40 protein-coding genes are annotated in these 41300 nt (G+C 65.8%); 24 read left to right on the top strand and 16 right to left on the bottom strand.

The annotated features are described in order from the left end of the window. Positions 1 to 50: 50 nt before the first annotated feature. The 6 genes from ABE423_RS14240 to ABE423_RS14215 form a co-directional block, all read right to left on the bottom strand. Positions 51 to 1511 (bottom strand): esterase-like activity of phytase family protein, encoded by a 1461-nt coding sequence (locus tag ABE423_RS14240; RefSeq protein ID WP_180837629.1) that lies wholly within the window; start codon positions 1509 to 1511, stop codon positions 51 to 53. 21 nt (positions 1512 to 1532) lie between these two features. Further along, a complete protein-coding gene (locus ABE423_RS14235) occupies positions 1533 to 3851 on the bottom strand; it encodes a TonB-dependent receptor (RefSeq protein ID WP_125895808.1) in 2319 nt (772 codons plus the stop codon). A gap of 318 nt (positions 3852 to 4169) precedes the next feature. Next, positions 4170 to 4610 (bottom strand): DUF2894 domain-containing protein, encoded by a 441-nt coding sequence (locus ABE423_RS14230; protein WP_219631029.1) that lies wholly within the window; start codon positions 4608 to 4610, stop codon positions 4170 to 4172. Further along, positions 4528 to 5166, bottom strand: coding sequence for an OmpA family protein (locus tag ABE423_RS14225; RefSeq protein ID WP_046986176.1), 639 nt, complete (start codon positions 5164 to 5166; stop codon positions 4528 to 4530). The genes ABE423_RS14230 and ABE423_RS14225 overlap by 83 nt, the downstream gene beginning before the upstream one ends. Continuing rightward, on the bottom strand, positions 5163 to 7427 hold the full coding sequence (locus ABE423_RS14220; protein ID WP_180838521.1) for a DUF802 domain-containing protein: 2265 nt from the start codon (positions 7425 to 7427) through the stop codon (positions 5163 to 5165). The genes ABE423_RS14225 and ABE423_RS14220 overlap by 4 nt, the downstream gene beginning before the upstream one ends. A gap of 10 nt (positions 7428 to 7437) precedes the next feature. Then, on the bottom strand, positions 7438 to 8091 hold the full coding sequence (locus ABE423_RS14215; RefSeq protein ID WP_125895727.1) for a DUF3348 family protein: 654 nt from the start codon (positions 8089 to 8091) through the stop codon (positions 7438 to 7440). Between the two features lie 145 nt (positions 8092 to 8236). Between ABE423_RS14215 and ABE423_RS14210 the strand changes: the two genes are divergently transcribed. The 4 genes from ABE423_RS14210 (at position 8237) to ABE423_RS14195 (ending at position 11196) form a co-directional block, all read left to right on the top strand. Continuing rightward, positions 8237 to 9154, top strand: coding sequence for a M14 family metallocarboxypeptidase (locus ABE423_RS14210; RefSeq protein ID WP_125895728.1), 918 nt, complete (start codon positions 8237 to 8239; stop codon positions 9152 to 9154). 84 nt (positions 9155 to 9238) lie between these two features. After that, complete coding sequence (locus ABE423_RS14205) at positions 9239 to 9649, top strand: hypothetical protein (protein ID WP_125895729.1); 411 nt, start codon at positions 9239 to 9241, stop codon at positions 9647 to 9649. 2 nt (positions 9650 to 9651) lie between these two features. After that, positions 9652 to 10344 (top strand): hypothetical protein, encoded by a 693-nt coding sequence (locus ABE423_RS14200; RefSeq protein WP_180838520.1) that lies wholly within the window; start codon positions 9652 to 9654, stop codon positions 10342 to 10344. A 96-nt stretch (positions 10345 to 10440) separates the two neighbouring features. Next, positions 10441 to 11196 carry a DUF3307 domain-containing protein gene (locus ABE423_RS14195; protein WP_180838519.1) on the top strand — a complete coding sequence of 252 codons (756 nt, stop codon included), beginning with the start codon at positions 10441 to 10443 and terminating at the stop codon, positions 11194 to 11196. Between the two features lie 49 nt (positions 11197 to 11245). On the opposite strand, the gene ABE423_RS14190 is transcribed toward ABE423_RS14195, so the two are convergent. The 7 genes from ABE423_RS14190 to ABE423_RS14160 all read right to left on the bottom strand — a co-directional run bounded on the left by ABE423_RS14190 (position 11246) and on the right by ABE423_RS14160 (position 15409). Next, a complete protein-coding gene (locus ABE423_RS14190) occupies positions 11246 to 11638 on the bottom strand; it encodes a diacylglycerol kinase (RefSeq protein ID WP_032129972.1) in 393 nt (130 codons plus the stop codon). A gap of 82 nt (positions 11639 to 11720) precedes the next feature. Beyond that, complete coding sequence (locus tag ABE423_RS14185; protein WP_125895732.1) at positions 11721 to 12347, bottom strand: hypothetical protein; 627 nt, start codon at positions 12345 to 12347, stop codon at positions 11721 to 11723. Between the two features lie 49 nt (positions 12348 to 12396). Continuing rightward, positions 12397 to 12933, bottom strand: a complete 537-nt coding sequence (locus ABE423_RS14180; protein ID WP_180838518.1) for a nuclear transport factor 2 family protein — start codon at positions 12931 to 12933, stop codon at positions 12397 to 12399. A 72-nt stretch (positions 12934 to 13005) separates the two neighbouring features. Continuing rightward, positions 13006 to 13353, bottom strand: a complete 348-nt coding sequence (locus ABE423_RS14175; protein WP_180838517.1) for an RcnB family protein — start codon at positions 13351 to 13353, stop codon at positions 13006 to 13008. 161 nt (positions 13354 to 13514) lie between these two features. After that, the gene (gene arsB, locus ABE423_RS14170) at positions 13515 to 14546 is read right to left on the bottom strand and encodes an ACR3 family arsenite efflux transporter (RefSeq protein WP_180838522.1); all 1032 of its coding nucleotides are present in this window, start codon (positions 14544 to 14546) and stop codon (positions 13515 to 13517) included. A gap of 14 nt (positions 14547 to 14560) precedes the next feature. Then, positions 14561 to 15064 carry an arsenate reductase ArsC gene (locus tag ABE423_RS14165; protein WP_132810281.1) on the bottom strand — a complete coding sequence of 168 codons (504 nt, stop codon included), beginning with the start codon at positions 15062 to 15064 and terminating at the stop codon, positions 14561 to 14563. A 15-nt stretch (positions 15065 to 15079) separates the two neighbouring features. Further along, positions 15080 to 15409: a winged helix-turn-helix domain-containing protein gene (locus tag ABE423_RS14160; RefSeq protein WP_049423024.1), complete on the bottom strand. Its 330-nt coding sequence runs from the start codon at positions 15407 to 15409 to the stop codon at positions 15080 to 15082. Positions 15410 to 15426: 17 nt separating this feature from the next. Here ABE423_RS14160 and arsH point away from each other — a divergent pair, with 17 nt between their 5' ends. Further along, positions 15427 to 16155, top strand: a complete 729-nt coding sequence (gene arsH, locus ABE423_RS14155; RefSeq protein WP_125895735.1) for an arsenical resistance protein ArsH — start codon at positions 15427 to 15429, stop codon at positions 16153 to 16155. Between the two features lie 155 nt (positions 16156 to 16310). On the opposite strand, the gene ABE423_RS14150 is transcribed toward arsH, so the two are convergent. After that, on the bottom strand, positions 16311 to 17252 hold the full coding sequence (locus tag ABE423_RS14150; RefSeq protein ID WP_346486477.1) for an aspartyl protease family protein: 942 nt from the start codon (positions 17250 to 17252) through the stop codon (positions 16311 to 16313). Positions 17253 to 17559: 307 nt separating this feature from the next. Here ABE423_RS14150 and ABE423_RS14145 point away from each other — a divergent pair, with 307 nt between their 5' ends. The 4 genes from ABE423_RS14145 to ABE423_RS14130 all read left to right on the top strand — a co-directional run bounded on the left by ABE423_RS14145 (position 17560) and on the right by ABE423_RS14130 (position 23621). Beyond that, entirely contained in the window at positions 17560 to 22191 is a 4632-nt protein-coding gene (locus tag ABE423_RS14145) for an RHS repeat-associated core domain-containing protein (protein ID WP_258015818.1), read from the top strand. Between the two features lie 94 nt (positions 22192 to 22285). Continuing rightward, entirely contained in the window at positions 22286 to 22705 is a 420-nt protein-coding gene (locus ABE423_RS14140; protein WP_125895737.1) for a hypothetical protein, read from the top strand. A 180-nt stretch (positions 22706 to 22885) separates the two neighbouring features. Further along, positions 22886 to 23275, top strand: coding sequence for a hypothetical protein (locus tag ABE423_RS14135; RefSeq protein WP_180838515.1), 390 nt, complete (start codon positions 22886 to 22888; stop codon positions 23273 to 23275). Positions 23276 to 23285: 10 nt separating this feature from the next. Next, positions 23286 to 23621 (top strand): hypothetical protein, encoded by a 336-nt coding sequence (locus tag ABE423_RS14130; RefSeq protein WP_125895738.1) that lies wholly within the window; start codon positions 23286 to 23288, stop codon positions 23619 to 23621. 45 nt (positions 23622 to 23666) lie between these two features. On the opposite strand, the gene ABE423_RS14125 is transcribed toward ABE423_RS14130, so the two are convergent. After that, entirely contained in the window at positions 23667 to 24041 is a 375-nt protein-coding gene (locus ABE423_RS14125) for a hypothetical protein (RefSeq protein WP_180838514.1), read from the bottom strand. A 569-nt stretch (positions 24042 to 24610) separates the two neighbouring features. On the opposite strand from ABE423_RS14125, the gene ABE423_RS14120 reads away from it, so the two are divergent. Further along, positions 24611 to 24940, top strand: coding sequence for a hypothetical protein (locus ABE423_RS14120; protein WP_180838513.1), 330 nt, complete (start codon positions 24611 to 24613; stop codon positions 24938 to 24940). On the opposite strand, the gene ABE423_RS14115 is transcribed toward ABE423_RS14120, so the two are convergent. Beyond that, complete coding sequence (locus ABE423_RS14115) at positions 24934 to 25338, bottom strand: ribonucleotide reductase subunit alpha (RefSeq protein ID WP_097047752.1); 405 nt, start codon at positions 25336 to 25338, stop codon at positions 24934 to 24936. The two genes, ABE423_RS14120 and ABE423_RS14115, sit on opposite strands and share 7 nt — an antisense overlap. A gap of 194 nt (positions 25339 to 25532) precedes the next feature. On the opposite strand from ABE423_RS14115, the gene moaA reads away from it, so the two are divergent. The 14 genes from moaA (at position 25533) to ABE423_RS14045 (ending at position 41160) form a co-directional block, all read left to right on the top strand. Beyond that, on the top strand, positions 25533 to 26513 hold the full coding sequence (gene moaA, locus ABE423_RS14110; RefSeq protein ID WP_180838512.1) for a GTP 3',8-cyclase MoaA: 981 nt from the start codon (positions 25533 to 25535) through the stop codon (positions 26511 to 26513). A gap of 8 nt (positions 26514 to 26521) precedes the next feature. Further along, a complete protein-coding gene (moaCB, locus tag ABE423_RS14105; protein ID WP_180838511.1) occupies positions 26522 to 27517 on the top strand; it encodes a bifunctional molybdenum cofactor biosynthesis protein MoaC/MoaB in 996 nt (331 codons plus the stop codon). Then, complete coding sequence (gene glp, locus ABE423_RS14100) at positions 27517 to 28770, top strand: gephyrin-like molybdotransferase Glp (RefSeq protein WP_346486476.1); 1254 nt, start codon at positions 27517 to 27519, stop codon at positions 28768 to 28770. The genes moaCB and glp overlap by 1 nt, the downstream gene beginning before the upstream one ends. Then, positions 28770 to 29030: a MoaD/ThiS family protein gene (locus ABE423_RS14095; protein ID WP_049462752.1), complete on the top strand. Its 261-nt coding sequence runs from the start codon at positions 28770 to 28772 to the stop codon at positions 29028 to 29030. The genes glp and ABE423_RS14095 overlap by 1 nt, the downstream gene beginning before the upstream one ends. Positions 29031 to 29033: 3 nt before the next feature. After that, positions 29034 to 29534, top strand: coding sequence for a molybdenum cofactor biosynthesis protein MoaE (locus ABE423_RS14090; RefSeq protein ID WP_049401277.1), 501 nt, complete (start codon positions 29034 to 29036; stop codon positions 29532 to 29534). Between the two features lie 138 nt (positions 29535 to 29672). Then, entirely contained in the window at positions 29673 to 30221 is a 549-nt protein-coding gene (locus tag ABE423_RS14085; RefSeq protein ID WP_180838509.1) for a molybdenum cofactor guanylyltransferase, read from the top strand. Next, positions 30218 to 30583, top strand: a complete 366-nt coding sequence (locus ABE423_RS14080) for a hypothetical protein (RefSeq protein WP_180838508.1) — start codon at positions 30218 to 30220, stop codon at positions 30581 to 30583. The genes ABE423_RS14085 and ABE423_RS14080 overlap by 4 nt, the downstream gene beginning before the upstream one ends. A 144-nt stretch (positions 30584 to 30727) precedes the next feature. Continuing rightward, on the top strand, positions 30728 to 32146 hold the full coding sequence (locus tag ABE423_RS14075; protein ID WP_180838507.1) for a NarK family nitrate/nitrite MFS transporter: 1419 nt from the start codon (positions 30728 to 30730) through the stop codon (positions 32144 to 32146). A 72-nt stretch (positions 32147 to 32218) separates the two neighbouring features. Next, positions 32219 to 35974 (top strand): nitrate reductase subunit alpha, encoded by a 3756-nt coding sequence (locus tag ABE423_RS14070; protein ID WP_180838506.1) that lies wholly within the window; start codon positions 32219 to 32221, stop codon positions 35972 to 35974. Further along, positions 35974 to 37518 carry a nitrate reductase subunit beta gene (narH, locus tag ABE423_RS14065; RefSeq protein WP_180838505.1) on the top strand — a complete coding sequence of 515 codons (1545 nt, stop codon included), beginning with the start codon at positions 35974 to 35976 and terminating at the stop codon, positions 37516 to 37518. Before ABE423_RS14070 ends, narH begins: the two co-directional genes overlap by 1 nt. After that, on the top strand, positions 37518 to 38198 hold the full coding sequence (narJ, locus tag ABE423_RS14060; RefSeq protein ID WP_065723459.1) for a nitrate reductase molybdenum cofactor assembly chaperone: 681 nt from the start codon (positions 37518 to 37520) through the stop codon (positions 38196 to 38198). The genes narH and narJ overlap by 1 nt, the downstream gene beginning before the upstream one ends. Next, positions 38195 to 38902 carry a respiratory nitrate reductase subunit gamma gene (gene narI, locus ABE423_RS14055; RefSeq protein WP_180838504.1) on the top strand — a complete coding sequence of 236 codons (708 nt, stop codon included), beginning with the start codon at positions 38195 to 38197 and terminating at the stop codon, positions 38900 to 38902. The genes narJ and narI overlap by 4 nt, the downstream gene beginning before the upstream one ends. Positions 38903 to 38905: 3 nt before the next feature. Beyond that, on the top strand, positions 38906 to 39805 hold the full coding sequence (locus ABE423_RS14050) for a peptidylprolyl isomerase (RefSeq protein WP_180838503.1): 900 nt from the start codon (positions 38906 to 38908) through the stop codon (positions 39803 to 39805). 23 nt (positions 39806 to 39828) lie between these two features. Further along, positions 39829 to 41160: a nitrate/nitrite transporter gene (locus ABE423_RS14045; RefSeq protein WP_346486475.1), complete on the top strand. Its 1332-nt coding sequence runs from the start codon at positions 39829 to 39831 to the stop codon at positions 41158 to 41160. Positions 41161 to 41300 lie beyond the last annotated feature (140 nt).

Below are 41300 nucleotides of genomic sequence, written 5' to 3'. Positions count from 1 at the left end.
CCGGGTGTAGCGGGTTCACCCGGGCGGGCCGGCCCATGCCCGGCGACGTCTCAGGGCAGGGTCAGTCGGTAGACCAGCACGCGGTTGTCGTTGTCGAACGGGCTGTCGCAGGATTGGCCCTGCATGCGGCAGTGGCGGGCGATGAAGTCGTTGTCGTTGCCGATCAGCAACAGCATGTCGTTCGGATGCTGCGGGTCCAGCGCTGGCAGTACGTCCATGGCTTCCCACTTTTCCGAGAGCAGCCCGGCATGCGGGCCGCGCTTGGTGTCCAGGTCAAGGCCGGCACGCGCCAGCTGCGGGCGGTCGAGCAGGTTCAGCAGTTCGTCGCTGCGTGCGGGCACGATGCCGTCCTTCAACACGGTGCCCGCCGGGTCGGCCAGCACCGAGGCCGTACCGGACTCATAGTTGCTTCCTGCCAGGTTGCTGGCATCGGCCACATCCACCAGCAGCACCGACTTGTAGACGATCGGGTCATCGCCGTCCTTGCCCAGACCGTTGCCATCGCGGGCCAGCAGCAGGAAGCGGTGGGCATCCAGTGCACGCAGCTCGCTCTGCGCGGCGGTACGGTCCAGCTTGCCCTTGCCGTCGTGTGCATAGGCGGGCAGGGCCATCACGTAATGGCCGATCGGTTGCTGCGGCGTCGGCGAGGCCGTCACGTCGTAGACCAGCACGCGGGTGTTGATGCGCCCGGCCGCGTTGCCTTTTGCGCTGTCCTGCAGCGTCGCGCTCTGAAGGGCCACGAACAGGCGGGTACCGTCGGGGGACAGGCCCATGCCTTCCACGCCCTGGTTGTTGCGGCGCCCAGTCTGCGGCGCCGCCAGCGAACCGAAGGCGGGCTTGCCATCGCGCTGCGGACGGATCGCCGGCGGCGCCACGATCACACCCTGCAGCTGACCCTGCGCATCGAAGTAGTAGACGTTGGCGGTGTACTCGTCGCCGATGTAGAAGTGGCCATCGGCGGTGAACTGCAGCGACTCCGCATCCAGCGAGACCTTGCCCGCGCCTGCGCCGCTGGCCGGCGAGGGCAACACCACCTCGCGCTGGGTGATCGTGTGCTCACCCGGGTCGGCACCGGTGAACGGCTGCCCGTTGAAGTCCTTCAGCACCACGCCCCTGTCCGGCACCATCGTCAACGTGCCGAGTGCACCGGGCTTGGCCCGGATAACGTCGATACGCAGCTGCATGCGCTCCACGCGGCCAGCGTAGTCGTAGAACAGGCCAGCCTCGGGATCGTTGCGGCCGCGGTCGGGCAGGGTCCAGAGCACGCCTTCGTAGCCGCTGGCGGTGCGCTTCCAGGTGCCGGGCTGCACCGCCAGCGACGAAAACGAGCCCAGCGTATCGCCGAGGAAGTCCACCGTGCCCGCGGGCAACCGTCCGGCAGCGACCAGGCCCTTGTCCACATAGGTACGACCGCCCAGCTGCAGGGTGCGCGGTGGTGCACCCGTTGCCTCATGCGGAGCGGAGTATCCGCTGGCGGAGAGGGTGGCCAGCAGCAGGGCGGTCGTGAGCATCAGTGGACTCCGGGCGGAAGATCAGAAGCGAAGGTCGATCGTACCGAACACCTGGCGCGGTGCCGAGGCATGGAACACGTACAGCTTGCCGGCGGGGTCGCTGGGCGCGAACACGCTCGAATCCAGGTTGCTGGCGTAGCGCTTGTTGGTCAGGTTGGTCACGTTGAACGACAGGCGCATGCCCTTGGCGAAGCCGACCTCGCCGAAGTCATAGCCACCGGCGAGGTCGAACACGGTGAAGCCGCCGAAGCCCTGGTCGTTGGTGTAGGTGTAGAAGCGCTCGCCGGTGTACTTGCCACGCAAGCTGGCGAACCAGCCGTTGTCACGCCAGGTGATCTCGGTGGCCAGCAGCTGCTTGGGCGTATCGGTCTGGATCTTGCCCTTGATCTGCTGCTCGACACCGGCCTGCACGTAGTTGGAGGCGTAGGTCGAACGGTTCAGCGAGGCCGAGGTGTACCAGCTGAAGTGCTCGTTCGGGGTCCACAGCACGGTCAGCTCGGCGCCGCGGCTGTCGACGCCGCCTACGTTGTAGAAGCGGTTGCCGCAGGTCGGACCCACCGGCTGGCGTGAATCACATGGGTTGTACTGCAGCAGGCGGTTGTCGAAGCGCACGCTGTAGGCCGCGATCGAGGCCTGCAGGGTATCGGTGACGAAGCGGTAGCCGGCTTCCAGCGAGCGTGACTCCTCCGGCTTCAGGTTGCCCTGAGCGTTCCAGGTCGCCTGGCTGACCGCCTGCGGACCCAGCTTGAAGCCGCCCTGGAACATGGCGATGTTCTCGGCGTAGCTGGCGAAGATCTCGTGGTGCTCGGCCAGGCGGAAGTTGGCGCCGATGCTGGGCAGGAAATTCTTGCTGGCCTTCAACGAACCGGTGGCGAACTGGTTGTTCGAGGTCGGCGAGATCGGCGTCTTCGCATCGCCCGGCAGCGCTTGTGCATCGGAGGTGGCGTGCGGGCTCTTGGCCCCGAACTCCAGAGTCAGGCGGTCATCGAGCAGGCGCCAGGTGTCCTTCAGGAAGAACTGGTGAGTCTTCCAGCGGGTGCGTTGGGCAAACACGCCGACGTCGGAGGGCAGGGTGTTCATGCCACTCAGGTCACGCGGGCCGTCCACGGCGGTCTGGTAGCGCTCGGCGCTGCTGGTGTTGCGCTCGTACCAGACGCCGCCTTCGATGCGGTGCGCGCCCAGCTCCCAGTCGAACGACAGCGTGCCGCCATCGCGGTCGATGGTGTAGATGGTGTTGCGGAAGATGATCGGGATCTCCTGCGCGGTGCCCTTGTTCGACCACGCGCCGCTGTTCCAGTTGTGGCCTTCGCCGCGGTCGTCGTGGTGGTAGGCCAGGGCGCGCAGGCTGAAGCCATCGGCCAGGAAGAAGTCGCCGGCCAGGTAGTACAGGTTGTCGTCACGCAGGATCTGGCCGGCGGTGAAGGCACCATCGGCATCCTTGTCCGGGCCGCTGCTGTCGCACTTCTTCGCATTGAAGCTGGCGGTGTTGCAGTAGGCCTTGGCCACCGCCTTGTTCCAGTCCGGCGCGTAGCCGCCCCAGTCCCAGCCCAGGCCGCGCGACATCTCGTCCTTGGACAGGTAGAAGTAGTCCGCCTGGGTGGTGCGCGAGGTATCGACGAAACCGGTGATCTGGCCGCGGCCAAAGTTCCACACGCCCTTGGCGTTGAACTGCTTTGTGGTGGATTTGTTGTAGGCGGTCTGGTCGTTCCACAGATCGGAGACGGCATTCATGCCGGAAACGTAGCCGGAGAAGCCGTTGTACTCGCCGCTGTCGACGCGCACGAAGGTGCGGCGGTTGGCATCGCTGCCGAAGGTCTGCACCACGCGGCCACCCAACTCTTGGGCTGGGCGGTCAGAGGTATACGAGATGGTGCCGCCGAGGTTGCTGGTGGACGGCGTGCCGAGGCTGCCGATGCCCACCGCCAGTTCCGCGCCGGCCATGTTCTCGCTGATCAGCGCACGGTTGATGGTCAGGCCGTTGTAGTTGTTGTACGCGCCATCGCCCAGCGGCACGCCGTCGAGCGTGTAACCGAGACGGGTGGAGTTGAAGCCGCGCAGGCTGAGGGTCATCGACTGCTCGTTGGTGCCCAGCGCATCGGCCGACTGCGCGTTGACGCCCGGCAGTAGATTGAGCGTCTTCTGCAGGCTGGTGCCCGGCGGCAGGATGTCGAGGTTCTCGCGGGTGATGCGCTGCACCTGGCGCGCTTCACCGCTGCCGATCACCGAAACCGCATCGAGATCGGTGGCGGACGTGCCAGTGGAGGTCGGGGCAGCATCCTGCGCCCAGGCCGCGGGAGCGAGCGCCAGGGACAGCGCAGCGGCCAACAAAGTCTTCGTCATGTTACGGACACTCAGGCAGGCACGAGCCACCGCACGGGCGCGGAGCTCATGGAGTTAAAAAGGGGAGACAACCGATGCGACCGGTGGCGCTGCAGGCGCCGTGGATCAACGTGAAAATGGTGCGCTAGACAGATGACTGTCTGGTGACATGTTCATTCGTTGTGAGGCGCCTACCACGACGGGTAGTGCCGGGGGGGGGGCGCGCCCCCCCGGGGGCCCACAGGGACAGTGGGCCGGGCGGGCCGCGGCCCGCCCGCCCCGCGCCCCCTTGGGCATTGGTGCCGCGGCCGCCCCGCGCCCGGCACTACCAATCGGTGTTCAGCGCGGCTTGCGCGTACGCTTCGGCTTCGCGGTATCGCCGCCGCTGGCGGCGCCATCCTGCAGCGCCTGCAGCCACGACAGGGTGTCCACATAGTCGATGAAGTGGCGCAGGTAACCGGGGCTGGTCGACTGCATCGTGTCCAGCATGCGCTGCACCAGCACCGCCGAATTCAGCGGACCGCCATCGGCCGGGGCCTCGGTGCGCAGCGAGCGGCGTACCTGCAGTTCGCTGCGCAGTTCCGACCACTCGCGCTGCACCTGCTGCAGCATCGGCACCTGCGGGTAATGCGGCAGCGAGCGCGACCCCGCATCAAGGTCGCGCACCAGTGCGCGCAGGCCCTCCAGTGCGGGCGGCTTACTTGGCATCCGCGGCCTTGGGCTTGGGAATCGGCGCGATCTCCACGCGACGGTTGCGCGCGCGGCCGTCTTCGCTGGCATTGGAGCTGACCGGTTGTTCGCTACCGAAGGCAGCGGCGAATACGGCGTCGGCCGGTACGCCGTCGGCGATCAGGGTGCGGGTCACGGTCAGCGACCGCTGCGCCGACAGCTCCCAGTTGTCGGCGAATCGACGGTTGCCTTCGCGCACCGGTGCGTCATCGGTGAAGCCGCTGACCATCAGGATTTCTTCGCGCGTCCCCAGATAGGCGGCCAGCGGTGCGGCCAGGCTGCGCAGCAGCTCCTGGCCTTCCGGCTGCAGCTGGTCCGAGTTCAGCGCGAACAGCACGCTGCCGCTGATACCGATGCGGCCATCGACCAAGGTCACGCGACCGGCGGCCAACGGGCCGGCCAGTGCCTGTTCCAGGGTCTGCAGGCGCTTGGCTTCGGCCTGGCGCTGCTTCACTTCCTGGTCCAGCCGCTGCGACAGCTCCAGCTGCACGGCGACCACACCGACGAGTATCAGCACGAACGCACCCAGCAGCACCGACATCAGGTCGCCAAAGGCGGCCCAGATCGGGGCGTGTGAGCCGCCGTCGACCTCCAGCTCGTCGCTCATGCGCTGCCGGCCTTGCCGCGGCGCGCGGCCAGCTGCTGCAGTTCTTCCATCACCTGCTTCTGCGACAGCAGGCTGAGGTCGACCACCTCGCGCGCCTGCGCCACGTAGTAGGCCAGCTGCTCGTCGCTGCGCGCCAGCGAGGCATCCAGTGCGCCGCCGATCTGTTCCAGGCGGCCGGACAACTCGGTGGAGGCGCTGCCGAACTGCGCAACCGCATCGCCGAAGGCGCCAGCCAGCTGGCCGACGTCACCGGCGCTGCCTCTGAGCGCTGCGGCAATGCCATCCAGCTTGCCGGTCTCGGCGGCGATATGGTCGGTGAAGCGGTTGCCGACGCGTTCCAGCAGCTCGGCCGAACCACCGACCAGCGCGTCCACGGCGGTGCGCTGTTCGTGCGAGGCATGGTTGATCGCATCCAGCAGGGTCTGCACGGTGGCCAGCAGCCGGCCGCGTTCTTCCAGCATCGCGTTGTCGCGCACCAGGCTCTCGGAGAGCGTGCTGCGCAGCTCGTTGATGACGTCGGCGGCGGCCTTCGGTGCAGCGGCCGCGGTCTGCAGCAGGGTGGACACTTCGGCCAGCGTGGCGCTGGCCTGCGCGCGACCGTTCTCGCCGATCTGCTGTGCGGTCTCGGCCAACGTGTCGCAGACCTGCTGCTGCTGCGCGGCTAGGCGTTCGCCGTTGGCCTGCAGGCGTTCGGCCAGCTCCGTGGAAACGTGCTGCAGGGCATCGCTCCAGCGCTGCAGGCGCTGTTCGTCGCCGGCCTGCAGCTGGGCCTGCAGCGCGGCGTGGGCCTGCTGCAGTTCGGCACTGACCGCATCCCAGCGTGCCTGGCGCTGCTGCTCGCGGCTGTCCAGGCTGGCCTGCAGTTCGGCGTGCGCGGTCGCGGCGGCGGCCTGCGCGGCCTGCCACTGCTGCGAGCGCTGCTCTTCATGATCCTGCAGCAGCGACTGGCTGGCGCTGTGATGCTGTTCCAGTGCCTGCAGCAGCGCCTGCGCACGCGCGTCCAGATGCTCGCTGGTGGCCAGCAATGCCTGCTGCTGGCGTTCGACCAGCGCGGTATTCAATGCCTGCTGCTGTTCGGCGGCGGCGCGCCAGGCCTCGGCATTGCCGCTGGCATCGGCCTGCAGGCGCTCGCCAATGCGCGCGACCAGTGCTTCCGCCTGCGTGCCCTGGCCATCGCTGAAGGCCTGCAGGTGCTGGCGCAGATCACTCACCAGCGCCTGTTGTGCCTGGGTCTGCTCGCTCACCACCTTGGCCCAGCTGGCTTCGGTAGCGACGCGGCTGCGCTCGAAACCGTCGCTCAGGCCAGTCAGCTGCTGCTGCACCGCCTGCTCGACACGCGCATGCAACGCCTCACCATGGTGGGCCAGGCCGGCCAGCGTGGTCTCGGCCATCGGCTGCAGCGCGCCACCGATGGCGGCGGCGCTGGCCTCGGCACCTTCGCGTAGCGACTGCTGCAGCGAGACCGCCAGGCGTTCCTGCAGCGCCTGGCTCTGGGTCAGGAACTCGGCCTGGCCGGCAAGCAGGCGCTCATTGGCGGCCGCACTGTGCTGTTCGAAGGTGCTGGTCATCGCCTGCAGGCGGTCGACCAGCGCCGGCAGCGCGGCAGATTGTGCCTGCAGCAGGCGCAGCGATTCGGCGCGCTGCCAGGCCTGCGAGTACGGGTGCAGGTCGCCGGCAATGGCACGGTCCAGCTGCTGCACGGCCTGCAGGCGGTCACGGCGCAGCAGCGCCGCCAGCAGGCCGAGCATGGCCGAGCTGGCCACACCGGCGATCGAGGTGCCGAATGCCACGGCCAGGCCCTGCACCGGCGAGGCCAGCGAGCCGCGGATGGCGGCCATGTCGGTCGCGCTCTGCAGGGCCAGGCCAGTGCCGCGCAGCGTGTCCATCATGCCCAGCAGGGTGCCGAGCATGCCCAGCAGCACCAGCAGGCCAACCAGGTACGGGGTCAGCACCGGCGCGGGCAGGGCGGTGCGCTCGCCTTCCACGCGCAGGCGCACGGCGTTGCGCAGGCCCATCGGCACGCGCTCCAGCCAGGGGGCAAGGCTTTCCTTCGCGCTGGAGAGATCGCTCAGCGCGCTGCGCAGGCCGTTGCTGGCCTGCCGATAGCGGTACAGCTCCACGCCACCGGCGATGTAGCAGGCCGCGATGATTGCCGCCACCGCTGCACCCAGCGGATGCACCGAAACGTAGCCAATGCCGATCCAGCACACGGCCAGCAGGCCGACAAGGAAAACAACGACATGGAAAGCAGTTCTGGACATGGTGTTCCGGTCAGTGGGAGCGCAGGGCGTCTTGCAGCCCTTCGATCGGGTGGAAGCGCAGCTGCAGCTCGGCAAGCAGCAGGATGCGCATGTCATGGCGGAAGGCCGCGCGCCAGCCGGGCTGGCCGTGCACGCGTTCAAAGCGGGCGCCGAGCACCGCCGGCGCAGTGGCCAGCAGGCTGTGCTCGCGCGGGGTGAGGGTCTGTTCCATCACCGCATCGACCTCGGCCAGCCGTGCCAGCTCGGGTGAAACCTGCACCAGCTGGTCGCGCAGGCGGCCGCGCAGGCGCCCGGTGGCGGTCTGGATGGCCTGCTGCAGCACCCGGTAGCGCTGGCGCAGCGAGGCGAAATTGGGTGCGGCGGCGGCTTCGGCCAGGTCCAGCAGGCGCTCGGCCTCGGCATCCTCACTGATCGAGGCCAGCAGGCTGGCATGGGCCTGGGCGCAGTCGTCCAGCACATCCCCGGCCGCTTCGGTGGCCTCGCCCGGCTCGGGCAGGCGTCCGCCGAGCGCCCCGGACAGGGCCACGGCACGGCTCCAGTCCACCCACTGGCCGAGGCGATCGGTCAGGGCGGGACTGCTGGCCGGCATCGCGCCGTCGCTGAGACGGGCGAGCAGGCGGAGGAATTCCGGTCCACCCAGGACCGGCTGCGCTGCGTTCGCCATCAAGGGGTGAGGGGCCAAAAACCGTTGATTTTACAACCAGATGACCCTGCCTGGATGAAGGCGGGGCGGGGGGAGGGGACCCGCAGGCGCGACAAGGCTTAGAATGACCGGCTGCACCCATCCCGTTCGACCCTTGGAGTACCCAATGACTGTTGCGCAGTTCTACCCGATCGGCACCCCCGGACAGCCCTGGGGCGACGCGGAACGCGCACAGTGGCGGGCGCGCCAGCAGCGTCAGCGCAGCTACCACGACGACGTGGTGGCCGCCCTTGAACGCCTGGACGACAGCTTCGATGTGATCCAGTACGGTCAGCTGGACTATGCACCTGACCATTACCCGCTGTTCGCCGTGGTCAACCACGACTGGAACCCGGCGCTGCCGACCGCGTTGATCACCGGTGGCGTGCATGGCTACGAGACCAGCGGCGTGCACGGCGCGCTGCAGTTCCTGGAACAGCAGGCCGAGCGTTACCTGGGCCGGCTGAACCTGATCGTGGCGCCGTGCGTCAGCCCGTGGGGCTACGAGCGCATCCAGCGCTGGAACCCGGATGCCATCGACCCGAACCGCAGCTTCCGTGACGGCGGCCAGATCGAGGAAGCCGCCGCGCTGATGCGCTGGGTGGCCGAGCGCAAGCCGAACCTGCTGGTGCACCTGGACCTGCACGAGACCACCGACAGCGACCTGCACGAGTTCGATCCGGCGCGCTGCGCCCGCGACGGCAAGCCGTTCGAGCGCGACACCATTCCGGATGGCTTCTACGTGATCGGCAACAGCGAAGATCCGCAGGCCGAGTTCCAGAAGGCATTGATCACCGCCGTCGCCCCGGTCACTCACATCGCCCCGGCAGACGCCGAAGGCAACCTGGTCGGCCTGCCGCTGCAGTCGCCAGGCGTGGTCTGGGGTGAGTCGCGTTCGATCGGCGCCTGCGCCGGCTTCACCGACGCGCGCTTTGCCACAACCACCGAGGTCTACCCGGACAGCCCGCGCACCAACCCGCAGGAATGCAATGATGCGCAGGTGGCGGCGGTGTGCGCAGGCCTGGATTTCGCCCTGACGAAGTAAGGCACGTGGACGTGCAAGCGGACCCGGCAGGTTCCTGCACGATGCGCCGGGTCATAGGATCGATTGTCGGGTTACGATCGGGCGATGACCACGACCAAGATTCTGCTCCGGCCATCACTCGTATCGGTCCTGGTGGCGACGACCGCACTCGGTGGATGCAAGCTGTCGGCGCTCGATCTGACGCCGCCGCGGGTGATCCAGCTGTCCTGCAGCAGCACAAGCGCCACGCCCCAGGCGCCGATGGTGTTGATCCTGGACTCCGGCCAGGCGTCGGTGGTCTGGGTCAACCGTCCGAGCGCGCGCGCGGGCAAGCTGGAGGTGGAGGCGAACCTGTATCGGCTGGATTTTCCGCAGGTCGCTGGCGCGGGCAGGCTGCAGGCAGTGATCAACCGCTACGACGGTAGAATGGCGTTGAGCGGGCCCGGCACAGATGTGGCCGGCGCTGCCCAGCCGCAGATGTCCTGTGAGGTACAGCCTGTGCAGCCCAAGGTATGAACATGCCCGATACATCGTCTGATCTGATTGCCGTGCTTACCGGCGACTTGGTCAAGTCCACGGAGATGGACGCGGCCACCATTGATGACGTCCGTGAAGTGATTTCCGTTGCCGTGGCCCAGGCCATGGAGTGGCCTTTGCCGGGCATTGTCGGCCCTGAGTTCTACCGGGGCGATGCCTGGCAGCTGGCGGTCACCCAGCCGCACGGTTTCCTGAGGTTGGCGACCTGGATCAAGGCCAAGCTTGCCGCGTCGGAGTCGCGGGCGCGCACGCGGATCGCGATTGGACTGGGTACGGTAGAGGCATTGGACCGGAAGGCGGTGTCGCGTTCGCTGGGTGAGGCATTCGTGCTGTCCGGTCGGTTGCTTGAATCCATGGGGCGCACGCAGGACATGGACGTAGCCCTGCCAGTACAACGGGAGGATCTGTACTGGTTACCGGCAGTGGTGTCTGCCTGCGATGTTATTGTCGCGCGCTGGACACGCAGTCAGGCTGAGGTGGCGTCGTTGTTTCTGATCCCCGATGCCCCCTCGCAGTTGGAAGCTGCCAATGCGTTGAACCGGCACCGACAATCGGTTAACCGGGTCTATCACGATGCTGGTGTCTTTGCCTTGCTGGAGCTGATCACCGCGGCTGAACGTGCACTGATGCAGCCGTACGGGAGTGTTCACGGCTCTGGAAAAGCAACTAAATAGCGTTGCTTTGGCTTAAGCAACTAAATTTCGTTGCTTATGGCGGCGACTTGGCTATCGCGAAGCGAGCCACAGGAAGGACTCACAGGCAGAAAGGACATGCTTGAAACGCTGCTCGTACTGTTGACTGCTCACCTTGTCGCCGATTTCGTGCTTCAGACCACGAAGATGATCGCGCGCAAGCAGGAACTGCATGGCCTGCTGCTGCACGTAGCAGTGGTGCTGCTCGTCATCGCCGCGCTGACCGGTTCAATCAACCCATGGGTCTATCTCATCATCGGTTTCAGCCATGCGGTGATGGACTGGATCAAGGTGCATTGGCTCCCCGATGGCGTGCACGCATTCGTCATTGACCAGTTGGTGCATATCGCCTTCATCGTGTCGATCGCGTTGATGTTCCCTCACGTTGCCCGCAATGGCTGGTACGGGATGATCCCGACCCAGGTCCAACTGTTGATGTATCAGGGCATGTCGATCGCGAGCGGCTTGATCCTGGTGGTCAACGTCGGCGGCGTCCTGGTGGAGAAGCTGCTTGCGCCGTTCACGGCAGGACTCAATATGGGAAGCGCCGAATCGGCGCCTACGACCGCAGCCGTGCAGGGCGACGATCACAAGGGCATGCAGACCGCAGGGCGCTATATCGGGCGGCTGGAAAGAGGCTTGATCTTCATGTTCCTGCTGCTGGGCCAGCCGGAGGGCGTGGGGTTGATGCTGGCCGCCAAATCGGTGCTGCGCTTCGCCGACCGGCAGGCGCGGGCACACACCGAATATGTGATCATCGGTACCATGCTGAGCTTCGGTTGGGCCATCGCCGCAACCATGTTGACCAAGCTCGCGATCTCGCATTGGCGCTAGCGGCTGCGGCGTTGTGGCACCGGGCCATGCCCGGCGGGTCGGGCGCGAGCTAACCCAGCAGGATCACGCCCCACACCGTGCCGACCATCAGCAGTGCTGTGGTCTGGGCGGCGCTGCCCATGTCCTTGGCGTTCTTGGACAGTGGGTGGTGGTCAAGCGAGATGCGGTCGACCACCGCTTCGATGGCCGAGTTCAGCAGCTCCACCAGCAGGCTGATGAAGCAGACCGCCAGCACCACGGCGCGTTCGACCTGGCTGATGTCCAGCAGGAACGCGGTGGCGATCAGCAGCGCATGCAGCAGCAACAGCTGCCGGAAGGCGGCTTCGCCACGGAAGGTGGCGATGAAGCCGTCGCGCGAATGGATCAGCGTGTAGAAGATGCGGCGAAGGCCGGTCTTGCCATGCGGGTATTTACCGCTGTCCTTGGGGGAGGGTGGCTGCATGCCGGTCCTGCCATGAAGTGATCTCACGACAGGATGTGCAGGCGGGCGTCGGGAAAGCGTCGGACGCCCGTTGGATTTTCCTTCAGCCGGCCTGGCGCTGCGCCTGGATGGTCTGGTCGAGGGCATCCAGATCGTCCGTCGGCGAGGCCAGCCATGCCGGGTACGCCTCGGTCTCGACGAAGGCGGAGGATCGCAGCACATCATCGAACGCCGGATTGTCCTTCTCCGGGTGGCGCAGCAGGCCGGACATCAGCCCGCAGATGCGGACGGCCGCCTGGAAGGCGCCCTGCAGCGAACCGGCCGGCTCGGTGACCGTGTTGAGGAAGGCCGCATAGGCCGGGCCATCGAACACGAAATCCTCGCGGTTCTTGAATGCTTCGCCGCTGAGGTTGGTTTCGCCGGAGACGTGCCGGGAGAATCCCCAGGACCAGATGTCGAGGAAGCGCAGGTCATCCAGCATCCGGCGCGCATCGTCATTCAGTGGAACGGCGCCGGACAAGGCGTGCTCCAGCGTGGCCGCTGCGAACGGCTCGGTGCCCTGGTGGGCCAGGAAATCGCTCAGGCAGCGCAGTGCAGCGGGATGGTCCGGGTCCAGCTGCAGCGCCCGGTAGATCACCCGTGCGCCTTCCACGTGACGGCCCTGGGCGATGAAGATGTTGAGCGCGTGGTGGGCGAGCTGGTCGGCGTTGAGGTCGGCAATCCGGGTCATCGGGTCTGGCTGGCATGGACGAACGGTGGGCACCAGTCTGACAGATCACTCATTCGGCCGGGCTGCGTGAATCGCGGATCGAATAGATCACCGAGAAGATCTTCCAGCCCTGTTCGGTACGGATCAGCTGCCACATTTCCTTGCCCCAGTTGATCTTCACTCCATCGTCGTGGAAGCTGTAGTCAAACGACACCGAGGCCACATCGCCATCCGTTTCGATCTTCGTATTGGAGAATGTCTCCTCCTTCGGTTTCGGCGACGCAACGACGCCGTCGATCAGCGCGATGAAGTTGTTGGCGGGAATCTGCCGTGCCTTGATCGCATCGGGCTTGGCCTTGCGGATGTCCTGCAGGCGCACATCCTCGGAGACAAACTGCCAGCCGATGTCTTCCGGTTTGTCGGAGAAGAACAGGCCCATGTAGGTCGGCTTGTCCTTGTTGATCAGCGAGGTGCGGAACGATTCGACCACCTGTTCGATGGCTTTTCCATCGGCTGGACTGTGGGCTGGACTGTTGTTGCCGGCATGGCCTGGCGAGGCTGACAGCAGAAGCGCGAGGAGGGCGAGTGGTGCTCTTGATGTCTGCATCTGCAGCTTCCGGGGACAAGGGGATGCTGCCGGGGCATTTCGTTACATCAGCGCCCCGGCGCATCCCCTCATTCAACGATGCAGCGCGTCGATGATCAACCCGGTAGCAATCTCCACCAGCAGGTACTTGCTATCGGACTGCCGGACCCAGCGTTGGTCGCGGCCCGGCTCGCGCAGGTGATAGCGCGCGTAGTCGTCCACCCAGTAGCGGCGGTCCACTTCCGCCCATGGCAGGCGCTCACCGCGACGCCAGGCCTTCTTCTGCCAGCCCGGCGGAGGTGCATCACGGTTGTGCGGGCCACCGGCGTGCGGCGGTGGCCCGTTGCCGCGCGCATGGTGCGGCGGATCGGCGAAGGCGGGTGCCGCGGCCAGCGCGGCAGCCGTGGTCAATGCAATGGCGAACAGGCGTGTGGTGTTCATCGCAACCTCCGGGCCTTGCCGCTGCATGCGGCGTCGTGCCGTGAAGTATGGATCAGGGAGTGTGAACGGACTTTTGAGCTGTCACCGTTGCAGCAGGGCGCATTCCACGGCGTTGCAACTGGCGGCTCGGGCACGACGCAGCGGCCTCCGGCATGGCTGCCTCAGGCGCGCTCGCGTACCTCATACCAGTCGCGCGATCGATTCACGATCTTCACCACCGAAAGCATCACGGGGACTTCAATCAGCACCCCCACCACCGTGGCCAGCGCCGCGCCGGAGTGGACTCCGAAAAGGCCCACGGCCGTCGCCACCGCCAGTTCGAAGAAGTTGCTGGCGCCGATCAGTGCCGACGGCCCGGCCACACAATGCGCCACACCCAGGCGCCGGTTGAGCAGGTAGGCCAGGCCGGAGGTGAAATAGACCTGGATCAGGATCGGGACCGCGATCAACGCAATCACCATCGGCTGCTGCACGATCTGCTGGCCCTGGAACCCGAACAGCAGCACCAGCGTCAGCAGCAGCGCCGACAGTGACAGTGGCCCCAGCTGGCGCAGCGCCGTCTGCAGCCCGGATTCGCCATGGCGCGACAGGATCCAGCGCCGCAGCAATGCGGCCACCAGTACCGGAACCACGATGTACAGGCCGACCGACAGCAGCAACGTATCCCACGGTACGGTGATGGCCGACAGCCCCAGCAGCAGCGCCACCACCGGCGCATAGGCCACCACCATGATCGCGTCGTTCAGTGCCACCTGGCTCAGCGTGAAGTTGGCATCGCCGCGGCACAGGTTGCTCCATACGAACACCATGGCCGTGCAGGGCGCGGCCGCCAGCAGGATCAGGCCGGCGATGTAGCTGTCGATCTGGCCGGCGGGCAGCCAGTCCGCAAAGACGTGGCGCAGGAAGAGCCAGCCCAGCAGCGCCATCGAGAATGGCTTCACCGCCCAGTTGATGAACAGCGTCACCCCGATGCCTTTCCAGTGCTGGCCCAGCTGGCGCATCGCACCGAAATCCACCCGCAGCAGCATCGGGATGATCATCAGCCAGATCAGCACCGCCACCGGCAGGTTGACTTTGGCCACTTCAGCCGCCGCCAGGGAGGCGAAAGCACCTGGCAGGAAGTGCCCGAGCAGCGTGCCGACGATGATGCACAGCGCGACCCAGAGCGTCAGGTGGCGCTCGAACAGGCCCATGGGTGCCGCTGTGCTCATGGCGTGCGCGCTGCCGGCAGCAGATGGCCGATCTGGTCCAGCGCCTGCTGCAGCATTCCGCGGTCCTGCCACACGTGCCCGGGCAGCGCCAGCAGGGCCTGCACGCGTGCCTTCACGATGGCATGCGCGTGGGCGAAGGCGGCAGCCTTGTCGGCATCGCTGCCCTCTGCCTCGGCCGGGTCCGGCAGGCCCCAATGGCTGCGGATGAAGTCACCGAACACCACGGGGCAGGCTTCCGCTGCCGCCGCATCGCAGACGGTGATCACAAGATCCATGGGGGCGGCATCAGCGAACTCATCCCAGGATTTGCTGCGCAGTCCCGCGACCGGCATGCCTTCGGCGCGAAGCTGTGCAAGCGCGAATGGATTGACCTGGCCGGTCGGGTGGCTGCCGGCACTGAAGGCCGTGAAGCGGTCGCCGCCCCATGCGCGCAAGGTGGCTTCGGCCAGCACGCTGCGGGCGCTGTTGCCGGTACAGAGAAACAGGATGGAGCGGGACATGGTGGCGTTTCCGTATCAGCAGCTGCAGGGATTGCCCGACGGCGTGCACTGTTCGCTGGGCGAACCGGCGCAGCAGTTGTGCGTGAGGTACTCGATCAGGCCGGTCATTGCGCTGAAGTTCGCGCGGTAGCAGACGTGGCGGCCCTGGCTCTCGCTCTCGACCAGTCCGGCCTGTACCAGCTCCTTCAGGTGGAAGCTGAGGGTGGCGGGCGGAACCTGGAGGGCTGTGGCGATGTCGCCGGCCATGCGACCGGCCGGGCCGGCTTCGACCAGCAGGCGGAAGGCCGCCAGGCGGGTGGCGTGGCCGAGCGCGGTGAGCGCAGCGATTGCATTCGATGTTTCCATATTTCTAGAATAGTCGAATGAATAAGCCGATCACAAGTCCTTCGTTGCCCCATCTGAGGGAAGCCTCGCTTCCCCAGCCTGATCACCAGCGGTTGGCCGCCGAACGCCAGGGGCCGCCACGCATCCTGCTGTTGTACGGCTCACTGCGGCCGCAGTCGTTCAGCCGCAAGCTGGCACTGGAGGCCGAACGCCTGCTGCAGCATCTGGGCTGCGACACGCGCGTGTTCGATCCACATGCCTTGCCGCTGCTGGACAGCGTGGAGAAGGGGCATCCGGAAGTGCAGCGGCTGCGCGAGTGGTCGCACTGGTCGGAAGGGCAGGTGTGGGTCAGCCCGGAGCGGCACGGCACGGTGACCGGCGTGTTCAAGAACCAGATCGACTGGCTGCCACTGGAAGATGGCAGCGTGCGGCCGACCCAGGGCAGGACGCTGGCGGTGATGCAGGTCTGCGGCGGCTCGCAGTCGTTCAACACGGTCAATACGCTGCGGGTGCTGGGCCGCTGGATGCGCATGCTGACCATTCCCAACCAGTCGTCGGTGGCCAAAGCCTGGCAGGAGTTCGACGAAGACGGGCGGATGAAGCCTTCGCCCTACTACGATCGTGTGGTGGATGTGGTCGAAGAACTGGTGAAGTTCACGCTGCTCACCCGTGGCCGCGCCGACTACCTCGTGGACCGTTACAGCGAGCGCAAGGGCGATGCGTTGGCGGCGGAGCTGGCGCGGGCGGCGGGCGCGACCGGCATCTGAGGGCCTGCTGGTGGCCGCAGGTGGCGTGGCTATGACCGGGCGCGGCTGGCCGGACATCGTCGTTGGCGCAGTGATCGCCCTGTTGTTCCTGAGGTCGGCAGTGGGCGTGATCGCTGAAGCGTGGCCGGCATGGCGGGCAGCACGCCGACAGTGACTCAGTTGCGGTGGTGCCTGCTTGGGCAGACTGCCACCCGTTGGCTGCGCTGATCGATCAGCACCACTGCTTCCTGCAGCGCATGGGCACCGACCACCGCTTCGGGATAGTGGTCGGACACCCGTACGTGCAGCCCCTGCAGCGCCAGGCCGCCGATCAACACGGGAACATTCAGCTGTGCATGTCCGCCATCGACCTCGCCGTGACTGAGGGTCAGTCGATCCCCGGTGGTCACTGCGGCACCGGCTGCCCGCCGGAAGAGTGCCGTGGGCAGCACCATCGCGACGTTGGCGCCGGTGTCCAGCTGCGCCTCCGTGCTGACTGCTCCAATCTTCACCGGGATGCGGAAGGCGCGTGCATAGGCCAGCGTGTCTGGTTGCGCGGGCAGGAGATCGATGTCGCGGCGGAACTGCAGGCGCCGTTGCGGGTAGTCGATGATCAGCACGCCATCAGCGAAGAATCCGCGCGCAAGGATGCCGTCGAACACTGCGTCTTTGGATTGCCGTGCGTTGTAGTCGCGGGTGAGCGCGGTCACGTCGCTGTGGCGCAGCCCGTCGAGCGCCAGGGCGTCGATGCGCACTGTGTCGGCCCGCGCTGTCTGCACGCCGTCGGAGTGGTGAGTGCTGGCGTCCGCCGGCAGCGCCAGTTGACGGACCAGGCGGGCGTCCGCGCGGGCCATGCCGCTGGCGCCGGTATCGATGGCGAAGCGGTACGGGCCGCTGCCGTTGACCTGCACCTGCACATGGATGCGCCCGTCGATGACGTCGAAGGGAACGTCGATGATGCGCTCGCCCGGGCAGGCGGCGAAGGAACAGGCGCTCTCCAGCACGGGTGAGGCGAGGGTGACCAGGGGAAGCGTCAGCAGAGTGAGGATGGCGATGGCAGTGCTGCGCCAACGGCGAGTGCCCAGTACGGTACGGCGATGCGGGGGAATGCGCCTCATGATCCTGTTCCATGGGTGTCCAGGATCTTCTGATGCGTGAGGGATGCAGGCGGTTGCAGATGTTTCCTGCCCGCAGGCTGCTCCGAAAGCTGTCGCGGTAATCGGCTGGATCTGGAATCCGCGCGGGTGGAAATGTGACGGATGTCGCGGGCCTTGACTTGAATATGTCACCGTCTTCAACGATAAAGGCGGCATGTGGCACTGCCGCATTCCGGACCAGGGACGATCCGAAGCATGACGTGATGGGGCTCTACCCCCGCGTTCTCGTTCCCGCCGGCGCTGTGTTCGTCCAGGAAGGAGAACAGGGATGTTGGAACGACTGAAGACCCTCTCGCGTGCCGTGCTGGCGATTGTTGCCGTCGGCTTCGTCGCCCCTGCTGTGGCACAGGCGCAGGAAAGCAAGATCACCTGGCGTATTTCGCAGCCCGGAGGCGATGCGACCCAATACAAGACCCAGCAGGCGGCGGTGGCCGCCATCAAGAATCTGCCGGCGCCCAGCCCGTTCCCGCCGGAGTTCCAGTTCGGCTGGCAGTCTGTCGACAAGATCAAGTCGAAAGTCGTGGACTTGAACGGAAACACGTCGATCACCTACTGGATGGGTAAATCTCAGCCAGCAGATCCTGAGTGGACTTACCATGGCGCAGGAAATGGTGGCTTCCAGTCCGAAGAGGATGTGCTGGAAGCGCTCATTGCAGACTTGCAAGACATCAATCCCCACTGTCCTGGGGAAACCGCTGTGCCGGAAGGAGGCTGGGTCCCAACTGCTCCAGAGATGGATGGGATTTCGGAGTTCAGGGAGTACCGCGTCACCGGAATGCTGGGCAGCAACACGGCGGAGTCTCCGTGCGTACCCTTCGACGCAGGAACGACAGGGCTCGCTCGCATGCGACGCTTGAACTGCCCCATTCCGTTCACGCAATGGTCCAACAAGCACAACGCCTGCGTCAGCGAGGAATTCGTTGCGACCATCACCTCCAAATCGCAGAAATGCGACAAGGACAGTTCTGGGACGAATTGTCCTTCGACAGAAGAGGGCGAGGCGGCGAACAAGGCACCTTGCGACGGCACCGTAGGCAATCCGTGTGATGTCAAAACCGGCGAGAAGTACGAAATCGCGCCGGACTTCGATCTTGGCTGGATCGCACTGACGCGTTTCTATCACTCCGGCATTTCCACGTCCTCCGGTGGCTTCGGTTATGGCTGGACCCATTCGCTGGGCGCCCACCTGGCACTGGATGGCGCTGACAGTGTGGGCATCATTGAAAGCACCGGTTTCCAACGGGCATTCAAGAAGATCGGCCAAGCCTATGAGGCGGACGACGACAGTGGTGATCGTCTCGTCCAGAACGGTAACTGGACGCTGTATTCGGCGGGTTCCATCTCGACCTTCGGCGCGGACGGGCGTCTGATCACCAAGCGCTTCCCGGATGGCACGTCGCTGACCTATATCTACGATGACAGCGATCGCCTTGCGGCCGTCACCCACAGCAGTGGCCGCACGCTGGAGTTCGTTTACCAGTCCAACGACTACGAGGCGCTGATCAGTTCGGTGCTGGTCGAAGGCATTCCGCTGGCCACCTATACCTACACGCCTCAGAACCAGGTTGCCACGGTGACCTATGCGGGTGGCGGTGTGCGCACGTATCACTACGAGAATCAGGATTTCCCCCAGCACCTGACGGGTATCACCGCGGAAGACGGGCGTCGCTACAGCACTTTTACCTATGATTCCGACGGTCGCGTCATTTCCAGTCAGCACGCCGGCGGTGCCGATGGTGTGACGCTCGCCTACAGCCCCAACGGCGGTGCGGTCGTGACTGACGCGCTTGGGCGGCAGACCGACTACACCCTGACACCCGGCGGCGACACCGCGCCGTCGCGCAAGGTGACCGGCCTGACCGATTCGCAGGGAACCGTCAGCCGAACCTACTACGACCAGAGTGTCGACTTCCGCCGGCGTCTGGATACCTACACCGATCGCCGCGGCATCCAGACCAGGCACACCTATGCGCAGGGCACCGATCCGGTGAGCGGTCGTGCCGTTAGCATCCATACCGTGACCGAAGCGGTCGGCTTGCCCGAGCAGCGGGTGATGACCACGGCGCGCGACGTCGAAACCAATGCGGTACTGACCACCCGGATCGGTAGCCGCGAAACCCGCACGGCCTTCAATTCCCGACGCCAGCCGACGGCCAACACGGTGACCGACACCGCTTCCGGTCAGACGCGCATCACCAGCTACACGTACTGCGAAGCCGCTGATGTGGCAGCGGCAGGCAGCTGCCCGGTGGAGGGGCTGCTGAAGAGTGTGGATGGCCCGCGCACGGATGTGGCCGATGCCGTTACCTATGCCTATTACTCGGCGGATGATGCAGGGTGCGCGACCGGAGGTGCCTGCAGCTATCGCAAGGGCGACCTGCGCAGCGTGACCAATGCGCTGGGCCAGACGGTCGAGACCTTGGCCTACGACGCGTTCGGGCGGCCGTTGTCGGTCAAGGACGCCAACGGCGTGGTCACCGATTACACGTACCATGCTCGCGGCTGGCCGACCTCGATCACCGTACGCGGCGCGACCACTGCCGAGGATCGGGTCACCCAGCTGAGCTATTGGCCGACGGGCCAGGTGCAGAAGATCACCGAGCCGGATGGCAGCAGCGTTTCCTACGTCTACGATGCTGCGCTGCGCTTGACCGACATCGAGGACAACGCAGGCAACACGATTCACTACACACTGGACAATGCCGGCAACCGCCTCAAGGAAGACACGCTGGACACCGGTGGCACGCTGCGCCGTACCCTGGCACGCACGTTCAACACGCTCGGCCAGCTGACCGCGCTGAAGGACGCAGGCAATCACGCTACCGGCTTTGCCTACGATGCCAACGGCAACCCGCAGACGGTAACCGACGCCCTGCAGCGGGTGACCAGCCAGCAGTTCGATCCGCTGAACCGTCTGGCGCAGACCCTGCGGAACGTCGGCGGCGTGGCGGCGGAGATCCGCAGCCAGTACAACGCGCTGGACCAGGTCACCCAGATCACCGATCCGAAGGGACTGCACACCACCTACGCCTACAACGGGTTCGGTGACCTGACCGGCCAGGTCAGCCCGGACAGGGGCGCCAGCAGCTTCACCCTGGATGCGGCCGGCAATCGCAAGACGGCCACCGATGCGCGTGGCGTCACCGCCACCTATCACTACGATGCACTCAACCGCCTGATCGGCGTCGCCTATCCGGACCCCAATCTGGATGTGGGCTACAGCTATGACGTGGCGCCGGCTGCCTGCGCCACAGACGAGCGCTTTGCCAAGGGGCGCCTGGGGCAGGTGCTGCATGCCAATGGCAGCACCCAGTACTGCCATGACCGCTTCGGCCAGGTCACCCGTAAAGTGCAGACGATCAATGGTGTCGCCAGCACGCTGCGCTACGCCTACAGCAAGTCGGGCCGCCTGACCGCGCTGACCTACCCCGACGGCAGTGTGGCCGACTACGTGCGCGATACTCAGGGGCGCATCAGCCAGATCGGCCTGACCCGGCCCGGCCAGGCCCGCCAGATCGTGGTGAACAACGTGACCTACGCGGCCTTCGGCCCGGCGACCAGTTGGACCTATGGCAACGGCCGCCAGCTGCAGCGTCCGCTGGATCTGGACTACCGCCCTCAGGCGGTGCATGACCCGGCCGCAGGCGGCCTGTCGCTGGGCTATGGCTATGATCCGGTGGGTTCGATCACCGAACTGAAGAACGGCACAGGCTCGACGGTGCTGGCCAAGTACGCTTACGACGCGCTGGGTCGCCTGACCCAGACCCAGGACGGTACGACCGGCACACCGATCGAAACCTATGCGTATGACGCCACCGGTAATCGCACCGCGCTGACCACCTCGGCAGGTACCGCCAGCTACACCTATCCCGCAACCAGCCACCGCCTGACTGCGGTGGATGGCGAGGCGCGCACCCATGACGCAGCGGGCAACACCACCAGCATCGGCAGCAAGACGTTCACCTACAACGATGCCAATCGCATGAACGCGGTGAAGCAGGGTAACGCCACATTGGAGAGCTACGGCTACAACCATCGTGGCGAGCGCGTGTTGCGTACCCCGGCCGGTGGCGCAGCGCAGATCACCCTGTATGACGAGGCAGGGCAGTGGCTGGGCAACTACTCGGCCACGGGCCAAGCGCAGCAGCAGGCCATCTGGCTGGACAACTATCCGGTGGCGCTGATCAATGTGCCGGGCACCGGCGTGCCGGAGTTAGCCTACGTCCAGCCGGATCATCTGGGCACACCGCGCGTGGTGATCGACCCGGTGCGCGATGTGGCGATCTGGGAGTGGAGCAACAAGAGCGAAGTGTTCGGTAATCAGATTCCGAGTGCCGACCCGGATGGTGATGGTGTGGCGTTCGAGCTGGCGCTGCGCTTCCCGGGCCAGCAGGCGACGGATGCGAGTGGGTTGTTCTACAACAATCAGCGGGAGTATGACCCGGTAGTTGGGCGGTACTCGCAGAGTGATCCAATTGGGTTGGAAGGCGGAATCAGTACATTTGCCTATTCCGAATCTGATCCCGTGCTGAACATCGATCCATTCGGTGAGATGTCGGGACGTCGCGGGGAACGAAATCAGACGCGCTCGCCGGATGGGACCAACAATCCTGGAAAAAAGTGGAAGGATGATCCCAAACGCCCTGGATGGGGATGGCAGAAGGACTCCAATACGGGAAAGTCAACCTATAAGAGGAAGCCGTCGTTCCTGCTTCCACCCAAGGCAATCGGACCCACGCTCGCACTCAGAGTTGCTCTTCAGGTTGCTTGCGAGAATGGAGATGTTAACGCGTGCAAGACCCTGTGTAGTCTCTTTCCAGAGGTTTGCGGGGCGGTAGACTTCACAGAGCCGAATGTAGCAATGTGCCCTACGGATGGTTCGACGTCACTGCTCTTCTAGATGAACTGCAAGATGGGCTATGTTTCATTTGGAAAGGGCCGGGAAGATCTTCGCTTGCTGGCAGGGATGCTGGCGCTGACTTGAGGCTTACTAGGTGAAGAGGTTGCATGCGCGTGCGGTCAAGGAAATGGAGGTAGTCACTCCTGCCGGGATGAGGAAGATGGTGCTGGGCCTGTTTCATCGTCGGCATGATTACGGCGACTTTGACCTTTTGGAGGTTGTGGCTGAACTTCACAAGCTTGGGATATCAACACTGAAGCAGTTGAGGCTCCTTCTAAAAAGGCACCGTCGTTCAATTCTCCATGATGAGAAAAGGAAGATGTCTCGCGCCGAAACTGTGCACCTTCTTTCGCAATTCGATTCGCGAGGTATCGACTCGCACACTAACACTGCCTGGTTTGCGGTTCCTGGTGTTGTGCGAGAGGCCCTTGAAAAGGAGTTTGGCTGGGAAGTGGTGAAACAGTTCCATGAATACGAGCCGGAGGAGGGCTGCGATCAAGAAGGGACAGAGTGAGTTTGCGCACGTATCAATCTTCGCTGTTTTCGCTTCAATTCCATTTCGTTGGATGCGATGCGGCCTATGAATTCGGTTCTGATGAGGTTGGCGTGCCCAATAGCGTCCTTTTTGTGAGAATGGCTCTTGGCGAGGCTAGGCGCCAGGGGCTCCGTGGTTGTTTCCCCGGAGTTCCAGTCTATGAACCAAGATTTCAACTCCCTTGAATGGTGTGACGCCACGTTGCTGGCCATCAACATCAACAGAAGCAATCCTGGCGTATGCGACGAGGTAAGGGTGCGAGCGCGTTGGCCGGATGGCCGGCAGGCAACCGTTTGCTTCTCGGAAGCCTACGGGTGCTCGGCGCTCATGAACTTCGGCGTACTGGGTGACGAGGGAATTGAGTTTGCCATGGTGGATGATGACGAGCCGGGACTCGCTGATCTTCTTGATCGTTGGAAGGCGGTCGGCTATCCGCTGTCCGGTCTGAAGTGTTTTCGTATCGAGACCAGCTCGACCGGAAGCGTCATTCTCATCTACGCCAGGACATGGCGGATCGAGAATCAGCCGATGGCGGACGCGGTGCCCTGAAGGACATCCCGTGCCCAGGTTCCTCACCCCCGACGAGGTCTCCCTCATCCACAGGCTGCTGCCGGAGACGACCGAGCTGTCCGAACGGTTGTTGAAGGATCTGGCGCTCGCTCAGGTGGAGGATGTGGGTGTCGTCGGATTCGGGGGCGTGGTGTTCCTGTCCAGCACGACCCAGCTTTTCGGCAGTGACATTGCTACGGCCATGCTTGCCGATGCCGACGGCGTGCCGGTGAGAGTCACCCTGTGCCTGGATAATCACGATCAACTCTTCGAGCTGGAGCTGTGCAAGGTGGACTTCTCTTCGATCATCGGCGTCGATCTGAGAAGTGCTTTCAGCGAGCACTGACGCCTGCTGAAAGCGGTCCTCGCTGAAGGCCGTGGCGCATGGCATTCACCCTTCAGGCTGCAACCGCCCCACCGCCTGCGCGCACAATGACTGGCTGGCCAGTACCAACCCCTCCATCACCCGGTCGCCCACGTACTCTTCCGGTTCGCCGTTCTGGCCGGTGCGCTCCGCCGCCAGCAGCATTTCCAGCACCACACGCAACCCGCTCAACGCGCAATCGGCATCGGCCAGGGCCAGGCAGCGCCCGGGCAGCTGATGCCGCTCCGGCCAGGGTTGGCCATCGGCCGCCGCACCGACGCCGATGCGATGGAGGTTGGCAATGAAGGTGTTCCTGTCCACTGCGGGCACAGCCTGTGGCGAACCGTCGTCGTGGGCGGTGCTGCGATAGGCGTGCAGATGCGGGAAGTCCGATTCGTTCATGGCAAGGCTCCGTGCAGGGCAATCGGTAGCCGCCACCCATAAAAGTGGCGGGCGGTACGTGGTTCGAACACCGGGTTGATGTCAGTCCGGCGGGCCCGGAAGCCCCCACGCACCGCCCGCCATAGCCGGCAGACGGATTGCCAGCCGGCGCCACGCTGAGGTGACGCCGGCTGGCAAGCGCATACATCAACATCAACTCGGGTGTTCGAAGCCCGGCCACCCTTTTCCGGTGGCACGCCATCTGAGCCCCTGGCGCTGTGCAATGCCAATCAGAAGAGTTGCAAACATCGCTCGATTGGAGACGCTTTCGGCATTCTCCCACGCTGTTAAGCACTGCCAGCGCTGGCTGGCGTGGTGATCCGCCCGAACCGTGCAATCTGCGACAGGTGTCGAGGTTGGGGGAGGGAAGGGCGCGGGTGGGGAAGGGCGATGGCGACAGGCTCCGCGCAAGTCTGAGTCGAGCATGGCTGGGCCGCACCGAGGCCAAAGCGTGACGTGCGACTCGGGTTGACGTTCCCAGCCACCAAGCGCAGGCTGGTCCGGCACGTTTCCTAACCAGAAGGAGACTTATGACCGCCACCGCTTCCGTGCACCCAACCCCCGACGCCCAGGGCCGTTCCCGCCTCTGGAGTGTGTTCTGGCTGCAGGGCGTCATTCCCAGCAACATTCTGTGGGCCGTGGCTCTCTGGGCGCTGGCCAACCAGCGCACCCCGCTGCTGCTGGGGGTGTTTGCCTTACTGCTGCTCTATACCGGCTGGATCATCCCGGCGGTATGGCGGGCGGCGCCCTCCGCGCACAACGCGAACCTGGGCGTGGCCGCGCGCGGGCTGACCGTGGCCTGGGGGCTGAACACCGTGCTGGTGATCTTCTTCCTGACCCTGCAGCTGGTGGCTCAATAGAACTGAACAGGCTCGCCGCCCCGGTCGAAGGCGGCGAAGCGGCCGATCTGACCGTCATGGATGGCGTTGACCATCAGCTTCAGCGGGCGCGCGGCCTCATCGCTGTTGGGGGCGAAACCGGCGCGACCATCCAGCGCCGCCACGAAGACCAGGTCCCAGTCGATGCCGGTGGTGGTGGATTCGGTGGCCAGCGCCTGGAAGCTGGGCACCTCGGCTGGCAGCTTGTCCACGCACAGCACCGGCGACAGGGTGCCGCCCTCGCGGCGGTCATGCCGGTCGCGCTGGTCGTCGGTGGGCGATTCGGGCAGCTCGGCGCGCACGAATACGAACAGCAAACGTTGCGGTTCAGCCTGCTGGCCTGCGGCGTGCAGCAGCTGCTGGAAATCGTTCATCATCATGAGGGTTGTCACACGCCCGCTGCACGGAAAGCCGCATGCTGCCACAACGGCTGCCGCGCAGGGCCGAAGACGATTGATTTAAGTCATGCCCATGGAACTGACTGCCGCGTACTCTGGCAATCGTTCCAGCAGACGAGGGTTTCCGGGCCGTTCCGGGTACAGGCAAGACGGTGGAGCAACAAGGTGGACCAGCCATGAGCCAACTCACCGACGGTTTCGGACGCAGCTTTCCGTACCTGCGCCTGTCGTTGACCGAAGCCTGCAACTTCCGTTGCAGCTATTGCCTGCCCGACGGTTACCAGGTCGATGGCCGCCCGCGCTTCCTGCAGGTGGATGAAATCGCGCGCCTGGTGCGCGCGTTCGCCGCGCTGGGCATGAGCAAGATCCGCCTGACCGGTGGCGAGCCCAGCCTGCGCAAGGATCTGGACGAGATCATCGCCACCGTGGCGGCGGCGCCGGGCATCCGCAAGGTGGCCATCACCACCAATGGCACGTTGCTGCCGCGTCGCCTGCCGGGCTGGCACCGCGCCGGCCTGACCGCGCTGAACGTGAGCATGGACAGCCTGCAGCGCGAACGCTTCAGGACCATCACCGGGCATGACCGCCTGCCGGAGATCGAACAGGGCCTGGCCCTGGCGCAGGCGTTGGGCCTGCCGGCGATCAAGCTCAACGCGGTGCTGCTGCGTGGCCTGAACGATGACGAGCTGCCGCAGTGGATGGACTACCTGCGTGGCCGCCCCTTCAGCGTGCGCTTCATCGAACTGATGCGCACCGGCGACAACGAAGCCTATTTCCAGCGCCACCACCTGCGCGCCGACGTGGTGATCGAGCAGCTGCTGGCCGCTGGCTGGCACGAGCGTCCGCGCGCCGCCGACGCCGGCCCGGCGCGCGAGTTCGGCCACCCCGACCATCGCGGCAGCATCGGCATCATTGCCCCGTATTCGCGTGACTTCTGCAAGGGCTGCAACCGCCTGCGGGTGACCGCCAAGGGCGACCTGCGGCTGTGCCTGTTCGGCGAGTTCGGCGTACCGCTGCGCCCGCTGCTGCAGCGCGATGAGGACCATGAGGCGCTGCTGGCACGCATCACCACACAGCTTGGCCTGAAAGCGGCCGGGCATGGACTGCACCAGGGCCAGACCGGGCTGACCCCGCACCTGGCCTCCATCGGAGGATGAGCAACACGATGAGTGGGGAATTGAACGCGGCCTTCCATATGGCCGATGTCCGTAACAAGCGCATCAGCCGCCGCCGTGCGGTGGCGGTGGGCGAGCTGCATGCCGGTCCAGTGGCCTATCCGCTGATCGTCGAGCGCCGCCTGCCCAAAGGCGATGCGCTGGTGATGGCCGAGATTGCCGGCCTGCAGGGCGCCAAGATGGCGTCGATGCTGATGCCGCTGTGCCATCCGCTGCCGCTGGAACTGGTGCAGGTGTTCTGCGCACCGGTGCCGGAGCGGCAGGCGATCCGCGTGTGGTGCGAGTGCGCCAGCGAGGCACGCACCGGCGTCGAGATGGAGGCGCTGGCTGGTGTCAACGCGGCGTTGCTGACCCTGTACGACCTGAGCAAGCCAGTGGAACCGGCACTGCGCATCGAAGGCATCCGCCTGCTGTTCAAGGAAGGCGGCAAGCGCGGGGTCTGGCTGCACCCGGATGGCATGGACGAGGCCGAGCGCGTGCGTTTCAACCCACGTGCACCTAAGGGGTTGGAGGGTGCGGCCTGCGCGGTGATTACGCTGAGCGATCGCGCCAGCGAAGGCACTTATGAGGATGTGTCCGGCCCGACCCTGGTGACCGGCCTGAGAAAGCTGGGTGGCGACGTAGTGGCCGCCGAAGTGCTGCCCGATGGCATCGAGCCGTTGGCGGGCCGCCTGCAGGCCTTGGCTGCCGAGGGCGTGCGCCTGTGCCTGTGCACCGGTGGTACCGGGCTGGGCCCGCGTGACCTGACCCCGGAGGCGCTGCGTTCCTTGAACGCACGGCCGGTGCATGGCCTGGCACAGATGGTGCGGGCGCTGAGTGCACAGCACACGCCGATGGCCTGGCTGAGCCGCGCCGAGGTGGTGCAGCTGGGCAACATGCTGGTGTTCGCATTGCCAGGCAGCCCGAAGGCGGCGGCGCAGTGCCTGGACATCCTGGCGCCGGTACTGGGCCACGCCCTGGCGATGGTCGACGGTGGTGGCCACTGATGATTGCCTACAGCGAAGCCCTGCAGCACCTGCTGGATGCGGCCACGCCGCTGCCGGCCGAGCGCCTGCCGTTGCATGAGGCCGGCGCCCGCACTCTGGCCAGTGACATCATCAGTGAGCAGTCGCTGCCGCCGTTCGACAATTCGGCGATGGACGGCTTCGCGCTGCGCGCCAACGGCGCGACGTTCGAGGCCGGTACCGAATTCGCGGTGCAGGGCTGGCAGGCGGCCGGCGATGCCGGTGCCGAGGGCGGCGAGGGTGCCTGGGAAATCATGACCGGAGCGCGCATGCCGGTTGGGCTGGATACGGTGGTGCCCGTCGAGAACGTGGAGATCCTTACCAGCGAGGACGGCCGCCCGACCCGCATCGCATTGAAGGGCACGGTGAAGCCGGGCCAGAACGTACGCCTGCGCGGCCAGGATGTGAGCGACGGCGAGCGTGTGCTGCAGGCCGGGCAGGTGCTGGATATCAATGCACGCACCCTGCTGCATGCCATCGGCGTGGGCCAGGTGGCGGTGGTGGCACGGCCGAAGGCGGCGGTGATCGCCACCGGCAAGGAGCTGGTGACCGAGGCGGCGCAGACGCTGGAGTCCGGCCAGATCCGCGACAGCAACCGGCCCTACCTGGTTGGCCGCCTGCAGGCCGCCGGTGCCGAGGTGGTCTGGCAGGGCACGGTGGGTGATGACGTGGCCGCGTTCAATGCGGTGCTGGATGAAGCGCTGGCTGCCGGCGCGCAGCTGCTGATCAGTACCGGCGCGGTGTCGGCCGGCCGCTACGATTTCGTTCTCGATGCGCTGCGCGGCCGTGGTGCGCGCATCGTGTTCCACAAGGTGGCGATCCGCCCGGGCAAGCCGCTGCTGTTTGCGGTGCTGCCCAATGGCGCGCTGTATTTCGGTCTGCCCGGCAACCCGGTGTCGGCCGCCGTGGGCCAGCGCTTCTTCGTGGAGCCGGTGCTGCGCCGCCTGCTGGGGTTGGCACCGGAAACCGTGTTGCAGCTGCCGCTGCAGGCCGACGTGCGCAAGCCGCCGGGCCTGCGCTTCCACGCGCGTGCGCGGGTGGAAGTGGACGGTCAGGGGCGCCTGAGTGCGCGCGTGCTGTCCGGGCAGGAGTCGTTCCGTTTGATGTCCATGCTGCAGGCCAACGCCTGGGTGGTGCTGGAGGCCGAGGGAGACCTGGCCAGCGCTGGTACCTACGTGCGCGTGCAGGGCTGGGGTCACCATGACCCGGTGCAGCTGGCGAGTCAGGAGTCATAATGAAACAGGTGAATCTGCAGCTGTTCGGTGCGTTTTCCGATCTCGATGCCAGCCGCGAGATCGCGGTGGAGGTGGCCGGAGGCACCGTGGCCGACCTGCGCCAAGCGCTGCGCGAGCTGCTGCCGACGCGTTGGCCGGGCTTCCGCGCGGGCCTGCTGGACTACTCGGCGTTCGCCGACCAGCAACGTGTGCTGCGCGACCATGAAGCGCTGCCCGACGATGGTCGGGTGGCGATCCTGCCGCCGGTAAGCGGGGGCTGAGCGATGAGCGAGAAGATCATCGCCAAGGTGGTGGATCGCGCGCAGGCGTCGATCGATCCGGCCGAGGGCATCGCTGCGGTGTCCGATCCGGGTTTCGGTGGCATCGATGTGTTCATCGGCAAGGTGCGCGACGTCAACATCGGCCGCCCGGTGAACGGGATTACCTATGACCTGTTCGAGCCGCTGGTGCTGAACGAGTTCAAGCGCCTGGCCGCCGAGGTCGAGGCGACGTTCGGTCCGAAGCTGAAGCTGTATGTGGCCCATGCCAAGGGCCGGTTGGGCATTGGCGATGTGGCGGTGGTGGTGGCTGCGGGCAGCCCGCATCGAGACGAGGCATTCAGGGCCTGCCGGCAGTTGATCGAGGTGGTGAAGCACCAGTGCCCGATCTGGAAGCAGGAGCATTACGAGGACGGCGACAGCGAGTGGAGCGAGGGTTGCAGCCTGTGCCATGCGGACAGCGAACCCGCACATGCCCATGACCATGCGCACGACCACCACCATTGAGTCCGCTGCAGCCACGCATGGCGTGGCTCTACCACCGAATGTCTGGATGGCCGTGGGGTTCAGTAGATGCACGCCATGCGTGGATGGGGCCGTTCCCGCGTATCCAACCGGCGCAGCCACGCATGGTGTGGCTCTACCATGAATGGAACCATCAACGGCATCGTGCTGGCCGGCGGCCTGTCCAGCCGGATGGGGCGCGACAAGGCGCTGCTGCCGTGGCAGGGGCGCACGCTGCTGGAACACATGCGTGGCCTGCTGCTGCAGGCCGGCGCCGAACGGGTGTGGGTGAGCGGCGACTATCCGGCCTTCGGCGGCATCCCCGATCAGGTGGCGCGCTGCGGTCCCCTGGGTGGACTGCACAGCGTGATGCAGCAGATGCCCGATAGCCTAGCCTGGGTGGTAGCGGTGGATACCCCGTTGCTGGCGCCGCGGCTGCTGCAACGGTTGGCCGCCGAGGGGCGGGGCGCATGTACGATCTTTGACGGGCATCCCTTTCCCATGCGGTTGAATGTGGACAATGCCACTCGTAGCGTGCTGGCCGCGATGTTGGATGATGCGGACGGGCCGCGCTCGGTACAGGCCTTCCAGCGCCGCCTGCAGATGCACGCGCTGCTGCTGGAAAGCGTTGACGAAGCCTGCCTGGTCAACTGCAATACCCCCGAACAATGGGAGGATGTTGCGTCATGAAAGTGCAGTTGCAGGATCAATCAGTACGGCTTCGCCTGGACGAGGCCGAACTGGCGCGCCTGCTGGCCGGTGAATCGGTCGAGAACATGACCCGCTTTGGCGGCATCGAGGGCTGGGGCATGGCGGTGTCGCTGCATGGCGGCGAGCAGCCCGTGCTGCTGGACGGGGGCACCTTCTGCCGCCTGGTACTGCCGCGCCCGGCCGTCGAGGCCTTGGCGGCGCGGTTGCCGTGCCGGGAGGGCCTGCCCTTCGACATTGCCCTGGAAGATGGCAGCCAGCTTCAGCTGCAGTTCGATGTGGACGTGCGCGACAGCGTGCGCCAGCGCGGGGTGACCCGCCGCAACACCGCTTCACCGGTTTGACATTTGTCAGGGGCACGGCGGAAACCGGCCCCTGATTGATCCAGATCAACCCCGTCGTTGTTGCTGCGCGGCCTAATGGCTGCATGACGACGGGTCACAACTTGAAAGCAATACCCACGTCATTCCACAGCCTTGGAGCCATGTATGACCGTCGGTAGCGATCCTGTTGTCCGCAGCACTGCCCGTCCGGGTCGCGTCATCAGCGACTGGACGCCGGAGGACCCCGGCTACTGGGAGCGCACCGGCAAGCGGGTCGCCACCCGCAACCTGGTCATCTCGATCCCCTCGCTGCTGCTGGCCTTCTCGGTCTGGGTGCTGTTCTCGGCGGTGTCGATCAGCCTGCCGAATATCGGCTTCAACTTCAGCACCGACCAGCTGTTCTGGCTGGTGGCGCTGCCCAGCCTGTCCGGCGCCACGCTGCGCATCTTCTATTCGTTCGTGATCCCGATTTTCGGCGGCCGCCGCTGGACCGCACTGTCGACCGCGTCGCTGCTGGCACCGACGCTCTGGCTCGGCTTCGCGGTACAGGACCCGGCCACGCCGTACGGGGTGTTCGTGGCCATCGCGATCCTGTGTGGGTTCGGTGGCGCGAACTTCTCGTCGTCGATGTCCAACATCTCCTTCTTCTACCCCAAGCAGAAGCAGGGCCTGGCGCTGGGCCTGAACGCCGGCCTGGGCAATGTGGGCGTGTCGGTGGCGCAGGCGGTGATCCCGCTGGTCATCACCGTGGGCGTGTTCGGTGCGCTGGGCGGTGCGCCGCAGCCCACGGTGGAGGGTGGGGCGCCGCTGTTCCTGCAGAACGCCGGTTTCATCTGGGTGCCGGCCATCGCGCTGTGCGCCGTCGCGGCCTGGTTCGGCATGAACGACCTGACCAGCGCCCGCTCGTCGTTCTCCGAGCAGGCGGTGATCTTCCGCCGCAAGCACAACTGGCTGATGTGCTGGTTGTACATCGGCACCTTCGGTTCCTACATCGGCTTCTCGGCCGGCTTCCCGATGCTGGTGAAGAGCCAGTTCCCGGACGTGAACCCGCTGGCCTACGCCTTCATCGGCCCGCTGCTGGGTGCGTTGATGCGTTCGGTGGGCGGCAGCATGGCCGACCGCTGGGGCGGCGCACGCCTGACTTTCTGGGTGTTCGCGCTGATGATCGCCGCCGTGTTCGGTGTGCTGCACTTCCTGTCCAGTCACGGCCAGGGCGGCAACTTCCATGGCTTCCTGCTCAGCTTCATGGCGCTGTTCGTGCTCAGTGGCATCGGCAACGGCACCACCTTCCGCATGATTCCGGTGATCTTCCGCACCCTGCATGAGCGCTGGTCGGCCAACGACAACGCCGAGGGCAAGGCTGCTGCTGCCCACCAGGCCAGCATCGAGTCGGCCGCGGTGGTCGGCTTCTCCGGTGCGATCGGCGCCTATGGCGGCTTCTTCATTCCCAAGAGCTACGGCTCGTCCATCACCTTGACCGGCAGCCCCGACATGGCGCTGTACGGATTCGTTGTTTTCTATGTCACCTGTCTGGCCGTGACCTGGTGGTGGTACTACCGGCGCGGTGCCGAGACACCCTGCTGACGACATGAAAACGCACCGCAGCCAGATGACACACACAGCCACGATGCCGATGTCCGCAAAGGGAGACCCCCGATGAGTTATTTCCTCGATCGCTTGCAGTTCTTCAAGCGTGACCCCCGGACCTTTTCCGATGGCCACGGATTCGCCAAGAGCGAAGGCCGTGACTGGGAAAACAGCTACCGCGCCCGTTGGCAGTACGACAAGATCGTGCGTTCCACCCACGGCGTGAACTGCACCGGTTCGTGCAGCTGGAAGATCTACGTCAAGAACGGCCTGGTCACCTGGGAAACGCAGCAGACCGACTACCCGCGTACGCGCCCGGACCTGCCCAACCACGAACCGCGTGGCTGCCCGCGTGGCGCCAGCTATTCCTGGTACCTGTACAGCGCCAACCGGCTGAAGTACCCGCTGATCCGCGGCACGCTGCTGCGCCTGTGGCGCGAGGCGCGCAAGAGCAAGGGCCCGGTCGATGCCTGGGCCAGCATCGTGGAGGACAAGGAAAAGGCGCGTTCGTACAAGACCCGCCGCGGCATGGGCGGCTTCGTGCGCCTGCAGTGGGAAGAGGCCAACGAGATCATCGCCGCCTCCAACCTGTACACGGTGAAGCAGTACGGCCCGGACCGCGTGGTCGGGTTCTCGCCGATTCCGGCGATGTCGATGGTGTCCTACGCCGCCGGCGCGCGTTACCTGTCGCTGCTGGGCGGCGCCTGCCTGTCCTTCTATGACTGGTACTGCGATCTGCCGCCGGCCTCGCCGCAGATCTGGGGCGAGCAGACCGACGTGCCCGAATCGGCCGACTGGTACAACAGCCGTTACATCATCGCCTGGGGCTCGAACGTGCCGCAGACGCGTACGCCCGATGCGCACTTCTTCACCGAGGCGCGCTACAACGGCACCAAGACGGTGGCGATCTGCCCGGACTATTCCGAGCTGGCCAAGCTGACCGATCACTGGCTGCACCCCAAGCAGGGCACCGATGCGGCGCTGGCCTTCGCCTTCGGCCATGTGATCCTGCGCGAGTTCCACGTCGATTCGCCCTCGCAGTACTTCCAGGACTATTGCCGCCAGTACTCGGACATGCCGATGCTGGTGCGCCTGGAGCGCCGCGACGACGGCCGCCTGGTGGCGGGCCGTTTCCTGCGTGCCAGTGAACTGGGCGGGCTGGGTGAAGCCAACAACCCGGACTGGAAGACGCTGGCCTATGACGAGACCAGCGGCCAGATCGTGGTGCCGAACGGCTCGATCGGCTTCCGCTGGGGCGAGAAGGGCAAGTGGAACATCGAGGAGAAGGAGAGCAAGGGCGCCGAGACGCGTCTGCGCCTGAGCCTGGCCGATGGCCATGAGGGCATCGAGGCGGTGAGCTTCCCGTACTTCGGTGGCATCGAGACCGACGGCTGGACCGCCGCGCCGGCCGACGACGTGCTTGAGCGCAACATTCCGGTGCGCCGGCTGGCCACGGCCGAGGGTGGCGAAACCCTGGTGGCCACGGTCTACGACCTGCTGCTGGCCCAGTACGGCGTGGACCGTGGCTTTGGCGGCGGCAATGTGGCATCGAGCTTCGACGACATGGTGCCGGGCACCCCAGCCTGGCAGGAGCGCATCACCGGCGTGTCGCGCGCCGAGGTGATCGAGATCGCCCGCGAGTTCGCACGTACCGCCGACAAGACCCATGGCCGTTCGATGATCATCGTCGGCGCCGGGATGAATCATTGGTTCCACAACGATATGAACTACCGCGGCCTGATCAACATGCTGATCATGTGCGGTTGCGTGGGCCAGACAGGTGGCGGCTGGGCGCATTACGTGGGCCAGGAAAAGCTGCGCCCGCAGACCGGCTGGCAGCCGCTGGCCTTCGGCCTGGATTGGAGCCGCCCGCCGCGCCACATGAACGGCACCTCGTTCTTCTACTTCAACACCGGGCAATGGCGCTACGAGAAGCTGCAGGTGGACGAGCTGCTGTCGCCGCTGGCGGATGCGAGCAAGTACAGCGGCAGCCTGGCCGACCTCAACCTGCGCGCGGTGCGCATGGGCTGGCTGCCGTGTGCGCCGCAGCTGGACCGCAACCCGCTGCAGCTGGTACGCGAGGCCGAAGCGGCGGGTGTTGCCCCGGCCGACTACGCGCTGGGCAAGTTCAAGGACGGCTCGCTGGACTTCGCCTTCGCCGATCCGGATGCACAGCAGAACCATCCGCGGATGATGTTCATCTGGCGCTCGAACCTGTTGGGTTCGTCGGGCAAGGGCCACGAGTACATGCTGCGGCACCTGCTCGGCACGCGTCATGGCCTGCAGGGCAAGGACCTTGGCGAGATGGGGGCGATCAAGCCGGAGGAAGTGACGTGGCGTGACGAGGCACCGGAAGGCAAGCTGGACCTGCTGGTCACGCTCGACTTCCGCATGTGCACCACCGCGCTGTACTCGGACATCGTGCTGCCCACGGCCACCTGGTACGAAAAGGACGACCTCAACACCTCGGACATGCACCCGTTCATCCACCCGCTGTCGAAGGCGGTGGATCCGGCCTGGGAATCGCGCAGCGACTGGGAGATCTTCAAGGAGGTCGCCCGCACCGTAAGCGAAATGGCGCCGGGTGTGCTGGGCGTGGAGAAGGATCTGGTGCTGGTGCCGACCCTGCATGACACCCCGAACGAGCTGGGCATGCCGTTCGGCGTGGCCGACTGGAAGAAGGGCGAGTGCGAGGCCATCCCGGGCCAGACCATGCCGTCGATGACGGTGGTGGAGCGCGACTACCCGAACCTGTACCGCAAGTTCACCTCGCTCGGCCCGCTGCTGGACAAGCTGGGCAACGGCGGCAAGGGCATGAGCTGGGACACGAAGCACGAGGTCGAATTCCTCGGCAAGCTCAACCACACCGTGCACGACGCGGGCGTGAGCCAGGGCCGCCCGGCCATTTCGACCGCGATCGACGCGGCCGAGGTGATCCTGCACCTGGCGCCGGAAACCAATGGCCACGTCGCAGTGAAGGCGTGGGAATCGCTGGGGACCTTCACCGGCCGCGAGCATACCCACCTGGCGGTGGGCAAGGAGCACGAGGCGATCCGCTTCCGTGACATCCAGGCACAGCCGCGCAAGATCATTTCCTCGCCGATCTGGTCGGGCCTGGAAGACGACAACGTCAGCTACAACGCCGGCTATACCAACGTGCACGAGCTGATTCCGTGGCGCACGGTGACCGGTCGCCAGCAGTTCTACCAGGACCACGAGTGGATGATCGACTTCGGCGAGGCCTTCATGGGCTACCGGCCGCCGGTCAACACGCGCACGGTGGAGCCGCTGCTGAACCAGCGCCCGAACGGCAACAAGGAGATCGTGCTGAACTGGATCACGCCACACCAGAAGTGGGGCATCCACAGCACCTACAGCGACAACCTGATCATGCAGACGCTGTCGCGCGGTGGCCCGATCGTGTGGCTGAGCGAGGACGACGCGCGCAGTGCCGGCATCGTCGACAACGACTGGATCGAGCTGTTCAACGTCAACGGTGCGATTGCCGCGCGTGCGGTGGTCAGCCAGCGCGTGATGCCGGGCATGGCGATGATGTACCACGCCCAGGAACGCATCATCAACGTGCCGGGCTCGGAGATTTCCGGGACCCGCGGCGGCATCCACAACTCGGTGACCCGCATCGTGCTCAAGCCCACCCACATGATCGGCGGCTACGCGCAGCTGGCGTACGGCTTCAACTACTACGGCACGTGCGGCACCAACCGCGACGAGTTCGTGATCGTGCGCAAGATGGACAAGGTCGATTGGTTGGACGATGAACAGCCCGCTGGCGCTTCGGCATCGGCCAGCAAGGAGGTGGTGTGATGAAGGTCCGTGCACAGATCGCGATGGTGCTGAACCTGGACAAGTGCATCGGCTGCCATACCTGCTCGATCACCTGCAAGAACGTCTGGACCTCGCGCGAGGGCGTCGAGTACGCCTGGTTCAACAACGTGGAAACCAAGCCGGGCATCGGCTACCCCAAGGAATGGGAGAACCAGGACAAGTGGAACGGCGGCTGGGTACGCACCCGCGCCGGCAAGCTGGTGCCGCGTGCCGGTGGCCGCTGGCGCATGCTGGCCAAGATCTTCGCCAACCCGGACCTGCCACAGATCGACGACTACTACGAGCCGTTTGATTTCGACTACCAGAACCTGCACACCGCCAAGGACAGCCAGCACCAGCCCACCGCGCGGCCGCGTTCGCTGATCAGTGGCGAGCGCATGCAGAAGATCGAGTGGGGCCCGAACTGGGAGGAGATCCTGGGTTCGGAGTTCAGCAAGCGCTCGCGCGACTACAACTTCGACCAGGTGCAGAAGGAGATCTACGGCGCCTTCGAGAAGACCTTCATGATGTACCTGCCGCGCCTGTGCGAGCACTGCCTGAACCCTGCGTGCGTGTCGGCGTGCCCGTCGGGCGCGATCTACAAGCGCGAGGAAGACGGCATCGTGCTGATTGATCAGGACAAGTGCCGCGGTTGGCGCATGTGCGTCTCGGCCTGCCCGTACAAGAAGATCTACTACAACTGGAAGAGCGGCAAGTCGGAGAAGTGCATCTTCTGCTACCCGCGCATCGAGATGGGCGAGCCGACCGTGTGCTCGGAAACCTGCGTGGGCCGCATCCGCTACCTCGGCGTGATGCTGTACGACGCCGACCGCATCGCCGAGGCGGCTTCGGTGGCCGCCGAGAAGGACCTGTACCAGGCCCACCTGGACATCTTCCTGGACCCGAATGATCCGGCGGTGATCGCCGCCGCGCGCAAGGAAGGGATCCCGGACAGCTGGCTGGATGCGGCCAGGCAGTCGCCGGTGTACAAGCTGGCGATCGACTGGAAGCTGGCGCTGCCGCTGCACCCGGAATACCGCACGCTGCCGATGGTCTGGTATGTGCCACCGCTGTCTCCGATCCAGTCGGCCGCCGAACGTGGCCGCGTGGGCATGAGCGGTGAACTGCCGGACGTGGCCTCGCTGCGTATCCCGATGCGCTACCTGGCCAACCTGCTGACGGCGGGTGACGAGGCGCCGGTGGTGCGCGCGCTGGAGCGGCTGATGGCGATGCGTGCCTGGCGCCGGGCCAAGAACGTAGACGGCGTGGAAGACACCGCAGTGCTGGAGCAGACCGGGCTGAGCATTGCCCAGGTCGAAGAGATGTATCGCTACCTGGCCATCGCCAATTACGAGGACCGTTTCGTGATTCCCTCTGGCCACCGCGAGTACGCCAACGATGCCTTCGGCGAGCGCGGCGGCTGCGGCTTCACCTTCGGCAACGGCTGCAACGGTGACAGCCCGGCCGATCTGTTCGGCCAGCGCAAGAGCACAACGTTCGTGGTGGACAACGGCCCCAATCATCGCCGCAAGGAGGTGGTGTGATGAGCGTGCTCAAGCTGGTCGGGGTGTTGCTGGATTACCCCCGTGAAGAACTATGGCAGCACGGCGAAGAACTCCTCGCCGCCTGCGACGACCCGGCGCTGGGCGCCGCCCGCCGCCAGCAGCTGCGCAGCTTCGTGCAGCAGCTGCTGGCTACCGATGCGCTGGATGCGCAGGCGGCGTGGCTGGCCAGTTTCGACCGCGGCCGCTCGATGAGCCTGCTGCTGTTCGAACACATCCATGGCGAGTCGCGCGACCGCGGCCAGGCCATGGTCGATCTGGTCGAGACCTACCGCCGCAACGGCTTCGAACTGGATGCGCGCGAGCTGCCGGACTACCTGCCGCTGCTGCTGGAGTTCCTGGCCCATCGCCCTGGCAGCGAGGCCCGCGAGTGGCTGCACCACATCGGCCATATCGCCGGGATGCTGGCGGCGCGTGCCGCCGAGCGTGAGCTGCCGCACCGGGTGCTGTTCGAGATCCTGGTCGAAGCCGGCGACGGCAAGGCCGATCTGCAGGCGCTGCGCCAGCGTGCCAGCGAGGAAGTCCGCGACGATACCGCCGAGGCCATGGACCGCTTGTGGGAGGAGGAGGCGGTGCGCTTCGGCGCCGAAGCCCCTGCCGAGGACTGCAAGCCGCCCGTGCGTTCGCCGGCCCGTCCTTCGCATCGAGAGGTCCAGCCATGAGTTACTCCCTGCATCAATTCGCCTTCCAGCACTACCCATACATCGCCGTGGCGGTGCTGCTGATCGGCAGCTGGGCGCGCTACGACAAGGCCATGTACACCTGGCGCACCGGCTCCAGCCAGATGCTGTCAGACAAGGGCATGCGGATCGGCAGCAACTGCTTCCACATCGGCATCCTGGCCATCCTCGGTGGCCATCTGGTCGGCCTGCTGACCCCGCACGCGGTGTACGAGCACTTCATCACATCGTCGCAGAAGCAGATGCTGGCGATGGTGGTGGGCGGCGTGTTCGGCGCGCTGTGCTTCATCGGCATCAGCATCCTGCTGGTACGCCGCCTGTTCAATGCGCGTGTTCGGGCCACCGGCAGTTTCGGTGACACCCTGGTGCTGGTGCTGCTGTTCGCCCAGCTGTGCCTGGGCCTGTACAGCATCCGCGTCTCATCCGGCCACCTGGACGGTGGGGTGATGGTGCAGCTGGCCGAATGGGCGCAGCACATCGTGACCTTCCGCGCCGGTGCCGCCGACTACATCGAGGGCGTCAGCTGGGTCTACAAGATGCATATCTTCCTGGGCCTGACCCTGTTCCTGATCGCGCCGTTCACCCGCCTGGTGCACGTGTGGAGCATTCCGATCAGCTACCTGTGGCGGCCGTACCAGGTGGTGCGCCGCCGCCAGGCCACGCTGCGCTACGGTCCGCGGGAGTAAACCATGGGCAGCCTGCCGAAATTCCTGCCGATCACCGTGATCGACTCCACCGCACCGGTGCCTGCCGAGGCGCATTCGCATCACCACGACGCGGCAGAGCAGGGGCCGCGCTCGCTCGGGCAGCCGGCACCGTGCCGGCTGTTCGTGGACGAGACCGCGATCAGCGAGGCCGACATCGCCCGCGAGATGCAGCACCATCGGGCGATGCGCCCGGAACAGTCACGCGCCGAAGCGGCGCGTGCCCTGGTGGTGCGCGAGCTGCTGCGTCTGGAAGCGCAGCGGCTGGGCCTGCAGGCGCCGGAGGGCAACCGGGTCAGCGACGAGGAAGTGCTGATCCAGCAACTGCTGGAAGACGCGATCGAAGACCGCGTGCCGACCGACGAGGACTGCCGCCGCTACTTTGAGCAGAACCCGGAGCGCTTCCGCTCGCCTGACCGCGTGCGCCTGCGCCATATCCTGCTGGCGGCGGCGGCCGACGACGTGGCCGGGCGCTTCGCCGCACGCACCGAAGGCGAGCGGCTGGCCGGACTGCTGAAGGAGTCGCCGCACCTGTTCGCCGATTTTGCCCTGCGCCATTCGCGCTGCCCCTCCAGCAGCGAGGGCGGCGACCTGGGCTGGTTGCAGCGCGGGCAGACCACGCCGGAGTTCGACCGCCAGGTGTTCCGCCTGCGCGAGGGCCTGGCTGGATTCCCGGTGGAATCGCGCTGGGGCTACCACGTGGTCTGCGTCGATGCCCGCGAGGAAGGCCAGCCACAGTCGTTCGAGGCGGTGCTGCCGCAGCTGCGTGATTACCTGGAACTGCAGGTACGCCAGCGCGAGGTGCAGGCCTATCTGCTGCAGCTGCAGGAACGCTACCCGGTGCGCGGGCTGGATGAGATCGAAGCCGAAGCAGATATCGGCTGACCCCCATTGAACGAGGAGACCCCATGAACCAGGCCCTTGCCCCCGCCAGTGCCGGGCAGCAGCAGCGTACGCTGTGGCTGAGCACGTTCGCCTTCACCGTGTGCTTCGCGGTGTGGATGATCTTTTCAATCATCGGCATCCAGATCAGTCAACAGCTCGGTTTGAATGACACCCAGTTCGGCCTGTTGATCGCCACGCCGGTACTGACCGGTTCGGTCAGCCGCGTCTTCCTCGGCATCTGGTCCGACCAGTTCGGTGGCCGCAAGGTGATGGTGCTGGTGATGCTGTGTGGCGCCGTGGCCACCTGGATGCTGACCTATGCGCAGACCTACACCCAGTTCCTGATCGCCGCGCTGTGCGTGGGCATCGCCGGCGGCAACTTCTCGGTGGGCGTGGCCTACGTCTCGAAGTGGTTCCCGGCCAGCAAGCAGGGCACCGCGCTGGGCATCTTCGGTGCCGGCAACATCGGCTCGGCGGTGACCAAGCTGTTGGCGCCGCTGGTGATGGTGGCCGCGGGTTGGACCATGGTTGCCAAGGTCTGGGCGGTCGCGCTGGCCGTCACTGCGGTGCTGTTCTTCCTCTTCAGCAAGGAAGACCCGTCGCTGGAGCAGCGCCGCCGCGAGGGCGTGAAGCCGGTTCCGTTCGCCGAGCAGATGGCGCCGCTGAAGAACCTGCAGGTGTGGCGGTTCTCGCTGTACTACTTCTTCGTGTTCGGCGGTTTCGTGGCGCTGGCGCTGTGGCTGCCGCACTATCTGGTGGGCGCCTACGGCATGGACGTGGGCCACGCCGGCATGCTGGCGGCGTGCTACTCGATCCCGGCCAGCCTGTTCCGCGTGGTCGGTGGCTGGATGTCGGACCGGATGGGCGCGCGGCGGGTGATGTACTGGACCTTCGGCGTGTCGGCCATCTGCACCTTCCTGCTGGCCTATCCGGATACCGAATATGTGGTGAAGGGCATCCATGGCCCGATCCATTTCCATCTGGCCATCGGCGTGGTGATGTTCACCGTGCTGGTGTTCGTGCTGGGCTTCTTCATGTCGCTGGGCAAGGCCGCGGTCTACAAGCACATTCCGGTGTACTACCCCAAGCACGTGGGTGCGGTGGGCGGCGTGGTCGGCATGATCGGCGGCCTGGGTGGCTTCATCCTGCCGATCGTGTTTGGCGCCTTGAACGATGCGCTGGGCATCTGGAGCAGCTGCTTCATGCTGCTGTTCGTGCTGGTGGCCGCCGCACTGGCGTGGATGCACTTTGCGATCCGTCGCATGGAACGCCGTCACTTCCCGCAGATCGATCGCGAGACCGACCTGCCCGAAGCCATCGATGCGGCCGCCGCCGAGCGGGTGCGTGGCAGGTAAAGGGGGTTGCCGGCCCGCGGGCGGCCCAACCGGGACGAGCGCCGTGCGCGGTTTGGGCTGTAGGCGGTGGCGGCGCGGTGGCGCTCGGGCTGCCCCCGCGGGCACCCCGCGCGCACCCACAGCGGGGGAGTCTTGCCGGC

The organism is Stenotrophomonas sp. TWI1409 (assembly GCF_039673015.1).
GTDB lineage: Bacteria > Pseudomonadota > Gammaproteobacteria > Xanthomonadales > Xanthomonadaceae > Stenotrophomonas > Stenotrophomonas maltophilia_A.
This window is presented reverse-complemented; position numbering and strand designations above follow the sequence as displayed.

Excerpts from the sequence above, each read along its gene's own strand:
- ABE423_RS14135 (WP_180838515.1), top strand. The coding sequence starts at position 22,886 with ATGAACCAAGATTTCAACTCCCTTGAATGGTGTGACGCCACGTTGCTG.
- ABE423_RS14145 (WP_258015818.1), top strand. The coding sequence starts at position 17,560 with ATGTTGGAACGACTGAAGACCCTCTCGCGTGCCGTGCTGGCGATTGTT.
- ABE423_RS14090 (WP_049401277.1), top strand. The coding sequence starts at position 29,034 with ATGAGCGAGAAGATCATCGCCAAGGTGGTGGATCGCGCGCAGGCGTCG.
- narI (WP_180838504.1), top strand. The coding sequence starts at position 38,195 with ATGAGTTACTCCCTGCATCAATTCGCCTTCCAGCACTACCCATACATC.
- ABE423_RS14085 (WP_180838509.1), top strand. The coding sequence starts at position 29,673 with ATGAATGGAACCATCAACGGCATCGTGCTGGCCGGCGGCCTGTCCAGC.
- ABE423_RS14075 (WP_180838507.1), top strand. The coding sequence starts at position 30,728 with ATGACCGTCGGTAGCGATCCTGTTGTCCGCAGCACTGCCCGTCCGGGT.
- narH (WP_180838505.1), top strand. The coding sequence starts at position 35,974 with ATGAAGGTCCGTGCACAGATCGCGATGGTGCTGAACCTGGACAAGTGC.
- narJ (WP_065723459.1), top strand. The coding sequence starts at position 37,518 with ATGAGCGTGCTCAAGCTGGTCGGGGTGTTGCTGGATTACCCCCGTGAA.
- ABE423_RS14175 (WP_180838517.1), bottom strand. The coding sequence starts at position 13,353 with ATGAACACCACACGCCTGTTCGCCATTGCATTGACCACGGCTGCCGCG.
- ABE423_RS14160 (WP_049423024.1), bottom strand. The coding sequence starts at position 15,409 with ATGGAAACATCGAATGCAATCGCTGCGCTCACCGCGCTCGGCCACGCC.
- ABE423_RS14200 (WP_180838520.1), top strand. The coding sequence starts at position 9,652 with ATGCCCGATACATCGTCTGATCTGATTGCCGTGCTTACCGGCGACTTG.
- ABE423_RS14050 (WP_180838503.1), top strand. The coding sequence starts at position 38,906 with ATGGGCAGCCTGCCGAAATTCCTGCCGATCACCGTGATCGACTCCACC.
- ABE423_RS14235 (WP_125895808.1), bottom strand. The coding sequence starts at position 3,851 with ATGACGAAGACTTTGTTGGCCGCTGCGCTGTCCCTGGCGCTCGCTCCC.
- ABE423_RS14095 (WP_049462752.1), top strand. The coding sequence starts at position 28,770 with ATGAAACAGGTGAATCTGCAGCTGTTCGGTGCGTTTTCCGATCTCGAT.
- ABE423_RS14125 (WP_180838514.1), bottom strand. The coding sequence starts at position 24,041 with ATGAACGAATCGGACTTCCCGCATCTGCACGCCTATCGCAGCACCGCC.
- moaCB (WP_180838511.1), top strand. The coding sequence starts at position 26,522 with ATGAGTGGGGAATTGAACGCGGCCTTCCATATGGCCGATGTCCGTAAC.
- ABE423_RS14115 (WP_097047752.1), bottom strand. The coding sequence starts at position 25,338 with ATGATGATGAACGATTTCCAGCAGCTGCTGCACGCCGCAGGCCAGCAG.
- ABE423_RS14165 (WP_132810281.1), bottom strand. The coding sequence starts at position 15,064 with ATGTCCCGCTCCATCCTGTTTCTCTGTACCGGCAACAGCGCCCGCAGC.
- ABE423_RS14210 (WP_125895728.1), top strand. The coding sequence starts at position 8,237 with ATGACTGTTGCGCAGTTCTACCCGATCGGCACCCCCGGACAGCCCTGG.
- ABE423_RS14045 (WP_346486475.1), top strand. The coding sequence starts at position 39,829 with ATGAACCAGGCCCTTGCCCCCGCCAGTGCCGGGCAGCAGCAGCGTACG.
- moaA (WP_180838512.1), top strand. The coding sequence starts at position 25,533 with ATGAGCCAACTCACCGACGGTTTCGGACGCAGCTTTCCGTACCTGCGC.
- arsH (WP_125895735.1), top strand. The coding sequence starts at position 15,427 with ATGAATAAGCCGATCACAAGTCCTTCGTTGCCCCATCTGAGGGAAGCC.
- ABE423_RS14220 (WP_180838521.1), bottom strand. The coding sequence starts at position 7,427 with ATGTCCAGAACTGCTTTCCATGTCGTTGTTTTCCTTGTCGGCCTGCTG.
- ABE423_RS14180 (WP_180838518.1), bottom strand. The coding sequence starts at position 12,933 with ATGCAGACATCAAGAGCACCACTCGCCCTCCTCGCGCTTCTGCTGTCA.
- ABE423_RS14070 (WP_180838506.1), top strand. The coding sequence starts at position 32,219 with ATGAGTTATTTCCTCGATCGCTTGCAGTTCTTCAAGCGTGACCCCCGG.
- ABE423_RS14120 (WP_180838513.1), top strand. The coding sequence starts at position 24,611 with ATGACCGCCACCGCTTCCGTGCACCCAACCCCCGACGCCCAGGGCCGT.
- arsB (WP_180838522.1), bottom strand. The coding sequence starts at position 14,546 with ATGGGCCTGTTCGAGCGCCACCTGACGCTCTGGGTCGCGCTGTGCATC.
- glp (WP_346486476.1), top strand. The coding sequence starts at position 27,517 with ATGATTGCCTACAGCGAAGCCCTGCAGCACCTGCTGGATGCGGCCACG.
- ABE423_RS14230 (WP_219631029.1), bottom strand. The coding sequence starts at position 4,610 with ATGCCAGCGAAGACGGCCGCGCGCGCAACCGTCGCGTGGAGATCGCGC.
- ABE423_RS14150 (WP_346486477.1), bottom strand. The coding sequence starts at position 17,252 with ATGAGGCGCATTCCCCCGCATCGCCGTACCGTACTGGGCACTCGCCGT.
- ABE423_RS14195 (WP_180838519.1), top strand. The coding sequence starts at position 10,441 with ATGCTTGAAACGCTGCTCGTACTGTTGACTGCTCACCTTGTCGCCGAT.
- ABE423_RS14185 (WP_125895732.1), bottom strand. The coding sequence starts at position 12,347 with ATGACCCGGATTGCCGACCTCAACGCCGACCAGCTCGCCCACCACGCG.
- ABE423_RS14205 (WP_125895729.1), top strand. The coding sequence starts at position 9,239 with ATGACCACGACCAAGATTCTGCTCCGGCCATCACTCGTATCGGTCCTG.
- ABE423_RS14215 (WP_125895727.1), bottom strand. The coding sequence starts at position 8,091 with ATGGCGAACGCAGCGCAGCCGGTCCTGGGTGGACCGGAATTCCTCCGC.
- ABE423_RS14080 (WP_180838508.1), top strand. The coding sequence starts at position 30,218 with ATGAAAGTGCAGTTGCAGGATCAATCAGTACGGCTTCGCCTGGACGAG.
- ABE423_RS14240 (WP_180837629.1), bottom strand. The coding sequence starts at position 1,511 with ATGCTCACGACCGCCCTGCTGCTGGCCACCCTCTCCGCCAGCGGATAC.
- ABE423_RS14190 (WP_032129972.1), bottom strand. The coding sequence starts at position 11,638 with ATGCAGCCACCCTCCCCCAAGGACAGCGGTAAATACCCGCATGGCAAG.
- ABE423_RS14225 (WP_046986176.1), bottom strand. The coding sequence starts at position 5,166 with ATGAGCGACGAGCTGGAGGTCGACGGCGGCTCACACGCCCCGATCTGG.